The sequence below is a fragment of the Tersicoccus phoenicis genome (genome assembly GCF_001968835.1).
In the GTDB taxonomy this organism is placed as follows: domain Bacteria; phylum Actinomycetota; class Actinomycetes; order Actinomycetales; family Micrococcaceae; genus Tersicoccus; species Tersicoccus phoenicis.
The window spans coordinates 1-57,671 of sequence record NZ_MRDE01000064.1; the positions used below are offsets into that span (position 1 = coordinate 1).

General features: G+C 71.9%; 50 protein-coding genes, 1 tRNA gene and 2 pseudogenes (1 of these 53 running past the window's edge). 14 read left to right on the forward strand and 39 right to left on the reverse strand.

What is annotated here, in order from left to right; all coding sequences use genetic code 11:
- Positions 1–120: IS3 family transposase (locus BKD30_RS17090; RefSeq protein WP_408033359.1), on the forward strand; the 120-nt coding region annotated here is incomplete at its 5' end.
- Positions 121–316: 196 nt separating this feature from the next.
- Here the strand turns inward: BKD30_RS17090 and BKD30_RS09155 are convergent.
- From BKD30_RS09155 to BKD30_RS09170, 4 genes are all read right to left on the reverse strand, one after another.
- A complete protein-coding gene (locus BKD30_RS09155) occupies positions 317–1,894 on the reverse strand; it encodes a transporter (RefSeq protein WP_076704160.1) in 1,578 nt (525 codons plus the stop codon).
- Positions 1,879–2,850 carry an ABC transporter ATP-binding protein gene (locus tag BKD30_RS09160; protein WP_235861584.1) on the reverse strand — a complete coding sequence of 324 codons (972 nt, stop codon included), beginning with the start codon at positions 2,848–2,850 and terminating at the stop codon, positions 1,879–1,881. The genes BKD30_RS09155 and BKD30_RS09160 overlap by 16 nt, the downstream gene beginning before the upstream one ends.
- A 248-nt stretch (positions 2,851–3,098) precedes the next feature.
- Positions 3,099–4,082 (reverse strand): tetratricopeptide repeat protein, encoded by a 984-nt coding sequence (locus tag BKD30_RS09165; protein WP_076704161.1) that lies wholly within the window; start codon positions 4,080–4,082, stop codon positions 3,099–3,101.
- Between the two features lie 73 nt (positions 4,083–4,155).
- Positions 4,156–5,796 (reverse strand): hypothetical protein, encoded by a 1,641-nt coding sequence (locus tag BKD30_RS09170; protein ID WP_076704163.1) that lies wholly within the window; start codon positions 5,794–5,796, stop codon positions 4,156–4,158.
- A gap of 162 nt (positions 5,797–5,958) precedes the next feature.
- Between BKD30_RS09170 and BKD30_RS09175 the strand changes: the two genes are divergently transcribed.
- Positions 5,959–7,251 (forward strand): AI-2E family transporter, encoded by a 1,293-nt coding sequence (locus BKD30_RS09175; protein WP_076704342.1) that lies wholly within the window; start codon positions 5,959–5,961, stop codon positions 7,249–7,251.
- Between the two features lie 18 nt (positions 7,252–7,269).
- Here the strand turns inward: BKD30_RS09175 and BKD30_RS09180 are convergent, their stop codons facing one another.
- On the reverse strand, positions 7,270–8,064 hold the full coding sequence (locus BKD30_RS09180) for an alpha/beta hydrolase (protein WP_076704164.1): 795 nt from the start codon (positions 8,062–8,064) through the stop codon (positions 7,270–7,272).
- 31 nt (positions 8,065–8,095) lie between these two features.
- The gene (locus BKD30_RS09185; RefSeq protein ID WP_076704166.1) at positions 8,096–8,416 is read right to left on the reverse strand and encodes a hypothetical protein; all 321 of its coding nucleotides are present in this window, start codon (positions 8,414–8,416) and stop codon (positions 8,096–8,098) included.
- A 76-nt stretch (positions 8,417–8,492) separates the two neighbouring features.
- Between BKD30_RS09185 and nucS the strand changes: the two genes are divergently transcribed.
- Both nucS and BKD30_RS09195 read left to right on the forward strand, forming a co-directional pair.
- The gene (gene nucS / locus BKD30_RS09190; protein ID WP_076704344.1) at positions 8,493–9,188 is read left to right on the forward strand and encodes an endonuclease NucS; all 696 of its coding nucleotides are present in this window, start codon (positions 8,493–8,495) and stop codon (positions 9,186–9,188) included.
- A 283-nt stretch (positions 9,189–9,471) separates the two neighbouring features.
- The gene (locus BKD30_RS09195; protein ID WP_076692750.1) at positions 9,472–9,675 is read left to right on the forward strand and encodes a cold-shock protein; all 204 of its coding nucleotides are present in this window, start codon (positions 9,472–9,474) and stop codon (positions 9,673–9,675) included.
- 73 nt (positions 9,676–9,748) lie between these two features.
- Here the strand turns inward: BKD30_RS09195 and BKD30_RS09200 are convergent, their stop codons facing one another.
- The 14 genes from BKD30_RS09200 to BKD30_RS09265 all read right to left on the reverse strand — a co-directional run bounded on the left by BKD30_RS09200 (position 9,749) and on the right by BKD30_RS09265 (position 24,928).
- The gene (locus BKD30_RS09200) at positions 9,749–12,295 is read right to left on the reverse strand and encodes a bifunctional lysylphosphatidylglycerol flippase/synthetase MprF (RefSeq protein ID WP_076704167.1); all 2,547 of its coding nucleotides are present in this window, start codon (positions 12,293–12,295) and stop codon (positions 9,749–9,751) included.
- The gene (locus BKD30_RS09205; RefSeq protein ID WP_076704169.1) at positions 12,292–13,608 is read right to left on the reverse strand and encodes an alpha/beta hydrolase; all 1,317 of its coding nucleotides are present in this window, start codon (positions 13,606–13,608) and stop codon (positions 12,292–12,294) included. The genes BKD30_RS09200 and BKD30_RS09205 overlap by 4 nt, the downstream gene beginning before the upstream one ends.
- A 173-nt stretch (positions 13,609–13,781) precedes the next feature.
- On the reverse strand, positions 13,782–14,213 hold the full coding sequence (locus BKD30_RS09210; protein ID WP_076704170.1) for a DUF2550 domain-containing protein: 432 nt from the start codon (positions 14,211–14,213) through the stop codon (positions 13,782–13,784).
- Between the two features lie 7 nt (positions 14,214–14,220).
- The gene (locus BKD30_RS09215; protein ID WP_076704172.1) at positions 14,221–14,517 is read right to left on the reverse strand and encodes a F0F1 ATP synthase subunit epsilon; all 297 of its coding nucleotides are present in this window, start codon (positions 14,515–14,517) and stop codon (positions 14,221–14,223) included.
- A 2-nt stretch (positions 14,518–14,519) separates the two neighbouring features.
- Positions 14,520–15,980, reverse strand: a complete 1,461-nt coding sequence (gene atpD / locus BKD30_RS09220; RefSeq protein WP_076704173.1) for a F0F1 ATP synthase subunit beta — start codon at positions 15,978–15,980, stop codon at positions 14,520–14,522.
- A gap of 68 nt (positions 15,981–16,048) precedes the next feature.
- Positions 16,049–16,942: a F0F1 ATP synthase subunit gamma gene (locus BKD30_RS09225; RefSeq protein ID WP_076704175.1), complete on the reverse strand. Its 894-nt coding sequence runs from the start codon at positions 16,940–16,942 to the stop codon at positions 16,049–16,051.
- 55 nt (positions 16,943–16,997) lie between these two features.
- A complete protein-coding gene (gene atpA / locus BKD30_RS09230; protein ID WP_076704176.1) occupies positions 16,998–18,632 on the reverse strand; it encodes a F0F1 ATP synthase subunit alpha in 1,635 nt (544 codons plus the stop codon).
- A gap of 100 nt (positions 18,633–18,732) precedes the next feature.
- Positions 18,733–19,545 carry a F0F1 ATP synthase subunit delta gene (locus BKD30_RS09235; protein WP_076704178.1) on the reverse strand — a complete coding sequence of 271 codons (813 nt, stop codon included), beginning with the start codon at positions 19,543–19,545 and terminating at the stop codon, positions 18,733–18,735.
- Positions 19,545–20,150, reverse strand: coding sequence for a F0F1 ATP synthase subunit B (locus BKD30_RS09240; protein WP_083956207.1), 606 nt, complete (start codon positions 20,148–20,150; stop codon positions 19,545–19,547). The genes BKD30_RS09235 and BKD30_RS09240 overlap by 1 nt, the downstream gene beginning before the upstream one ends.
- Positions 20,151–20,187: 37 nt before the next feature.
- Positions 20,188–20,397, reverse strand: coding sequence for an ATP synthase subunit c family protein (locus BKD30_RS09245; RefSeq protein ID WP_076704179.1), 210 nt, complete (start codon positions 20,395–20,397; stop codon positions 20,188–20,190).
- 82 nt (positions 20,398–20,479) lie between these two features.
- Positions 20,480–21,289 carry a F0F1 ATP synthase subunit A gene (gene atpB, locus BKD30_RS09250; protein ID WP_076704181.1) on the reverse strand — a complete coding sequence of 270 codons (810 nt, stop codon included), beginning with the start codon at positions 21,287–21,289 and terminating at the stop codon, positions 20,480–20,482.
- A 293-nt stretch (positions 21,290–21,582) separates the two neighbouring features.
- Complete coding sequence (locus tag BKD30_RS09255; protein ID WP_076704182.1) at positions 21,583–22,005, reverse strand: hypothetical protein; 423 nt, start codon at positions 22,003–22,005, stop codon at positions 21,583–21,585.
- The gene (locus tag BKD30_RS09260; RefSeq protein ID WP_076704184.1) at positions 22,002–23,045 is read right to left on the reverse strand and encodes an MraY family glycosyltransferase; all 1,044 of its coding nucleotides are present in this window, start codon (positions 23,043–23,045) and stop codon (positions 22,002–22,004) included. Before BKD30_RS09260 ends, BKD30_RS09255 begins: the two co-directional genes overlap by 4 nt.
- Complete coding sequence (locus tag BKD30_RS09265; RefSeq protein WP_076704185.1) at positions 23,045–24,928, reverse strand: polysaccharide biosynthesis protein; 1,884 nt, start codon at positions 24,926–24,928, stop codon at positions 23,045–23,047. Before BKD30_RS09265 ends, BKD30_RS09260 begins: the two co-directional genes overlap by 1 nt.
- 138 nt (positions 24,929–25,066) lie before the next feature.
- On the opposite strand from BKD30_RS09265, the gene BKD30_RS09270 reads away from it, so the two are divergent.
- The 3 genes from BKD30_RS09270 to BKD30_RS09280 are packed head-to-tail and all read left to right on the forward strand — an operon-like array spanning position 25,067 to position 27,935.
- The gene (locus BKD30_RS09270) at positions 25,067–26,008 is read left to right on the forward strand and encodes a glycosyltransferase (protein ID WP_076704187.1); all 942 of its coding nucleotides are present in this window, start codon (positions 25,067–25,069) and stop codon (positions 26,006–26,008) included.
- Positions 26,005–26,994, forward strand: a complete 990-nt coding sequence (locus tag BKD30_RS09275) for a glycosyltransferase (RefSeq protein ID WP_076704188.1) — start codon at positions 26,005–26,007, stop codon at positions 26,992–26,994. The genes BKD30_RS09270 and BKD30_RS09275 overlap by 4 nt, the downstream gene beginning before the upstream one ends.
- Positions 26,991–27,935 (forward strand): NAD-dependent epimerase/dehydratase family protein, encoded by a 945-nt coding sequence (locus BKD30_RS09280; RefSeq protein ID WP_076704190.1) that lies wholly within the window; start codon positions 26,991–26,993, stop codon positions 27,933–27,935. Before BKD30_RS09275 ends, BKD30_RS09280 begins: the two co-directional genes overlap by 4 nt.
- A 16-nt stretch (positions 27,936–27,951) precedes the next feature.
- Here BKD30_RS09280 and BKD30_RS09285 read toward each other — a convergent pair whose 3' ends face one another.
- The 11 genes from BKD30_RS09285 to BKD30_RS09340 all read right to left on the reverse strand — a co-directional run bounded on the left by BKD30_RS09285 (position 27,952) and on the right by BKD30_RS09340 (position 43,654).
- Positions 27,952–28,602: an L-threonylcarbamoyladenylate synthase gene (locus BKD30_RS09285; RefSeq protein WP_076704191.1), complete on the reverse strand. Its 651-nt coding sequence runs from the start codon at positions 28,600–28,602 to the stop codon at positions 27,952–27,954.
- On the reverse strand, positions 28,599–29,546 hold the full coding sequence (gene prmC, locus BKD30_RS09290) for a peptide chain release factor N(5)-glutamine methyltransferase (protein WP_408033370.1): 948 nt from the start codon (positions 29,544–29,546) through the stop codon (positions 28,599–28,601). Before prmC ends, BKD30_RS09285 begins: the two co-directional genes overlap by 4 nt.
- The gene (prfA, locus tag BKD30_RS09295) at positions 29,543–30,625 is read right to left on the reverse strand and encodes a peptide chain release factor 1 (protein WP_076704193.1); all 1,083 of its coding nucleotides are present in this window, start codon (positions 30,623–30,625) and stop codon (positions 29,543–29,545) included. The genes prmC and prfA overlap by 4 nt, the downstream gene beginning before the upstream one ends.
- 144 nt (positions 30,626–30,769) lie before the next feature.
- The gene (gene rho / locus BKD30_RS09300; protein ID WP_076704347.1) at positions 30,770–32,893 is read right to left on the reverse strand and encodes a transcription termination factor Rho; all 2,124 of its coding nucleotides are present in this window, start codon (positions 32,891–32,893) and stop codon (positions 30,770–30,772) included.
- A gap of 383 nt (positions 32,894–33,276) precedes the next feature.
- On the reverse strand, positions 33,277–34,227 hold the full coding sequence (gene thrB / locus BKD30_RS09305; RefSeq protein ID WP_235861586.1) for a homoserine kinase: 951 nt from the start codon (positions 34,225–34,227) through the stop codon (positions 33,277–33,279).
- Between the two features lie 58 nt (positions 34,228–34,285).
- Positions 34,286–35,386, reverse strand: a complete 1,101-nt coding sequence (gene thrC, locus BKD30_RS09310; protein ID WP_076704196.1) for a threonine synthase — start codon at positions 35,384–35,386, stop codon at positions 34,286–34,288.
- A 1-nt stretch (position 35,387) separates the two neighbouring features.
- A complete protein-coding gene (locus BKD30_RS09315; RefSeq protein ID WP_076704198.1) occupies positions 35,388–36,713 on the reverse strand; it encodes a homoserine dehydrogenase in 1,326 nt (441 codons plus the stop codon).
- The gene (locus BKD30_RS15620) at positions 36,713–38,386 is read right to left on the reverse strand and encodes a diaminopimelate decarboxylase family protein (protein WP_083956213.1); all 1,674 of its coding nucleotides are present in this window, start codon (positions 38,384–38,386) and stop codon (positions 36,713–36,715) included. Before BKD30_RS15620 ends, BKD30_RS09315 begins: the two co-directional genes overlap by 1 nt.
- Positions 38,383–40,032 (reverse strand): arginine--tRNA ligase, encoded by a 1,650-nt coding sequence (gene argS, locus BKD30_RS09330; protein WP_076704199.1) that lies wholly within the window; start codon positions 40,030–40,032, stop codon positions 38,383–38,385. Before argS ends, BKD30_RS15620 begins: the two co-directional genes overlap by 4 nt.
- Positions 40,033–40,200: 168 nt before the next feature.
- The gene (locus BKD30_RS09335) at positions 40,201–42,123 is read right to left on the reverse strand and encodes an HNH endonuclease signature motif containing protein (protein WP_143588140.1); all 1,923 of its coding nucleotides are present in this window, start codon (positions 42,121–42,123) and stop codon (positions 40,201–40,203) included.
- Between the two features lie 232 nt (positions 42,124–42,355).
- Positions 42,356–43,654 carry an MFS transporter gene (locus BKD30_RS09340; RefSeq protein ID WP_076704202.1) on the reverse strand — a complete coding sequence of 433 codons (1,299 nt, stop codon included), beginning with the start codon at positions 43,652–43,654 and terminating at the stop codon, positions 42,356–42,358.
- Positions 43,655–43,767: 113 nt separating this feature from the next.
- On the opposite strand from BKD30_RS09340, the gene BKD30_RS09345 reads away from it, so the two are divergent.
- The 6 genes and pseudogenes from BKD30_RS09345 to hrpA all read left to right on the forward strand — a co-directional run bounded on the left by BKD30_RS09345 (position 43,768) and on the right by hrpA (position 50,903).
- Positions 43,768–43,840 (forward strand) — tRNA-Arg (locus tag BKD30_RS09345).
- Positions 43,841–43,930: 90 nt separating this feature from the next.
- A pseudogene (locus BKD30_RS17095) lies at positions 43,931–44,542 on the forward strand (GyrI-like domain-containing protein).
- A gap of 66 nt (positions 44,543–44,608) precedes the next feature.
- Positions 44,609–45,151, forward strand: coding sequence for a YbaK/EbsC family protein (locus BKD30_RS09355; protein WP_076704204.1), 543 nt, complete (start codon positions 44,609–44,611; stop codon positions 45,149–45,151).
- A 108-nt stretch (positions 45,152–45,259) separates the two neighbouring features.
- Complete coding sequence (locus BKD30_RS09360) at positions 45,260–46,087, forward strand: fructosamine kinase family protein (protein ID WP_076704205.1); 828 nt, start codon at positions 45,260–45,262, stop codon at positions 46,085–46,087.
- Positions 46,084–46,926 carry a putative protein N(5)-glutamine methyltransferase gene (locus BKD30_RS09365; protein ID WP_173893084.1) on the forward strand — a complete coding sequence of 281 codons (843 nt, stop codon included), beginning with the start codon at positions 46,084–46,086 and terminating at the stop codon, positions 46,924–46,926. Before BKD30_RS09360 ends, BKD30_RS09365 begins: the two co-directional genes overlap by 4 nt.
- An 11-nt stretch (positions 46,927–46,937) precedes the next feature.
- Positions 46,938–50,903, forward strand: coding sequence for an ATP-dependent RNA helicase HrpA (hrpA, locus tag BKD30_RS09370; RefSeq protein ID WP_076704207.1), 3,966 nt, complete (start codon positions 46,938–46,940; stop codon positions 50,901–50,903).
- A 122-nt stretch (positions 50,904–51,025) separates the two neighbouring features.
- Here the strand turns inward: hrpA and BKD30_RS09375 are convergent, their stop codons facing one another.
- From BKD30_RS09375 to BKD30_RS09390, 4 genes are all read right to left on the reverse strand, one after another.
- Positions 51,026–51,529 carry an HIT family protein gene (locus BKD30_RS09375; RefSeq protein WP_083956217.1) on the reverse strand — a complete coding sequence of 168 codons (504 nt, stop codon included), beginning with the start codon at positions 51,527–51,529 and terminating at the stop codon, positions 51,026–51,028.
- A gap of 63 nt (positions 51,530–51,592) precedes the next feature.
- Positions 51,593–51,844 (reverse strand): hypothetical protein, encoded by a 252-nt coding sequence (locus tag BKD30_RS09380; protein ID WP_076704208.1) that lies wholly within the window; start codon positions 51,842–51,844, stop codon positions 51,593–51,595.
- Positions 51,841–52,890 (reverse strand): magnesium transporter CorA family protein, encoded by a 1,050-nt coding sequence (locus BKD30_RS09385; protein WP_083956219.1) that lies wholly within the window; start codon positions 52,888–52,890, stop codon positions 51,841–51,843. Before BKD30_RS09385 ends, BKD30_RS09380 begins: the two co-directional genes overlap by 4 nt.
- Positions 52,891–52,894: 4 nt before the next feature.
- Entirely contained in the window at positions 52,895–53,554 is a 660-nt protein-coding gene (locus BKD30_RS09390) for an MBL fold metallo-hydrolase (protein WP_076704210.1), read from the reverse strand.
- 102 nt (positions 53,555–53,656) lie between these two features.
- On the opposite strand from BKD30_RS09390, the pseudogene BKD30_RS09395 reads away from it, so the two are divergent.
- Positions 53,657–54,100: pseudogene (locus tag BKD30_RS09395) on the forward strand (Fur family transcriptional regulator); the annotation flags it as partial.
- On the opposite strand, the gene BKD30_RS09400 reads toward BKD30_RS09395, so the two are convergent.
- From BKD30_RS09400 to BKD30_RS09415, 4 genes are all read right to left on the reverse strand, one after another.
- The gene (locus BKD30_RS09400; protein WP_076704213.1) at positions 54,033–54,956 is read right to left on the reverse strand and encodes a metal ABC transporter permease; all 924 of its coding nucleotides are present in this window, start codon (positions 54,954–54,956) and stop codon (positions 54,033–54,035) included. The pseudogene BKD30_RS09395 and the gene BKD30_RS09400 overlap by 68 nt on opposite strands.
- 1 nt (position 54,957) lies before the next feature.
- On the reverse strand, positions 54,958–55,770 hold the full coding sequence (locus tag BKD30_RS09405; RefSeq protein WP_076704215.1) for a metal ABC transporter ATP-binding protein: 813 nt from the start codon (positions 55,768–55,770) through the stop codon (positions 54,958–54,960).
- Positions 55,767–56,693, reverse strand: a complete 927-nt coding sequence (locus BKD30_RS09410) for a metal ABC transporter solute-binding protein, Zn/Mn family (RefSeq protein ID WP_235861588.1) — start codon at positions 56,691–56,693, stop codon at positions 55,767–55,769. Before BKD30_RS09410 ends, BKD30_RS09405 begins: the two co-directional genes overlap by 4 nt.
- A 114-nt stretch (positions 56,694–56,807) precedes the next feature.
- Positions 56,808–57,671, reverse strand: the 3' portion of a protein-coding gene (locus BKD30_RS09415; RefSeq protein WP_076704218.1) for a hemolysin family protein. The gene runs 192 nt beyond the window's last position; the window shows 864 of its 1,056 coding nt (coding positions 193–1,056); the start codon falls outside the window, past its right edge; it ends in the stop codon at positions 56,808–56,810.

Genomic DNA, 57,671 nt, shown 5'->3' on the forward strand with positions numbered 1-57,671 from the left:
GCAACATTCACCTGGATCGAGGAGTACTACAACCGGGCACGGCGACACTCCACCCTCGGCTATTTGACACCCGCCGAGTATGAATTAGGATTGAGGGACATCCACGAACTCGCCGCATAATTCTGGTATCCACTTTCCCGGGAACACTCCAGGCAACACCACGTGATCCATTCCACCTCAACAAGAGGAACCCCCGAATGCTTGTGATTGGTTGTGACAACGCTCATAGTACGCATAGAGGTTGACCAGCGTCTATAGAAATCTGGCAACCAAGGCGAGTCCGCTTGTCGACCGATCCGTACCCATGCCCTTCACCTCAGCGGATCGCCGCCACCTGCGCGTACAGCTCGGGGGTGCGCCGGTCGAACCAGCGGCCACCGAGCCGGACCCCGAGCAGCAGGAAGATGACGCCGAGCCCGGGACCGACCACCAGGGCCAGCCAGCCGGCCAGTGCGGAGCCGCCGAACAGGGCGATCGCGAACAGGATCAGGGCCGGCAGGCACAGCACCGCCATCACGCCCATCCCGGCGAACTGGACGAGCACCGGCAGCACACCGGCGCCCTGCGGGGACTTGAAGGGGCTCTCCCCGGGCGCCGGCACCGGGTAGACCCAGCGGGCCGAGACCACGCTGGCCAGACCGAGCCCGGTCAGCAGGACGCCGACGGTGCTCCCGGCCAGCGGCGCGAGCACGTCCCACCGGCCGCTGACGGCGACGGGAACGACGACGACGATCGCGAGCAGGGGCACCGCGATCGCCAGGCAGGCGAGCACCCGCCCCCACCGGTCGGCCGCACCGCGCACGCCCGAGGCCACGTGCAGCCAGAAGGCCGTGTTGTCGTACGAGATGTCCGCCGAGATGGACCAGCCCAGCAGGAACGCGACGATCGGCCCGGTCCACAGCATCAGGGTGAAGTTCCCGGCCTGCAGGCCGACGAACCAGAACACCACCGGCAGCAGCGGCACGACGACGAGGCTGCCCCCGTAGCGGGGGTCCTTGAACCAGTAGGTCAGGCAGCGCGCCGCCACCGCGGCCACGGCGCCGTCGGCCGCACCGAAGAACCCCAGCCGTCCGCCCGCTCGCGCCCCGGACCCCGTGGCCGGCGGGTTGACCAGGGCACGTGCCAGGGTGGCCCGCCAGATCGCCATCAGCACCCCGAGTGTGGCGAGCGCGATCACCGCCCGCACCGCGGCCGCACCGGCTTCACCGGACAGAGCGGAGGCGCCGATGCCCCACGCCGCGCCGAGCGGCGTCCACCCGAGCACGTCGGCGACCCGGGCGAACAGTGCCGGCAGGTCGGCGTTGCCCTCCGCGGCGGTCGCCACGGAGCCGATGATCGGTCCGAGCAGGATCAGCGGGATGAACGCGATCACGCCGGCGACGTCGCGGAACCGGCGGGAGTTGGTCAGCCCGGTCAGCCCGGTCGCGACGACGCGGGACGCGGCCACGCAGGTGAACAGGCCGAGCACCGCGCCGACGAGGCCCGCCAGGGCGCTGAGCGGATCGCGGGCGATCGGGACGACGCTGAGCAGCGACAGGACGGCGCTGGCCAGGCCCGGGATCCCGACCAGGGAGGCGATCGCCAGCCCGATCACCAGGGCGTTGACCGGCACGGCGTAGGTGGCGAACCGGCGCGGGTCCAGCGTCATGTCCACGCCGGAGGCGACCAGCGGCACGAGCGCCCAGCCCGCCACCAGGACCGACCCGCCGAGCACGACGACGGCGCCGGCGAGCGCCGCGTCGGCGAACCGCAGGGCCACCAGCCCGGCACCGATCAGGCCGAGCACGAACAGGGCGTAGAGCCCGCCGAGGACGAGCCCGACCACCTGCCACGGGCTGCGTCTGAGCCCGTTGACCAGCAGTCGGGCCTTGAGCCGGATCAGATGTGCAACCACGACAGGCCCTCCCCCGTCGTGCGCCCGCCGACCATCGCGACGAACCGGTCCTCGAGGCTCTGCCCGGCCCGCACCTCGTCGACGGTGCCGGCCGCCAGCACGTTGCCGCCGGCGATGACGGCGACGTGGTCGCACATCCGCTGCACGAGGTCCATCACGTGGCTGGAGACGATGACGGTGCCGCCGGAGTGCACGTAGGTGGCCAGGATCTGCCGGATGTTGGCCGCGGAGACGGGGTCCACCGACTCGAACGGCTCGTCGAGCACGAGCACCGACGGGGCGTGGATCATGGCCGCGGCCAGGGCGATCTTCTTCGTCATGCCGGCGGAGTAGTCCACGACGGCGGTACCGGCGTCGGCGGCGAGGTCCAGCGCGCTCATCAGGTCGGCGACCCGTTCGGCGACGGTGGCGCGGTCCATGCCGCGCAGCAGCCCGGCGTAGGTGACCAGCTGCTCGCCGGTCAGCCGGTCGAACAGCCGCACCCCGTCGGGCAGCACCCCCAGCATCCGCTTGGCCTGCAGCGGCGCGGCCCAGACGTCCGTGCCGCGGACCAGGACGCTGCCCTCGGTGGGCCGGAGCAGGCCGGTGGCCATGGACAGGGTGGTCGTCTTGCCCGCGCCGTTGGGGCCGACCAGGCCGTAACAGGAGCCGGCGGGCACGTCCAGCCCGATGCCGTTGACGGCGACCTTGTCCCCGAACACCTTGACCAGGGAACGGACGGAGAGGGCGAGCCGGTCACGTTGCGGACCGTCCGGGGCGAGCGGTGCCCACGGGCCGAGCGGGCGGGCCGGGTCGGCGGTGGCGGGCTGGGCGCGGGAAACAGAAGTGGACTCGGCCGGCGTCTGCGGGCCGCCCGCCGGCCCGGTCAACTCGCGCCCGACGGCCTCGGCGGCCGGGTACCGCATCGACTCCTGCCGGGTCGGATCGGTCGAGGGCGGGGCGGCGCGGTCGTCCATGGAGTCAGCCTAGAGCGGAGGTTCCCCGGTGTCGCGGAGGCAGCAGCCAGCGTTCCGGCCGTGAGTCCGCCGGCTTCCACACTCGCTCAGGCGTGAGTCCGTCGCTTCCCCACGGTGAGTCAGCGGTCCCCGCCCGAAAGCCCCGCTCAAAGAGCACCATCAACGGGCGGCACCAACTAACTCACCCGAGACAACGGGCGGCACCAACTAACTCACCCGAGACAACGGGCGGCACCGGCAGACACCACTCAGAACAGCACGCGGGCGAGCGCCGAGCGGGCGCGGGTGACGCGCGGGTCGGTGGCGCCGACGACGTCGAACAGCTCGACCAGGCGCGCCCGGGCGCTCTCCTTCTCCTCCCCGGCGCTGGATCCGATGAACGTGATCAGCCGGGAGAAGGCGTCCTCGACGTGACCGCCGCTGACGTCCAGGTCGGCGACGGCCAGCTGCGCGGTCAGATCGTCCGGCCGCTCTGCAGCCTCGGCGCGCACGACGTCGGGGTCCGCGCCGTCCAGCCGCTGCAGCAACTGGACCTGGGCCAGGCCCACGGCGGCGTCGGCATCGCCGGGGCGCTCGGCCAGCGCCCGACGGTAGGCCGCGGCGGCCCGGTCGAAGTCACCGGCGTCGATGGCGTCCACCGCCTCCTGGTGCAGGGGCGGCAGGGCGGGCTCCGCCTCGGCCTGCTGCTCCCCGGCCTGTTCGTCGTCGCCGCCGGCCAGGCTGCCGGTGACGCCGTTGGCCTGGGCGACCTGCAGCAGTTCGTCGAAGAACGCGTCGATCTGGCTGGCCGGCTGGGCGCCGGTGAACAGGGGCACCGGCTGGCCCTTGACCAGGGCGAACGTGGCGGGCACCCCCTGCACGGCGAAGGCCTGGGTGATCTGGGGGTTCGCGTCGATGTCGATGGTGGCCAGCGCGAGGCGGCCACCGCGGGCGTGCACCCGCTCGGACATCAGGTCCAGCATCTGCAGCGAGGTCTCGCTGTAACCGGCCCACAGCTGCAGGATCACGGGCACCTGGCCGGAGAGCTGGGCCAACTGGTTGATCCGCGCGTCGCTGCCCTCGACGACCCACGGGGACGGCGTTCCCTCCCCAGCAGCTCCGGGCGCCCCGGGACCGGCCGATCCAGCGGCGGACGCGGGGCGCTGCGCGCGCGCCTTGAGCGCGGACAGGTCCACCGCGCCGCGCAGATTCATGGAGGGGGGCACCGGCTGACCGGGGCGAGGTGTGGTCATGCCTTCAGCCTAGCCAGCCCTCCGCGCCCGGGCACATCGAGGCCGACGCCGGCACGAGCCCGCGGGGACCGGGTCAGCGCCGCGTCACGGAGAGCAGTTCCTGGGCCGCGCCGATCACCTGCAGCGCCTCCCGCGACCCCGCCGCCGGCACATAGAGCACCACGGACTCGCCGTAACCGATGTCCACCGGCGTGCCCGACTCCTTGACGCCGGCGAGCGCGGCCAGCTCGGACCGCAGCGTGAGCCGGCCGCCCTTCTCCTTCGGTGTCACCGCCACCGTGTTGCGCAGGGTGCCGATCACCAGGGCCCCGCCGTCGGACGTCTGCAGCACCCGCGTGCCGGCCGGGTCGGAGGTGTGCCGAGCGGTGAGCCGCGCGCCGGGATTGGTCCTGGCCGCCGCCGTCTGGCCGGCGATGATCGCATCGACGAAGCGATTCTTCGCGACCGTCGCGGTGTAGGCGGTGCGGCCGGCCGTGAGCACGGACGCGAGCGAGGTCAGGGCGGCGCGAGGCGAGGTCGTCAGCCCGTCGCCGCCGGCCGGGTCCAGCGGACGCGCACCCGGCTGGTCGGACCCGGCCTGGGGGAACGTGGTGCCGGGCAGCAGCCCGACCGCGGAGACCACCCGGTAGTTCTCCCGCGGCGAGGCCTGGACGAGGGTGAGGATCTGCGGCACCGTGCCGGCGTCGTCCTTGGTGACGATGACGACGGTGCGCGGCCAGTCCGCTCCGGTGGTGATCATCTGGGCGAGCACCGGTCCGGCAGCGATGGCCGCCGGTGCCCGGTACCCGGGCGTCCTCGAGCGGATCCGGTAGTTGGCCGTGCGCTCGGCCAGCGCCGCCCCACTCATCCGGGGCTGCAGCGCGGCACCGGAGCGGGCGTCGTCGGCCCGGCCAACGACGGTCGCGACCGAGCCCATGATCCGGTCCACCTGCGGGGGCTGCAGCGCGATCCCGGCATCGGCGAACCCGGTGCCGGTGCTGCCCTCGGCGGCACGGGCCGGCAGCGACCCGGCGGTGAGGAACCCGGACACCAGCATCCCGGAAACCAGCACGGTGCCGAGACCGGTGGACAACACGACATGCTCGCCCGAACCACCACGCCGGCCACCACGCCGGCGACCACCGCGGCCGAACCACAACAACGCCGCGCCGAGGAGCAGGGCGGCGGCGCCCAGCACCAGCAGGGGAACGGCCCCGGGCGTGCCCCGGTCGTTGGCCCAGCTGACGGTGATGTCCGTCGGGGCGGCAGCGCTGCCGTCGGCGGTCAACACAAGGGACGAGTCCACGCCGTCCGCGCCGGTCCAGGTGTGCGTCAGTTCCCCGGTCGCCCGCTGGCTGCTGATGAAGAGGTCGGCACCGTCCGGGCTGGGGACCCGGGTCTCGCCTGCAGTCGTCGTCGCGGCCAGCCCGTCGCCCCTCGCGCTCACGGTGGTGTGAGCGGCCGGGCCGACCCAGGCCTCGACGTCGGTCGCCCGGCCCCGCGCGAGCACGAAGGCGCCCGCGGCCCGGACCGAGACGGTGACGTCCTTGCCCTGCCCGAGGCCGCCGACCCCGCGGTCGATGACCGTGACCGGCGCCGAGCCCGACGGTGCGGGAACGGAGGCGGAGATCGTGGCCGGCGGCAGCCACCAGGTGCGCATCCCGACCCCGGCCAGGAGGGTCAGCGCCCCGATCAGGACCAGCGCCGCGGCACTGAATCGTCGAGCCCGTCTCATCGGCACGGCTTCTCCCCCGTCGGCTTTCACGTCTCGCCCCGCACGGCTAGCGCGTGTCCGCGCCCGGCAGGGCCCGTCCATGGTAACCGTCTCCGTGGCGTACACCGCGATGCGCCGGTGGGTGGCAGGATCGGACCACGACGATGACGAAAGTGGGTGCCGGTGGACACGGGATCGGATCGACCGGACGAGGAGCCACGGCTGTCCCCGCCCCCGGGGCCGGCGACGTCGTCCCGTCCGCGCCCGCCGCGGTGGCGGTCGCTGGCGCGCCGCCTGATCCGCCCGATCCCCGGCGCCCAGCCTCGGCGCCGCTTCGATCTGCCCCCGGACGTGGAGTCGGTCGAGCACCACTACTTCGACGCCGAGGGCAACGAGGTGAGCACCGACGAGGCGGCGTACGGGCCGCCCGGGCCGGTGTCCGTGCGGCGCAGCCCGGTCTACTACGGCTTCCTCGGCACGGTCGGCGTCGGCATCGCCCTGGGCCTCTACTACGTCGTCACGTCGAACAGCCAACTGCTGCTGTGGATCGCGGCCGCACTGTTCATCGCGCTCGGTCTGGAACCCGTCGTCCGCTGGCTGGAGCGCCGCGCGGTGCCGCGGCCGATCGGCATCATCGGCGTCCTGCTGGCGCTCGCCGGTGCCATCGCCGTCTTCATCGCCACCTTGATCCCGACGATCGTCGATCAGACCACCCAGCTGGTGCAGGCCGCTCCCGGATTCGTCACCGACTTCCTCAACTCGGACCTGGTCCAGCAGCTGGACCACCAGCTCAACGTCCGCGCCTGGGCCGAGGCCGAGGCGGCGAAGTTCTTCTCCAACTCGGCGGCCGTCAGCTCCGTGGCCGGTGGCGTGCTCGGTGTCGGTACCGCCATCGTCAACTCGCTGTTCGGCACTCTGATCGTGCTGGTCCTGACCCTGTACTTCCTTGCGTCGATGCCGGCGATGAAGCGCTGGGCCTACCGGCTGGCGCCCCGCTCGCGCCGAGCGCGCGTCGAGACGCTCGGCGAGGCCATCACCGACGGCGTGGGCAACTACGTGATCGGTCAGGCGTGCGTGGCCATCCTCAATGCGGTGTTCGCGTTCATCGTGATGACCATCGTCGGGGTGCCGTTCTCCGCGCTGCTCGGCTTCCTCGTCGCCCTGCTCGCGTTCATCCCGTTGATCGGCGGGGTGATCGCCGGCGTGCTGGTGTCCCTGATCGCGCTGACCGTCGGCTGGCAGACCGCCGTGCCCTACGCCATCTCCTACTTCGCCTACCTGCAGTTCGAGGCCTATTTCGTCTCCCCGCGCATCATGCAGCGCGCCGTCGCCGTACCCGGAGCGGTCGCGGTGATCGCCGTGATCGCGGGCGGTTCGCTGATGGGCGTGCTGGGTGCGCTGATGGCGATCCCGACGGCGGCGGCGGTGCTGCTGCTGGTCCGGGAGGTCTTCATCGCCCGCCAGGACCGGCTCTGAGACCAGGCCGTCCCGCGGCTAGTCGGCGGCGGTCGCGACCGGTCCGTCGAACGTCGTCGGCAGCGACACCGTGCCCGGGCCACAGACGACGTCGACGATCTCCTGGAGCACCCGGCTGACGTACTTCTCCCCCACCCACAGGTGCTTGGCGCCGTCGACGCCGGTCAGGTCGCACTGCGGCACGGCCGCGAACCGCTCGGCCGCCGCGGCCGGCCGGAGGAAGTCGTCGTGCTCGGGCACCAGCACCCGCAGCGGCTTGCCCGACGTCCGCCACCGCTGCAGGTCGGCGTCCCCGGCGCGGCGCAACGGCGGCGAGAGCAGCACGGCACCCTCGATCCGGTCCACCACCGGCGGCGCGGCCCCGTGCTTGAGGGCCAGCTCGGTGCCGAACGACCAGCCGACCAGCCAGCGAGCGGGCAGCCCGCGCGTCACCGCGAACGCGGTGGCCGCGTCGACGTCGGCCGCCTCGGTGACGCCGTCGCCGAACTCACCGTCGCTGCAGCCCCGCGGCGAACACGTGCCCCGGGTGTTGAAGCGGAGCACGGCCAGGTCCGCGAGCGCGGGCAGCCGGTAGGAGGCCTTCCGGAAGACGTGCGAGTCCATGAAGCCGCCGGCCGTGGGCAGCGGGTGCAGGGTGACGAGGGTGGCGACCGGGTCCCGATCGGCCGGCAGTGCCAGCTCCCCGACCAGCGTCAGCCCGTCGGAGGTGTGCAGCTCGATGTTCTCCCGCCGGGCGGGCAGCACCGTCGAGGCCCGGATCGGGGCCGGTTCGGCGCCGGCACGGAAATCGAAGACGGGGGCGGCGGACGTCATCGGGCCAGCGTAGTCAGTTGGGCCGGTGTCGTCAGCGATAGGCGCGCCAGCACCGTTCGTGCCAGTGCCGGCGGTCGGCCGCGGCCGCCTCGTCACCCATGATCCAGTCCGCTCGCCAGGCCACCACGTGCGCGATGCCGGGCAGGACGGCGTTGCCGCAGCCGGGACACACATAGGTCTTGACCGCGCGCTGGGCACTGACGGGCGCGACGACGAACGCTCCGTGCCGGGTGCTCTCGGTGCGGCGGACCCCGTCGAGGACGCCCTCGACGTCTCGGGGCTCGGCCGCCGGACGACGGCCGCGGCGCACCGAGGGCCGTGGGGCACGCGAGGGACGGTTGGAGCGGGGCACGCCTCCATTGTGTCGGTTCCGCCTTCCGTCCCACGACTCGCGGACGTCCCGCTCCGCTGCCGGTAGAGTCGTGCGGGTGCGTCTGACCATCGCCCGCTGCTCCGTGGACTACATCGGCCGGCTCCGGGCCCACCTGCCGCTGGCCACCCGGCTGCTGGTGGTCAAGGCCGACGGGTCGGTGCTGGTGCACTCCGACGGCGGCTCCTACAAGCCGCTGAACTGGATGAGCCCGCCGGCCACGCTGCGGATCAGCGAGCCGGACGACGAGGCGGCGGCCGCGGGAGCGGTCAGCATCTGGACCGTGCAGCACGCCAAGAGCGACGACCGGCTGGTCATCACCGTCGAGGAGATCCTGCACGAGAGCACCCACGACCTCGGTGTCGATCCGGGCCTGATCAAGGACGGCGTCGAGGCGGACCTGCAGCGCCTGCTCGCCGATCAGATCCACACCATCGGAACCGGCTGGTCGGTGGTCCGCCGGGAGTACCCGACCGCGATCGGACCGGTCGACATCCTCGTCCGCGACGCCGACGGCGGCACCGTGGCCATCGAGATCAAGCGACGCGGCGACATCGACGGCGTCGAACAGCTCACCCGGTACCTCGACCTGCTCAACCGCGACCCGCTGCTCGCCCCGGTCCGCGGCATCTTCGCCGCCCAGCAGATCAAGCCGCAGGCCCGGGTGCTCGCGACCGACCGCGGCATCGACTGCCTGACCCTGGACTACGACGCCCTTCGCGGTGTCGACGACGCGGACAGCCGCCTGTTCTGACATCCGCGCTGGCGGCCCCCTCCCAAACCCGGTCCCGAGAAGCCCGTCGGCGCACGTCAATCCCACGTCGTACCGCGGATCCCGGAGCGCGTGCGGCCACGTTGACCGGGCACCGGGCATGTGTTTTGCTTGGGGTGTCTTTGTGGTTGGATTTTCCGCTCGCAAGGCCGTTGCGAGCGACGAAACGCAGCACGCCCCAGCGGCTCGTGTGCGTCTCCTCGTCAGTAACGACGACCGGCACGAGGTGTGCCGGTCTTCACGCATCATCATGAGGAGAAATTCGATGGCACAGGGAACCGTCAAGTGGTTCAACGCTGAAAAGGGCTTCGGGTTCATCACCCCGGACGACTCCGACGGCGACGTGTTCGTCCACTACTCGGAGATCCAGACCAACGGATTCCGCACGCTGGACGAGAACCAGCGGGTGTCCTTCGAGATCGGCCAGGGCCAGAAGGGCCCGCAGGCCACCGGCGTCACCGTCATCTGATCTCGGCGTCAACGCAGAACGGCCCCCGGCAGCACCGCTGCCGGGGGCCGTTCTCCGTCTACCGGGTCCAGACCTACCGGGTCGACGCCGGTTCCGGCGCACGCGCCGCCGTCGGCCCGAGTCCGCGCAGCAGCCGACCCGCCTGACGCAGCGTCAGGTCCGGCGCGTACGCCTCCGCCAGCGCACGGGCGATCCGCGGCAACTGCAACGGATCGGGATAGGCCAGATACCAGGTGCGGTGGGCGGGAGCGAACCGGCTCTTGAAGGCCGCCAGGGCCGCGAACCCGTACGCCGGTTCGAGCAGCCGACGCAGCGTCCCCTGCAGTCGTTCGACCGTCGTCGCCTCCGTGGGCCCGTCCCCGGAGCCGGCCGCCCGCTCGGGGTCGACGGCCAGCGGCGAACCGGAGAGGGAGAGCGCCTGCACCTCGTCGCGGAAGTGCAGCACCGCCGAGGCGATGAGGAACTCCATCACGCCGTTGAATCCCCCCGGATCCCGCCGCATGAAGTCCAGCGTCCAGCTGACCACCTGCCCGTCCGCGTGGACGGGCAGCCAGGACACGACCCCGTGCACCCGGTCCTCGTCGTCGACGGCCAGACAGAGCGCCACGTCCGGATCGGCGAGCTCGGCCACCCCGCCGAGCGTGAAACCCAGTTCCGGCAGTGCCCGCTCGGCCACCCACGCCTCGGAGATCTCGCGCACCCGCGTGCGCGCGCCGTGCGGCAGGTCCGGCCATCGGTACCACCGCGCCCGCACCCCGATCCGCTCGGCCCGGTTCAGGGCGGTCCGCACGTTCTGCCATCGCTTGCCGGAGAAGGTCAGTCCCTCGATGGGCAGCACCGTCTCGTCGGCGACGCCGATCGCGCCGAACCCGAGCGGCCGGACCACCTCGACCAGGTCCCGCGGCACCGAGTAGAGGCAGGGCACCAGCGCCTCGTCCGCGCACCACCGGATGAAGCCGAGGGCCGCGTCGGGCCACCGCTCCCTCGCGCCGATCGGTCCCCCGATGGTCAGGGCGACGCCGTGGTGGCGCTGGTAGGCGATCGCCGCGGTTCCGTCCGGGGTGAACCAGTAACTCGCGCCCGGCCACAGCGTCATCCGCGACAACGAATCCCCACCCACGCGCACCAGCGCGGCCGCCCGGGCGACGACCGGCGCGGTGGCGCGCTCGGTCCGCCGGCCCCGGCGGATCAGGACGACCAGGCCGACCAGGGTGATCGCCCAGAACACGGCGCCGCCGTAACCGAACACCAACCCACTGACCGGGCCGTCGGGCTCGACCGAGACCCCGAACCGGGCGGGGAACGGGTAGGGGACGAACATCCGGACCAGGCTGGCCCAGAGGGCCCACCACGGGTGCGGGTGCAGGTCCGCGTTCCCCTCGGCGAACCACACCACCGCGTACAGACCGGCGACGGCGACCAGCCCGGAGACGACGACGGCGAAGGCCCGGCGGCCGGCGCGCGGCACCACGTCGCGGACGAAGAAGCGACGCTGACCGACCAGCACCAGGGCGAGCACCAGCGGTACCAGGACCCCGGGCAGCGTCGCCTCGAACACCCGCCAGGGCGGCAGCCGCCCGTTCGGGAACACGAACAGGGAGCGCAGGTTCAGGGCCGCCGCCGCGAACAGGCAGATCGCCGCCTGTGCCGCCACCGCCGCCCACAGGGCCGCCCGGCTGCCTTCGCGCATGCCCCAGGCGCACACCAGCAGCACCGCCAGCGGGGCCAGCGCCAGGGCGACGCTGCCCGGACCGGTCAGCGCCGCGCTGTGCGTGATCTCCGGGCAGGTCAGGTCCACCGCCGCCGAACAGCTGCGGCTCAGCTCCGCCGCCGTGGGCACCGGGTTGACGATGAGGACGCGCAGTTCCGCCAGGGGACCGGCCGGGGCGTGAGCCAGACCGGCCAGCAGCGGCCCGGTGGCGAAGACCCCGACCACCAGCGCGAGCAGGGTCCGGCGCTCTCGCGCGGTCGCCAGGAACACGCCGCCCCGTTCGGCGGGTCCGCGGGCGGCTCTGCCCAACAGCAGGCCGAGCAGCAGGCCGAGCACACCGAGGACCGACTGGGGGGCGCCCACGTAGAGGACCAGGGTCACCGTCACGGTGGCGGAGACCAGCCGGATCCGGCGACGCCAGAGTGCGGTCAGGCAGGCGCTCGCGGTCAGGAGCACCGTCATGGCGGCGACGTACGGACCGATCAGGGGTTGGTGGCGCAGGGAGCCCAGCCACTGGACGCCCATCTGGTCGGCCGCGGCGGCCACCGCGAAGTAGGCGCTGACGCCGATCGCCTGCCCGATGCCCGCCACCACGACCGTGCGCAGGGTGCCCATCGTGGCCTCCGCCAGTCCCACCAGCACCAGGATCAGCGCCGTGGCCGCGAGGTAGGACGCGAGATTGCCGGCGAACAGCGGTGCGGTGGCGACCGTCCACCACCGACCGGCCGGCAGGTCCCCCACCGAGGCGGCCACGACGGTCTCGATGCGCGGCGGCGGTCCGCTCACCAACGACCCGGTGAGGGCCCCGAGGACCCACAGTGCCGCCGTCCAGCTCACCGCGAACGGGGTGCGGCGCACGTGCCGGGCCAGACGGCGCACCGCGCCCCGGAGGGGCGATCGTCCGCTCACCGGCTCAGCCCCAGCGACCGCGCCACGAACGCCAACCCGCGGGGCAGGGCCGCTCGCACCATGACATAGGAATGCCCGACGCCCGGGACGATGTCGAGCTCGGTCCGCATCCCTGATGCCCGCGCTGCCGCCTCGAGCACCCGGGCATTCGCCTGGTACACCGGATCGGCGCTTCCCGCCGCGAAGAAGGCGGTTGAGGTGGGGTAGTTCCGGTGCCGCAGCAGCGTCATCGGCAGGAGACGATCGAAAGCCGAGGTGTCTCCCCCGAACGCCCGGCCGACCGTCACCCGCCGGTCGACGGACAGAGCCGGCTCCCGTTCCGAGCCCAGCGCGATGACGGAGCGATAGCGCTCCGGGTGCCGGGTTCCCATCTGGATCGCGCAGGTTCCCCCGTAGGAGAAGCCGCCGACCGCCCAGTGGGCGGGGTTGCCGTCGACGTCCAGTGTGCGCGTGATCCAGTTCGGCACGTCGACGGCCATGTAGGTGTCGGCCGCGCCCAGCGCGGTGTTCATGCACATCGTGTTCCCCACCGTTCCGTTGGGGTCCGGCATCACCACCACCGGCGCCAGCCCCTGATGGCGAGCGGCGAAGGCATCGACGACCTCTCGGATCTGCCCGGCGGCAATCCAGTTCGCGGGAACGCCCGGTTGACCGGCCACGAGGACGAGCACCGGCAGCTTGGGCCGATTCGGCAACAGATAGGCTCCCGGCAGATAGACCAGGGCCTGTCCGCCCGTGAAGCGAGACACGGTACCGGGGATGGCGATCCGACGGAAAACCCCGGTGGTGGCCATGCCCGCGGGTTGCCGCCAGCCCGTGCTCACCCCCGCCGAATCGAACGCGGGCCGCCCCTGCAGGCTGAGTGCGGGGGGAATGCCCGCGGCGACCGGCGGCGTGCGCCCCAACACGTCCGCGGCCGTGGCGAACAGGCCGTAGTAGGCGTTGATCTGCAGCGCCGCCGTCGCGGCGACCAGGACCACGGCCACCGGAGCGACCAGCAGGCGCCACCACCGGAAACGGGGAACGACCACCGCGAGCACGGCCAGCAGCAGACCGCCGACGCCGAGGGCTCCCCAGAGCACCACCTCGTCCGGCAGGGCCTCGGGCCACACCGAGAGCACGTCGACCAGCAGCACGCTGATCCCGTAGGCCACGCCGATGGCGACCGGGACGACCAGCACGACCAGCAGCCACCACCACCAGCGGGCCCGGCGTCGGACGAGCAGGGCCAGGACCGCGCAGACCGCGAGCACCAGCACCGTGATCGGCAGCCACCCGTCGACGACGGAGACGTGTTGCAGCCAGGTGTCCATGCCCGCCATCCCTCCCAGCAGTGACCACTACCGAGTGCAGCGTAGGCGTGGAGAGCGAGGTGGACCTTGATGCCACAGGGGGGCCACCTGAGAACCAGTGGTGAGTATCCGGTGAGCGCAGACGGTCGCCAGGAACCCGTCAGCGCCTGGACCGCGCCACTGACAGGAGCCCGTCAATGCCAGTTGCCGACCCGCCGGGACGGCCCGGCCTCCACCCAGGAGGACAGGCCCGCCCAGGCGTCCCGGGACAGCGCGAGGAGCGCCCGGTCGCCGTCGTGCTCGACCGTGCCGATCACGGCCCCGGGCTGCACGTTGCCCCGCTCGGCCTCCGTCGGCTCCCGCCAACCCAGCAGATCGAGCCGGCGACGGCTGAACTCCGCGACCGGCACCGGGCTGACGGAGAACATGCGCAGCCACTGCAGGGAGTTGTCCTGGTAGCGGCACACGCCCAGCTGCCAGCGCCCCGAGGGACGGCGCAGCGAGGCGTCGAACGTCCCGTAGGCCGAACGCAGCTGGTGGCGGCGGACCAACCCCGCCGCCACCAGCCCGAAGCAGGCGAGCACGATCACCACGAGGACGATGATCGCGACGACGCCTGCGTTCATACGACTCTCAGCGGGCCCCGGCCGTGGTGCCCTCCGCCACCGTGGCGTCGTCCGCCACGATCACCACGCGGTCGTGGTCCACGGAGAAGAAACCCTGCGAGACCTGCACCCGCACCCGGGCGCCGGTGACCGGTTCGATGGCCACCTCGCCCTCCGCCAGCAGGGCCAGCACCGGGCTGTGGCCGGGCAGGATGCCGATGTCACCGTCCGTGGTGCGGGCCTTGACCAGCCGAGCACCCCCGGACCAGATGAAACGGTCGGAGGCGACGACCTCGACCTCGAGTTCGGATCTGGATTCGGCCATGGCTACTTGGTCTGCTCCTGGATGCGGGCCCAGTTGCGCTCGACGTCGTCGAGGCCGCCGACGTTGAAGAACGCCTGCTCCGCCACGTGGTCGAGATCCCCGACGCAGATGGCGTTGAAGCCCTCGATCGTGTCCCGGACGGAAACGGTCGAGCCCTCCACGCCGGTGAACTGCTTGGCCGTGTAGGTGTTCTGCGAGAGGAACTGCTGGATCCGGCGCGCCCGGGCGACCGTGACCTTGTCCTCCTCGGAGAGCTCGTCGACACCCATGATGGCGATGATGTCCTGCAGTTCCTTGTTCTTCTGCAGGATCTGCTTGACCCGGGTCGCGACGTCGTAGTGCTCCTGGCCCACGTACTGCGGGTCGAGGATGCGCGACGTCGAGGTCAGCGGGTCCACCGCCGGGTACAGGCCGCGGGAGGCGATCGCCCGGGACAGCTCGGTGGTGGCGTCCAGGTGCGCGAACGTCGTCGCCGGTGCCGGGTCGGTGTAGTCGTCGGCCGGCACGTAGATGGCCTGCATCGAGGTGATGGAGTGACCACGCGTGGAGGTGATGCGCTCCTGCAGCAGACCCATCTCGTCGGCCAGGTTCGGCTGGTAGCCCACCGCGGACGGCATCCGGCCCAGCAGCGTGGAGACCTCCGAGCCGGCCTGGGTGAACCGGAAGATGTTGTCGATGAACAGCAGCACGTCCTGGTTCTGCACATCGCGGAAGTACTCCGCCATGGTCAGGCCGGACAGCGCCACCCGCAACCGCGTTCCCGGCGGCTCGTCCATCTGGCCGAACACGAGCGCGGTGTCCTTGAGCACGTCCGCCTCGGCCATCTCGACCCAGAGGTCGTTGCCCTCACGGGTACGCTCGCCAACACCGGCGAACACCGAGGTGCCACCGAAGTTGCGGGCCACGCGGGTGATCATCTCCTGGATGAGCACGGTCTTGCCCACGCCGGCACCGCCGAACAGGCCGATCTTGCCGCCCTTGATGTAGGGGGTGAGCAGGTCGATCACCTTGATGCCGGTCTCCAGCATCTCGGTGGAGCCCTCCAGGCTCGCGAAGGCGGGCGCTTTGCGGTGGATCGGCCAGCGCTCGGTGACCTCCAGCTGTGCGACCGGCACGTCCAGGGGCTCGCCGAGGACGTTGAACAGGTGACCCTTGACCACGTCGCCGACCGGGACGGAGATCGGTGCGCCGGTGTCCGTCACCGTGGTGCCGCGGACCAGTCCGTCGGTGGCCTGCAACGAGATCGCGCGGACGAGGTTGTCCCCGAGGTGCTGCGACGTCTCGAAGGTGATGGTGCGGGTGGTCTCCCCCACCGTCAGTTCGGCGGTGAGCGCGTTGTACATCTCCGGAAGCGCGTCCGCCGGGAACTCGACGTCGACGACCGGGCCGATGACGCGCGCGATGCGCCCGGTGGCGCCGCCGGACGTGGTCCCGGCGCCCTGTTCGTTCAGTGTGGCAGTCATCTCTCTCACTTCACTCGGTGCTGGCTTGTCATGGATTCTATCGGCCGCGACCTCGCGACCGGTGAGCGTCAGGAGGCGGCGAGGGCGTCCGCGCCGGCGACGATCTCGGACAGCTCCTGGGTGATCTCGGCCTGCCGGGCCGTGTTCGCCAGCCGCGTGTAGGTGCGGATCAGGTCGCCCGCGTTGTCCCCGGCCTGCTTCATCGCCCGCTGCCGCGAGGCGAGCTCGCTGGCGGAGGACTGCAGCAGCGCGGCGAAGATCCGGGACTCGATGTACCGGGGCAGCAGTGCGTCGAGCACCTGGGCCGGTTCGGGTTCGAACTCGTACAGCGGCAGCAGCTCCGACTCGTCGGTCACCCGCTGTTCGCTGACCTCCAACGGCAGCAGCCGGAGCACCTGCGGCACCTGGCTGACCATCGACTGGAACTGGGTGTAGACGACGTGGATCTCGTCGACGCCGCCCTTCTCGTACGGCGTCGTGAACTCGGCGAGCACCGCCTCGGCGATCTCCCGGGCCAGGGCGTACGTCGGCGCGTCGGTGTCGCCGGTCCACGCCCGCTCGAACGCCCGCCTGCGGAACTGGTAGTACGCCTGCGCCTTGCGCCCGACCAGGTAGAGCTTTGCCTCGGAGCCGGCCTCGCCCAGCCGTGTGACCAGACCCTCCGCCTTCTTCAGCGCGTTCGCCGAGTAGGAGCCGGCCAGCCCGCGGTCCGAGGTGAGCACGACGACGAGGGATCGCCGCACCCGCTCCGGCTCCGTGGTCAGCGGGTGGTCCAGGTCGTGCTGGCTGGCGACGGCGGAGACGGCTCGGGTGATCGCCCGCGCGTAAGGCGTCGCCGCGCTCACCCGCGACCGCGCCCGCGCGATGCGCGAGGTGGCCATCAGTTCCATCGCCTTGAAGATCTTCTGCATCGACTTCGTCGAATCGATCTTCTGGCGGTAGACGCGCAGCTGCGCTGCCATGAGGTTTCCTTTCGTTCCACCGGGCCGGGGTTGCCGCCCGACGGGAGCAGTGGGCTCAGCGGGCCTGCTTGACGATCTGCTCCTGGTTGATGTCCTCGGCGCCGATCGCCTCGTTCTCCTCGGTCCCGGCGTGGCCGTACGCCGACTCGTGTCCGAGGAAGCCCTTCTTGAAGTCGGTGATCTCGGACTCCAGGGCCGCAACGGTCTCGTCCTCGAGCTTGCCGGTCTGCGCCAGCGTGGTCAGGGCGATGTCCTTGCGGCGCAGGTGGTCCAGGAACTCGCGCTCGAACCGGCTGATCTCGTTGACCGGGACGTCGTCCAGCTGACCGGTGGTGCCGGCCCAGATCGACACGACCTGCTCCTCCACCGGGAACGGCGAGTACTGCTTCTGCTTGAGCAGCTCCATCAGCCGGGCCCCCCGGGTCAGCTGCTGCTGGGACGCGGCGTCCAGGTCGGAGGCGAACATGGCGAACGCCTGCATGTCGCGGTACTGCGCCAGGTCGAGCTTCAAGGTGCCGGAGACCTTCTTCATCGACTTGACCTGCGCGGCACCACCGACGCGGGACACCGAGATGCCCACGTCCACGGCCGGACGCTGGTTGGCGTTGAACAGGTCCGACTGCAGGAAGATCTGCCCGTCGGTGATGGAGATCACGTTGGTCGGGATGTAGGCCGACACGTCGTTCGCCTTCGTCTCGATGATCGGCAGACCGGTCATCGAGCCGGCGCCCAGCTCGTCCGAGAGCTTCGCGCAACGCTCCAGCAGGCGGGAGTGCAGGTAGAAGACGTCGCCCGGGTAGGCTTCGCGTCCCGGCGGGCGGCGCAGCAGCAGCGAAACCGCACGGTACGCCTCGGCCTGCTTGGACAGGTCGTCGAAGACGATGAGGACGTGCTTGCCGCCGTACATCCAGTGCTGGCCGATGGCCGACCCGGCGTAGGGGGCGAGGTACTTGAAGCCGGCCGGGTCGGACGCCGGGGACGCCACGATCGTGGTGTACTCCAGCGCGCCGTTGTCCTCGAGCGTCTGCCGGACGGCCGCGATCGTGGACGCCTTCTGCCCGATGGCCACGTAGACACAGCGGACCTGCCGCTGCACGTCGCCGGACTCCCAGTTGGCCCGCTGGTTCAGGATGGCGTCGACCGCGATGGCGGTCTTGCCGGTCTGCCGGTCACCGATGATCAGCTGACGCTGACCGCGGCCGATCGGGATCATCGCGTCGATCGCCTTCAGTCCGGTCTGCAGCGGTTCGTGCACCGACTTGCGTGCGGTCACGCCCGGAGCCTGCGCCTCCAGCGGTCGACGGCCCTCGGCCTTGATCTCACCGAGGTCGTCGATCGGCTGGCCGAGCGGGTCGACCACGCGGCCGAGGTAGGCGTCCCCCACCGGGACGGAGAGGACCTCACCGGTGCGGTGCACCTCCTGTCCCTCTTCGATCCCGGTGTAGTCGCCGAGCACGACGACGCCGATCTCCCGGACGTCGAGGTTCAGGGCCAGACCCAGCGTGCCGTCCTCGAACCGCAGCAGCTCGTTCGCCATCGCCGACGGCAGCCCTTCGACGCGGGCGATACCGTCGCTCGCGGTCGTGACGCGGCCCACCTCGACACGCTCGGCATTGCCGGGCTCGTAGGATGCCGCGAATTCGTTCAACGCGTCCCGGACTTCGTCGGCGTTGATGGTCAATTCGGCCATCGTCAGTCCCTACTCTCCTGTAGTGGTTGCCCACCGGGCGTGGTGCGCGGTGAGCGGTGGTTGTCGGTGGGCGGAGCTGGGCTCCGCGAACGGGTGGTGGTCAGCCGGCCAGTCGGCGGGCCAGGTCGTGCAGGCGGCTCAGCACGGAGGCGTCGACGACTTCGTCGCCCACGCTGACCCGCAGCCCGCCGAGGAGCTGGGGGTTCTGCCGTACGGTGACCAGCAGGTCCCGGCCGTACAGCCGATTCAAACCGTGGTGCAGGCGCTGGAACTGGTCGTCGGTCAGCGGGCGGCTGATGACGACCTCGGCGATCCACCGCTGTTGCCGGGCGGCGACCTGGTGCAGGAACCGCTGGATCAGAGCCACGGGCTTGAGTCCCCGAGGCGCCCGGACGGCCCGGTCGATCAGCAGCTTCGCCGACTCGGAGACACCGGGCACCAGCCGCAGCGCCAGCCGGGACTTCGCGTCCGGCGTCGCCTGCGGCTCGTCCAGGGCCCGCTGCAGATCGTGCCGGCCGCCGATCACCTCGGTGAACCGGAACAGGTCGTTCTCCAACCGGTCCAGTCCCGCCTTCCCGGCGGAGTTCTCGGCCTCGGCGGCGACGACCGTGGTCGCCAGCTCCTCCAGGGTGTCGCTCAGGTCGCGAGGCTCGGACCACCGATCACCGGCCGCTCGCACGGCCAGCTGCTCGACGTCCGTCTCGACCCGCCCGGCCAGCAGCCGGCGCATCAGCTGCGCCTTCTGCTCGGGCTCACGCGACGGGTCCGTCAGCGCACGCCGCAGCCCGGCGGAGGAGTCCAGCAGGTCGACGACGCCGAACAGGTCGCCGGCCATCGCGCCGGAGGCCCGTTCCAGCCGCGGCTCGAGATCGCGTCGCGCCTCGGCCGCCGATGTCTGGGAGGTACCGCTCATCAGTGACCGGTGCTCCCGTCCGCGTCCACGACCGATGCGCCGGAGCGGACCGGTGTGCGTCCGGCACTACCGGCGTCGGCGGCCTCCAGGTCGCTCAGGAACCGGTCGACCACCCGGGCCGAGCGCGCGTCGTCGTCGAGCGCCTCACCGACGATCTTGCCGGCCAGGGCGGTGGCCAGGCTCCCGACCTCACTGCGCAGGGACGCGACCGCGGCGGTCCGCTCGGCCTCGATCTGCGTGTGGGCCTGCTCGGTGATCCGGGCGGACTCGGCCGCAGCGCGCGCCTTCAAGTCCGCGAGGATCTTCGCGCCGTCGGCGCGGGCCTCCTCGCGGATGCGGTTCGCCTCGCCACGGGCGTCCTCGAGCTGCTGGCGGTATTCGGTCAGGGCCTCGTTGGCCTCCTCCTGAGCCTTCTCCGCCTTCTCGAGACCACCCTCGATGGCCGCGGTTCGCTCCGCGTACGTCTTCTCGAAGGCGGGGACGACGAACTTGATCAGGATGTAGAGCAGCACGCCGAAGCCGAGGAGCGCGACCACGATGTCCCAGATGTTGGGGATCAGTGGGTTCGCTGCTGTCTCAGCGGCCAGGATCTGCAGGCGATTCATCGCTCACCGTCCTCTTCGGTCGACAATCGGGAACGGACTAGAGGACGAACGCGAAGACCAGGCCCAGAATGGCCAGGGCCTCCGTGAACGCCAGGCCGAGGAAGGCCAACGGCTGCAGCACGCGCTGGGCCTCCGGCTGCCGCGCCACGCCGTTGATGTAGGCGGCGAAGACCAGACCCACGCCGACGCCACCACCGATGGCAGCCAGACCGTAGCCGATCGCGTTGAGGTTGCCAGTGATATTCATTGTTTTCCTTTCACGATGCCCGATTGGAGGTCGGACAGGGTTTACGGTGCAGCGATTCCCCCGGGTGGGGGAAGATGTGAGGTCAGTGCTCCTGGACCAGCGAGCCCTGGATGTAGACGGCGGTCAGCAGAGTGAACACGTACGCCTGCAGAACCTGGATGAAGACCTCGAACAGGAACATCGCGATGCCGCCGACCAGAGTCAGCGCACCGAGGCCCTTGAGAATGCCGTCGGCTTCGAGAAACAGGAACTCGGTGCCCGCCGCACAGATCGCGATGATCATGTGTCCGGCCAGCATGGTCGCGAACAGTCGCATGCTGTGGGTGAGCGGGCGGACGAAGAAGTTGGAGATGAACTCGAGCGGGATCACCACGATCAGCAGCGGCTTCGGCACCCCGCCCGGCACCAGCATCTGTTTCATGAAGCCGGCGCCGTGGCGCTTGAAGCCGAGGATGATCCAGGTCAGGTAGACCATGCCCGCCATCGCGTAGGCACTGCCCACGTAGGAGAACGCCGGCAACTGGATGACCGGGATCGACCCCATCAGGTTGTTGACCAGGATGAAGAAGAACAGGGCCGTCAGCAGCGGCACCCACGGCTTGAATTCCTTCTCCCCGATGATGTCCTTGCCGATGGAATTACGCACGAAGCCGTACGCGGACTCTCCGATGAACTGCAGCCGGCCCGGGACCAGATTGCCGCGCCGGGAGGCGATCACGAAGAAGATGGAGACGATGGCCGCCGAGAGCAGCATCACCAGCATCTGCTTGCCGAAACCGGTGCCGGACGCGGCGCCCCACGGGATCAGTTCCGGAAGGTGCAGATCCTCCGGTTTGGGAGCAACGAAGCCACCTCCGGATCCGGTTTCGGCGGGGAGCGCAAGCGCGATCAACGCGGTTCCTCTCTACGTGGCTCGTGGCGGGACCGTTCGACGGCGGACACGGCTGTGAGCGCGGGTCACCGAGCCCGTTCGACCGTATCAGAACGATCGGGAACACCACGGGATGTACCGGTGTGCCCGGCGAACGCCGGCGCCGGTGTCGAGACCGCATCCGAGGGGAACGCCCGCCCCCGGACGAGACCGGGAAGGGCGAGAAGACGCGGGTCTGAGCGTGTCGATTGGCTGGACCCAGCTTACCAAAGATCGACACCGCTCCCTGCCACGGGAACGCCGTACCGGGGCACTCAGGGCAGGTAGAGCCGGCGGGAGCGGGCGAAGGCGGCCAGTTCCGCCGTCTGCCAGGCGAGCACGACGACGACGGCGGTGCCGACGAACCAGACCGGGTCCACCCAGCCGGGTCGGCCGAGCAACAGCAGCGCCGCCCCGAAGCCGACCACCTTGAGGAGGTAGGCGATCATGAAGGCGCGCAGGGCGCGGCTGCCGCTCGCCGCCGCGAACCGGTGACCGACGAGCAAGCTGATGGTGAAGAACGCCTGCACCAGGGCAGCGGCGCCGAGGGCACTGCCCGCGGCACCCCAGCCGGCGGTGATCGCTCCCGCCGCCGTGGCCAGCACGGCGACCGGGACGCAGACCAGCAGGCAGAACCGCAGCATCGGCAGCCACACGCTGGGCACCGGATCGGCCACCGGCACTGGTCCCTCGCTCACGAGCGGCTCCCGTCGGGGACGTCACGGGGACGAGGGGCACGGCCCCGGCGCCGGGTGATCACGGTGGGACTGACCAGATAGCCCGCCACGACGGCGATCCCGGCGACGGCGGCCGCGGCCGACGTGGCCAGGGTGCCCTGCGCGGCGATGAAGCCGAGCAGCCCGACGGCGACGGTGCAGGCGGTGACCACGGCGGCGGACCCGAGGTGGGACAGACCGGCGTCGGTGAGGCGCTGGTAGACGTGCTGCCGATGGGGGGCGTACCAGCGGGCGCCTGCCCGCACGCGCCGCACCCAGGTGAACGCGGTGTCGGCCAGGTAGATCACCAGCGGCGAGAGCAGGTACTCGACGTACACACCGGCCAGGAAACCCGCGGCGGCCATCGCCGCGATCATGCCGCCGAGCAGGTAGGACCCCACGTCGCCGAGGAACACCGGTCCCCGGGCGCGGCCACCGGCGAGGTTCCACGGCAGGAAGGCGGCGAAGGCGGCGGCGAGCACCAGCGCGCTGACGGTGAGCCAGGTCTGTCCCGACAGCTGCCCGGCCAGGGCGTAGAACAGCCCGACGGTCAGGCCGTGCAGGCCGGAGATGCCGTTGATGCCGTCCATGAAGTTCGCCACGTTGATGTAGACGGCGATGGCCAGGGTCCCGGCCGGGATCCACCAGCCACTCTGCCCGAGCGCCAGTGCGAGGGCCGTGGTGCCGACGACCCCGACCAGCAGCTGCGTGCCGGCGCGCGCGCGAACGGAGACGCCGCGGAAGTCCTCGGCCCAGCCCAGCACGGCGGCGGCGCAGGCGAGGAGCAGCACGATCACCGTGACGGCGCGGTCCACCCGCACCGCCCCGGTCAGCAGCGCGAGCAGCATCCCGACGACGATCGCGATCCACGTCGCCAGGCCCATCCCCCGCACCGCCGGACGGGCGTGGGAGGACCGGGCGTTCGGCACGTCGATGACGCCGCGGCGCCGCAGCACGGGCCGCAGTACCGCCGGGAGCGTCCCGGAGAGCACCAGCACGACGGTGAGGACGAGCGCGAGCATCACTGACCGGCAGCCGGCGGATAGCCCGGCTCGTAGGGCCGTGCGTCCCGCTGTTGGGTGGGCACGATCGAGATGAATCCGGTCTCCGGCCCGTTCCCGTCCATGCCGGCCCGCCGCTTCCACTCGCCGTAGTCCAGTCGCTCGGGGTCGAGCTCGGCGATCGCGGTCCGGGAGATCTTCGGGTGCAGCTTCTCGTCCACCTCGTCGGAGCCGATCAACTCCTCGTGCAGCTTCTCGCCGTGTCGCAGCCCGGTGTAGACGATGTCGACCTCCCGGCCCGACATGGCGATCATCCGCTGGGCGACGTCGAGGATCTTCACCGGCTCCCCCATGTCGAGGATGAGCACATCCCCGGGGACGCCGATGGCACCGGCCTGGACCAGCAGCTGGCAGGCCTCGGGGATCGTCATGAAGAAGCGGCTGACCTCGGGGTCGGTCACGGTGACCGGGCCCCCGGCCCGGATCTGCTCGGTGAACAGCGGCAGCATCGAGCCGCGGCTGCCGATCACGTTGCCGAACCGGACGGAGACGAAGCGGCGGCCGCTCACGTGCGCCGCCCACGCCGTCATCCGCTCGGCCATCCGCTTCGAGTGCCCGAGCACGGAGGCCGGGTTGGCCGCCTTGTCGGTCGAGATGTTGACGAACGTCTGCACCTCGGCCTCCAGTGCGGCCCGCAGGACGTTCAGGCTGCCCAGCACGTTGGTCTTCCACGCCTCGCCCGGGTACTGCTCCAGCAGGGAGACGTGCTTGAGCGCGGCGGCGTGGAAGACCACCTCGGGACGGCGCCGGGAGAAGATCTTGCCGATCGCCTCCTCGTCGCGGATGTCGGCCAGCACGGTGTCCCGTCCGTCCAGCAGCCCTCGGCCGGTGAGCGAGATCTGCGTGGCCTGCAGGGCCGATTCGTCACGGTCCACCATGATCAGCTCGGCGGGGGCGAAGGCGCTGATCTGCCGGCACAGTTCGGACCCGATGGAGCCGCCCGCACCGGTCACCAGCACCCGCCGACCGGTGAGGTAACCGGCGATCTCGTCCACGTTGGTGTCCACCGGGTGCCGGCCGATCAGGTCCTCGACAGCCACGTCGCGGAAGTCACCGATGCCCGGTCCTCCGGCCAGCATGTCCCGCAGCGGCGGGAGCACGAGGACGCGGACCTGCTGGCCGGCCACGTGGTCCGAGATCTCGCGGAGCTTCTTGGCTTCGAGGTCGGCGACGGCGACGACGAGCACCCCGGCGCGCGTGCGGCGCACGGCGTCCGCGATGTCCTCGGTCCGCCCCAGCACCGGCACGCTGTCGATGCGCAGGTGCTTCTTGCCCGGGTCGTCGTCGATCAGGCCGACCGGGCGGTAGGGGGACTGCGGGTCGTTGTTCATCCGCCGGGCGAGGGAACCGCCGAGGAAACCGGCACCGTAGATCAGGGTCCGCTGCGCCCCGGACCCGGGCTTGGCCCGGGACTCGACGTACATCCGCTTGACGTACCGGCTGGCCGCCATGAACAGACAGGCGAACGGGAACGCGATCAGAGCGGTCGAGCGCGGCACGTGCAGGGACCGGTAGAAGAGCAAGGTGGCGGCCAGCAGCAACGCCGAGACGATGACGGTCACCACCACGAGCAGTCTCGCCTCGTTGAAACTGCCGAAGACGTACCGGCCGCGATAGAGGGCGAAGATGTAGCCCACCACCGCCTGCCCGGCGATGGCGAGCGCAGCGAAGATGACGAGGTCCGGCACGGAGATCGCGTCGACGGTGAGCTCGTACCGCAGCACCAGGGCGAGCACGATGGCCACCAGCCACGCACCGGCGTCCAGGGCGAACTGGATCCAGAACCACAGCGCCGGCTTCTCCTCCCGGGGCAGCCCGCCGACACCGGTGGTGATCTGCGCCATCGTGCTCCGTTCCGCTCGGACTCAGGTCCCGGGCCGGACCGTGCCGGCCCGCGGCACCGGTCCCGTGGACTAGGGTGGAATCCGTCCCAGCTTACCCACCGCCGCCCCGCTCCAGCCGAGACGAGCCGGAAGGACGTCATGTCGCAGCAGTTCCCTGACGTCCCGCCGGGGACCCCGCGCCGGGAGGCACGCATCGCGGCCGCGGTGGTCACGCTGGACCGGCCGGAGGACCTGTCCGTCCTGCTGGACGCGTTCGCCCGCCAGAGCCGGCCGATCGAGTCCGTGATCCTGGTGGACGCGGGTGCCGCGGACGTGCGGGAGCTCGCGGAGGCCGCCGACGTGCCGGTGACCTACGTCCGGTCCGAGGTCAACCTCGGGGGCGCCGGCGGGTTCGCGCTGGCGATCCTCGGGGCCCTGGCCTCGGGTGCCGAGTGGATCTGGATCATGGACGACGACGCGCACCCGGAGGACACCGGGACCCTTGGCGCCCTGCTGGACGCCGCCGCCGACCGGTCCCTGGAGGCGGTGCTGCCGCTCGTGATCACCCCGGACGATCCGAGCCGGCTCTCGTTCCACTTCCGGGTCGACGGGCGCAGCACGCACGACCGGGAGACGGTCGAGGCCGCCGGCTTCCGGATGGGCGTGGGCCACTTCTTCAACGGTGCCCTCGTGCACCGTGACGTCTTCTACACCGTGGGACTGCCGGACCTACGGCTCTTCCTGCGCGGCGACGAGACGGACTTCATGCTGCGGCTGCGCCGCGCGGGCGTCCGGTTCGGCACCGTCACCACCGCGGCGCTGCGGCATCCCTCCGCGGAGGTCGAGCTGCAGCACGTGATCGGTGACCGGTTGCACGTGCTGATCCCGGAGACGGAGACCAAGCGGTTCTACTTCTACCGCAACCGCGGTCAGCTGATCCGGCGCTATCGTCGCGTCCGCTCCCTCGTCGCCGACGGCGTCGGCTACCCCCTCTACTTCCTGCGCCGCGGCGACGTCGCCGGCCTGACGGCCTGGGCCCGGCCCTTCGTCGCCGGACTGCGCAACCGGTCCTTCGGCCCGCCCTGGACGCTGCCGCGATGACCGGCTCCGCGGGCGACGAGCCGGCGGTCGCCCCCGCCGTCCACCTCGTCGTCGTCACCTTCAACCGGTCCGTGTACCTGCGGGGCCTGCTGGACAGCGTCCTCGGCCTGGATCCCGCGCCGGCCGGCGTCACCGTGGTCGACAACGCCAGCACCGACGACACTCCCGCCGTGCTCGCCGCCTTCGGCGCTCGGGCCCCGTTCCCGGTGCAGGTCGAGCGGCTGCCGGTCAACAGCGGCGGCTCCGGTGGCTTCCGGGACGGGGTGAGCGCGGCGCTGACCGCCACCACACCGGGGACCGCCGGCTGGCTGTGGCTGATGGACGACGACGTCGTCGCGGTCCCGGATGCGCTCGCCGCGATCGCCCCCTTCCTCGCCGATGCGGGCGCCGTGCACGGGCGCCGCTGGGACGAGGAAGGCCGGCCGTTCTTCTGGCAGCACCGGTTCAGCACCTGGCTCGGCGTGCCGCTGCCCGTGCCCGGCAACGTGTTCCGGCATGGACCGGTGATGCGCACCGACGTCGGCTGCTTCGAGGGCATGTTCCTCAACCGCAGCACGGCGGAGCGGCTCGGGCCGCCGGACGGCCGGTTCTTCCTCACCTGGGACGACGCGATCTACGGCTGGCTGATCTCCCGCACCGAACCGGTCACGTACGTGGACCGGTACGTGCTGCGCAAGGTGCGGCCCCAGCGTCATGTCGACCTCGGCGTGCGGCACCTGAACGACTCGTCGGACCTGAGCCGGTACCACGTGATGCGCAACCGTGGCCACGTGGCCCGCTACCTGCAGACCGAAGGCTGCTGGTCACGGCCGGGGTTCGCGGTGGGCACCGCCCTGACGGCGGCGAAGGAGCTGGTCCGGCTGCTGTTCGTGGAGCACGGACTCCGCGGCGCCGTGCCCCTGTGGCGCGGGTGGCGGAACAGCCGCACGATCCTGCACGACCCTGCGTGGACGCCGGAGATGGGGTTACCGGAGATGGGGACATGAGGTTCGCCGTCCTCGGCGGTCGTGGCTTCATCGGCCAGGCCCTGGTCGAACAGCTGACCCGCTCCTCCCGCGCGGTCGTGACCGTCGTCGCCCCGCGACTGCGGTCCGACGCCGCCGACGTCGACGCGGTGCTGGCGGACGCACGCTCCCAGACCGAGGCCCTGGCTTTCCTGACGGAACGGTTCCGCGGGATCGACGTCGTGATCAACGCGGCGGGCCTGGCCTCCCCCGACGGCGCCGCCCCGGACCGGATGACCGGAGCGAACGCCGTGCTGCCGGCCGTGGCCGCCCTCGCCGCCCAGCGCGCCGGGGTCACCCGGTTCCTCCACCTCTCCTCGGCGGCGGTGCAGGGCGACCGGCCGCGGCTGGACGAGTCGGACGACCTCGCCCCCTTCTCCGCCTACTCCCGGTCGAAGGCCCTGGCCGAGCGGGCGCTGCGGCGTTTGCCGTCCGGCTCCGCCGCCGCGGGCACCCGGATCACCATCGTCCGGGCCACGTCGGTGCAGGGTCACGGCCGGCACACCACCGCGTCCCTGGCCCGGATCGCCCGCTCGCCGCTGGCCTCCGTGGCGGCGGGTCCCCCGCGGCCGACACCGGTGGTCTCGGTCCGCCACCTGGTCGGCTTCGTGCTCACCGTAGCGACCTGGGCCGGAAGCCTCCCGGCCGTGGTGCTGCAACCCGGGGAGGGTCTGCGCACCGACGAGGTGCTGTGCCTGGCCGGGGGCCGCGAGCCCTATCGGCTGCCCGCCGTTCTGTGCCGGGCCGCCGTGCGCGCCGGCTACCTGGCGTCCCGGATCGCCGGCGACCGGCTCCGCGGCGCGGTCCGGCGGGTCGAGTTGATGTGGTTCGGCCAGGAGGCGGACGCCGCCTGGGCGCGAGAGAACGGCATCACCGTGCCCGGCGACGTGCGCCACGTCCTGCAGCGCGCCGGCCGACCCTGAGTCGCTCCCGCTCCGGTCAGACGTCGGCGGCGCTGATCTCCGGGACGACCTCGCACAACCGCTCCAGACTCAGGGCGCCCTCCCGCACCACGGTGAACGTCTCACCGGTGCAGTCGACGATGGTCGAGGGCGCGTTCTCGCCGCGGGGGCCGCCGTCGAGGTAGACGCCGACCGCCTCGCCGAGCTGCTCGCGCGCCTGCTCGACGGTGGACGCAGCGGCGTGCCCGGTGCGGTTGGCCGAGGACACCGCGAGCGGTCCGGTCATGGCCAGCAGGTCGAGGGCGATCGGGTCGTCCGGCATCCGCAGGGCGACGGTGCCCCGGGTCTCCCCGAGGTCCCAGGTCAGCGAGGGCTGTGCGCGCAGGATGAGCGTCAACGGGCCGGGCCAGAAGGCGGTGGCCAGGTCCCGCGCCGGTGCCGGCACCTCGGTGGCCAGACCGTCGAGGGTCTCCGGCCGGCCCACCAGCACCGGCGGCGGCATGTTCCGGCCGCGCCCCTTGGCGGCCAGCAGCGTGGCCACCGCCCGCGGGGAGAACGCGTCGGCGCCGATGCCGTACACGGTGTCGGTGGGCAGCACGATGCACTCCTGCGCGGTGATCGCCTCGTGCGCGCGGGCCAGGCCCTCGGCCCGGCCGGCGTCGTCGGTGCAGTCGATGATCTCGCTCATGCGCGGGAGTCTCCGTTCTGATTCGGGCTGCGTCGGCCCGGGCTGGTGGGGATGACGCCGGACGTGGCGCGACGTCGCCCGGTCAGGTCCGGGTGCGCCTCGATGCCGGCGAAGCCCGCGTCGGCGAGGATTCGTTCCACGGCCGCGCCCTGCGCCTCGCCGTGCTCCAGGACGAGGAAGCCGCCGGGCCGCAGCGCCGCGGCGGCGGCCACGGCCGCGGCGGCCGGGTGCTCGAGGCCGCCGCGGTCGCCGCCGTAGAGCGCCTCGGGCGGGTCGTGCTCGGCGACCTCGGGGTCCACCGGCACGGCGTCCGGCGGCACGTACGGCGGGTTGGTGATGACGACGTCGAACGTGCCCTCGCGGCCGGCCAGCGCGGTCCGGAAATCCCCCGCCAGCAGCTCGACACCCGTGTCGGCGAGGTTGCGTCGCGCCCAGGCCAGGGCGAGGTCGCTGCGTTCGACGGCCACCACCCGGGCCCCGGGGACCTCCGCCGCGACCGCCGCGGCGATCGCCCCGGACCCGGTACCGAGGTCGGCGACCACCGGGGTCTCCACACCCCTCGCTCGCACCCAATCGAGTGCCACCTGGACCACGGATTCCGTCTCGGGCCGTGGCACGAACACCCCGGGCCCGACCGCCAGCTCGACGGTGCGGAAGGATGCGGTGCCGGTCAGATGCTGCAACGGCACCCGCCGCGCCCGCTCGGCCACCAGGTCGGCCAGCGCGGCGGGGGCGTCGGCGCCGGTGATCGCCAGCGCCCGCACCCGGCCACGGCTCACCCCCAGCAGGTGAGCGGCGAGCAGTTCGGCGTCCACCCGCGGCGTCGCGACCCCGGCGTCGGCCAGCGTGGTCTCGGCCTCGCGCAGCGCGGCCGCCAGCCCGTCGCGGGACACGAGCTCGTCCTGCCGCTCCGCAGGGCGCTCCGGGCTCGCATCCGCGCTCACGCCACATCCTCCCCCAGGGCCGCCAGCCGGGCGGCCTCGTCGGCGTCGATGCAGGACTGCACGACCGGCCCCAGTTCGCCGTCCATCACGGCGTCCAGGTTGTAGGCCTTGTACCCGGTGCGGTGGTCGGCGATCCGGTTCTCCGGGAAGTTGTAGGTCCGGATCCGCTCGGAGCGGTCCATGGTGCGGATCTGGGAGCGGCGCGCGGCGGAGTTCGCCTCGTCGATCTGCTCCTGCTGGTGGGCCAGCAGCCGGGCGCGCAGCACCCGCATCGCGGCCTCCCGGTTCTGCAGCTGGGACTTCTCGTTCTGCATGGCGACCACGATGCCGGTCGGCACGTGAGTGATCCGCACCGCGGAGTCGGTCGTGTTGACGGACTGGCCGCCCGGACCCGAGGAGCGGTAGACATCGATCTTCAGGTCGTTGGCGTTGATCTCGATCTCCTCCGGCTCGTCCACCTCCGGCAGGGCCAGCACGCCGGCCGCGGAGGTGTGGATCCGGCCCTGCGACTCGGTCACGGGCACCCGCTGGACCCGGTGCACCCCGCCCTCGTACTTCAGGTGCGCCCAGACGCCCTCCGCCGGGTCGTTCGACGAACCCTTGACCGCGACGGAGACGTCCTTGTAGCCCCCCAGGTCCGAGCCGGTGCCGGCGATGATCTCCGTCTTCCAGCCCCGGGCCTCGGCGTACCGGCTGTACATCCGCAGCAGGTCCCCGGCGAACAGGGCGGACTCCTCGCCGCCCTCGCCCGCCTTGATCTCCAGGATGACGTTGCGCCCGTCGTCGGGATCGCGCGGGATCAGCAGTCGGCGCAGCCGCTCGGTCGCGGTGCCCAACTCGATCTCCAGGCCGGGCACCTCGGCGGCGAGCTCGGGATCCTCGGCCGCCAGCTCGCGGGCGGCCTCCAGATCACCGGCGACGGCCTGGTAACGCCGGTAGGCCTCGACGACGCCGTTCAGCTGGGCGTAGCGCCGGCCGAGCTGGCGGGCCCGCCGTGGATCGGCGTGCACCGCCGGATCCGCCAGTGCGGTCTGCAGCTCCGCGTGCTCGGTGAGCACCGTCTGCACCGACTCGAACATGTTCTCCTCTTCTCCCTACCCCGACGACGACACCGCTTCACCGACGCTCCACCGACGACACCGCCCCGCCCGGACGGGCCCCGGACCGGTCCTCGGTGAGGAGAGCCCGGGCAGGACCGCCCGGTGCGGGGCGGTGCAGAGGAGCTACTTGTCGTCGGGCCTGGCGGCGAGGGTGGTCCGGCCCACCGTCATGAGGAATTCCGCGTTGGACTGGGTCTCCCGGATCTTGCCGGTCAGCAGCTCGAGCGCCTGCTGCTGCTCGAGGCCCGAGAGCACGCGGCGCAGCTTCCACATGATCTTGACCTCCTCCGGCGAGAGCAGGTTCTCCTCGCGGCGGGTGCCCGAGGCGTTCACGTCCACGGCCGGGAAGATGCGCTTGTCCGCCAGATTGCGGGACAGCCGCAGCTCCATGTTGCCGGTGCCCTTGAACTCCTCGAAGATGACCTCGTCCATCTTGGAGCCGGTCTCCACCAACGCGGTGGCGAGGATGGTCAGCGAGCCGCCGTTCTCGATGTTGCGGGCCGCACCGAAGAAGCGCTTCGGCGGGTACAGGGCCGCCGCGTCGACACCACCGGAGAGGATGCGCCCGGAGGACGGGGCCGCGTTGTTGTAGGCGCGGCCCAGTCGGGTCATCGAGTCGAGCAGCACGACGACGTCCATGCCCATCTCGACGAGCCGCTTGGCCCGCTCGATGGCCAGCTCGGCGACGGTGGTGTGGTCATCGGCGGGACGGTCGAAGGTCGAAGCGATCACCTCGCCGCGGACGGACCGCTGCATGTCGGTGACCTCTTCGGGACGCTCGTCCACCAGCACCATCATCAGGTGCACCTCGGGGTTGTTGATCGTGATCGCATTGGCGATGGCCTGCAGGATCATGGTCTTGCCGGCCTTCGGCGGGGAGACGATCAGACCGCGCTGGCCCTTGCCGATCGGGGCGACGAGGTCGATGACGCGCGGGCCGATCCGCTTCGGATCGGTCTCGAGGCGCAGTCGCTCGGACGGGTACAGCGGGACCAGTTTGGTGAACTCGACCCGGCCGGTGTTCTCGTCCGGGTTCTTCCCGTTGATGCTGGTCAGTTGGACGAGGGCGTTGAACTTCTGGCGGTTGGTACCGCCGCCCTGGTTGGTGTTCTCGCCGTCCCGGGGGGCACGGATGGCACCGACGACGGCGTCGCCCTTGCGCAGATGGTACTTCTTCACCTGGTTCAGCGAGACGTAGACGTCGTTCTGGCCGGGCAGGTAGCCGGAGGTACGGACGAACGCGTAGTTGTCCAGCACGTCGAGGATGCCGGCGACGGGCAGCAGCACGTCGTCGTCGGTCACCTCGGTGTCATCGACCTCGGGGCCGGCGTTGCGGCGACGGCGATCGGTGCGGTCGCGGAACCGGTCGTTGCGGTCGTCCCGGTTGTTGCGGTTGCGGTTGCGCCGGTTCCGGCCGCCGCGCGAGTCGTCGTCGTTCCGGTTGTCGTTCCGGCTGTCGCCGCGATTCTCGTTCCGGCTGTCGTTCCGGTTCTCGTTCTCGTCGCGGTCCCGGTTCCGGTTGCGCTCACGGCGGGACTGCCGGCTCTCCTGACGGGATCCGCTGTCGTCACCGGACTGGGTGTCATCCCGCTTGTCGTCCCGGTTACGGTTCCGGTTTCGCTGCCGACGGTTCTCGCCCTCGCCGGACTGCTCGCCGTCACCGTTCTCGTTCCGCTGGCCGTTCCGGCCGCGCGACGCGCCCTGCTCGGCGGTGTTCTCGGCGGTCTTCCCGGTGGTGTGCTCGGCTGCCTGCTCGGTGGTGTGCTCGGCTGCCTGCTCGGTCGTCTTCTCACCGGCCTGACCGGCTGCCTGACCGCCGGACTCGACGACACCGGCGCTGCTCGCCCGGCGGCTGCGACGAGCGGGCCGCTCCGGCGCGGCGCCGCTCTGCTGGCCGGCCTCGCTGCCGTTCTGCTGGCCGGTCTCGCTGCCGTTCGACGCAGCACCGTTCGACGCAGCACCGTTCGACGCAGCACCGTTCTGGCCGCGGCTCTCGGTGGGCCGGTCGGCGACGGCCGAGCCGCGCTGGTGATTGTCGATGGCGGTCACCAGGTCGCTCTTGCGCATCCGGGACCCGCCGCTGATGCCGAGCTGACCGGCGAGGGCCTGCAACTGGGCCAGTTTGAGGCCGGCGAGCCCGTTGGCACGCGGGCCCTCGGTCGCCGACCGGTCGGCGCTGGACGTGGTGGTGTCGGAACCGGTGGTGTCGGACGTGGTGGCGCCCGTCGTCTCCGGGGCGCTGCCCACGGTGACGCGATCGTTCTCCGTACCTGGCAACAGGTCGGTGGTGTTGGTCACGAAGGATCCTTCCCCCTCGATATCCGGTCGTCACTGGACGACGACCGTCGGGTAGTGGCTGAGCCGGACGCCAAGCGACCGGCTCCCCCGCCCGCGCTCACCGGATCGGTGAGCCGATCCGCTCGGGATCGGGGCGGTGTGAACGTCTTCTCCTCAGCTCCGGCGGCTTCCCGGTCCGGGGTGATCCACGCGTGGAGCGGGGGCGCTCCGAGGGTGACAGGAAGAAGAAGAGTGCACCGGGAACGGCGATGAGCCCGAACCGGGTGCGACACCGGAAACATAACACCTGACGTGTCAGCTTCGCGGGACCCTCGCCCCCGGTTGGAACATGATCACCAGATGATCGTCGAGATGTCGCTTGATCCTCGGTGCTCCTCCATTCTAGCACCCTCCCGCCCGACCGCCGGGGTACGCACGGTCCACCGGGCGCCGTCGGCGGTCTCGTCCCGGTGCCGACCGATGGCACGGACGACGGCGTCCCGCTGGACGGGATCGACCGCGAGGGTGAGCACGCTCGGTCCCGCTCCCGAGATGACGGCGGCGAAGCCCTGCTCCCGCAGCGTGCGGAGCAGTTCCGCGCTCGCCGGCATCGCGCCGGCGCGGGCGTCCTGGTGCAGGTAGTCCCGCGTCGCGGGAGCCAGCAGTTCGGGGGCGGACCCGATCGCGTGCACGAGCAGCGCCGCGCGACCCGCGTTGGCCGCCGCGTGGGCGTGCGGTACCGACGAGGGCAGCAGTCCCCGGCTGACCTCCGTGGACAGCTCCATGGCGGGGACCGCCATCACCGGGCTGATCGACGGCGCGACCGGCACGACGGCGTGCCCGAACGTCCCGTCGTCGCGCGCCCAGGTCACCACCAGAGAGCCGAACAGAGCGGGGGCGACGTTGTCCGGGTGCCCCTCCAAGCGGGAGCACCACTGGAACGTCTCCTCGCCGTCCGCACGCGCGTCGGGGGGCAGCAGCGCGTTGGCGGCCAGCACGCCCGAGACGATAGCGGCGGCCGAGGAACCCAGACCGCGGCCGTGCGGGATGACGTTGACCGCGTCCAGGTGCAGTCCCGGCGCCCGGTAGCCGGCGCGTTCCAGGGTCCGGCGGATGGTGCGGACCACCAGGTGGGTCTCGTCCCGCGGCACGTCCTGACCGGCTTCCCCGGCGACCCGCACGGTCAGCGCGGGACCGGCTCCCGGGTCCGTCGTGATCACGGTCAACTCGTCCCGCAGATCCAGGGCGAGGCCGATGCAGTCGAACCCGGGGCCCACGTTGCCCACCGTGGCGGGTACGCTCACCCGCACGCGCTGCCCTGTGGCCACCGGTCGCAGCCGCGCTCGCTCCCCCGTGGTCATCTCACTGCAGGCCGAGGGCGTCGGCGACGCTGACGACGTCGAACGGCACCCGGGTCGGCTCGATCGCTGCGCCGTCCGCGGACTTCAGGGCCCAGTCCGGATCCTTCAGCCCGTGCCCGGTGACGGTGATGACGATGGTCTGGCCGGGCTCGACCTCGCCGGCGGCGTGCTTCTTGAGCAGGCCAGCGACGCCGGCGGCAGAGGCCGGCTCGACGAAGACGCCCTCCTTCGCCGAGAGCCAGCGGTGCGCCTCGAGGATCTGCTCGTCGGTGACGGAGTCGATCAGTCCGCCGGAGTCGTCGCGGGCGGCCTCCGCCTGCTCCCACGAGGCGGGGTTGCCGATCCGGATGGCGGTGGCGATGGTGTCCGGCTCGGTCACCGGGTGGCCGAGCACGATCGGCGCGGCGCCGGCCGCCTGGAAGCCGCACATCCGCGGCCGGTGGGTGGCCACCGGCGCCAGCGTGTCCCCGGCCTGGTTCTCCCACGGCGTGGAGTACTCCACGTAGCCGCGCCAGTAGGCGGTGATGTTCCCGGCATTGCCGACCGGCAGCAGGTGCAGGTCGGGGGCGTCACCGAGCGCGTCGACGACCTCGAACGCACCGGTCTTCTGACCCTCGATCCGCGCGGGATTGACCGAGTTGACCAGGAACACCGGATACGCCTCGGCGAGCTTGCGGGCCACCTCGAGGCAGTTGTCGAAGTTGCCGTCGACCTGCAGCAGGGTCGCCCCGTGCGCCAGGGCCTGGCTGAGCTTGCCGAGGGAGATCTTGCCCTCGGGGACGAGGACGGCGCAGGTCAGACCGGCCTGCTTCGCGTAGGCAGCCGCGGAGGCCGACGTGTTGCCGGTCGACGCGCAGACCACCGCTCGCGCGCCGGCGGCCTTGGCGGCCGTCATCGCCATCGTCATGCCGCGGTCCTTGAAGGAACCGGTCGGGTTCATGCCCTCGACCTTGATCCGCACGTCGCAGCCCGTCAGCTCGGACAGGTGCCGGGCCGGCACCAGCGGGGTGCCGCCCTCGCCGAGGGTGATCACCTCGGTGTCCGCGGTGACCGGCAGCCGGTCGGCGTACTCGCGGATCACGCCGCGCCACTGGTGAGCCATCTCAGGCCCCTTCCACTCGCAGGATGCTGGTCACCTCGTGCACCGCGGGCAGCTGTCCGACGGCGTCGACGGTGCGGCGCAGGGCCGCGTCGAGGGCGCGGTGGGTGACGATGCGCAGGTCGGCGTCGTTGCTCGTTCCCTCGCGGGCGCCGTCGGCGTGCGTCGTCTGGCGCAGGGTCCCGATGGAGACGCCGTGGTCGCCGAACACGCGCGCGATCGTGGCCAGCACACCGGGTGCGTCGGCGACGCGCAGGCCGATCGCGTAGCTGGTGGCGACGGCCTCCAGCCCCACCGGGGTGACGCTGGCGCCCACGCTCTCGGTCACGCCGGGGCCGCCGAGGACCCGGCGCCGGGCGGAGCTGACGATGTCGCCGAGCACGGCGGAGGCGGTGGGCACCCCACCGGCGCCGGCGCCGTAGAACATCAGGGAGCCGGCGTACTCGGCCTCGATGTAGACGGCGTTGAACGCGCCCCGCACCGCGGCGAGGGCGTGCTCCCGGGGTAGCAGCGTCGGATGCACGCGGACGGCGACGCCGCGGTCGCCGTCGGGCGCCTGCGGGTCCGCGGGCACCGCCTCGCAGATGGCGAGCAGCTTGATCACGTAGCCGGCCTCACGCGCCGCGGCCACGTCGGCGGCGGTGATGGCGGTGATGCCCTCGCAGGAGACGTGCGCGCGGTCGAAGCTGGTGTGGAAGGCGAGGGAGGCGAGGATGGTGGCCTTCGCGGCGGCGTCCAGCCCCTCGACGTCCGCCGTGGGGTCGGCCTCCGCGTACCCGAGGCGCTGGGCCTCGGCGAGGGCGTCGGCGAAGGAGGCCCCGGTGGTGTCCATCGCGTCGAGGATGTAGTTGGTCGTGCCGTTGACGATGCCGAGCACCCGGGTGATGTTGTCCCCGGCCAGGTTGTCGCGCACCGGCCGGATGATGGGGATCGCCCCGGCGACCGCCGCCTCGTAGGCCAGCTGCACCCCGGCCTCCTCGGCGGCCGCGTACAGCTCGGGTCCGTGCTCGGCCAGCAGCGCCTTGTTGCCGGTGACGACGGCGGCGCCCCCGGCCAGCGCCCGCTTGATCAGGGACCGCGCGGGCTCGATGCCGCCCATCAGCTCGACCACGAGGTCCGCCCCGGACAGCACGGCCTCCGCGTCGGTGGACAACAGGTCCCGCGGGAGATCCACGGTCCGGGGCGCGTCGACGTCGCGCACAGCGATCCCGGTCAGCTCCAGCCGGGCGCCCACCCGCCCGGCCAGCGCGTCCGCGTCCTCGAGCAGGATCCGCGCCACCTGCGCGCCGACGTTCCCGGCCCCCAGCAGGGCCACCTTCAACGTCTCCATCAGACTCCCTCGTTCCCGGCCGGCTCCGGCACGTCCCGGGCCAGCAGGTCGGCCTCGGTCTCCGCGCGCACGATGGGACGGGCCGATCCGTCCCGGACCGCCGTCACCCCCGGACGCGGCAGGTAGTTGTAGTTGCTGGACAGGGACCAGCAGTAGGCGCCGGTCGCGGGCACGGCGAGCACGTCACCGGGGTGCAGGTCCGCGGGCAGGTACACGTCGCGCACCACGATGTCCCCACTCTCGCAGTGCTTGCCCACCACCCGGCACAGCACCGGCGCGGCCGTGGAGGTGCGGGAGGCGAGCACGGCCGTGTAGTCCGCGTCGTAGAGCACCGGCCGCGGGTTGTCGCTCATCCCGCCGTCGACGGAGACGTAGCGGCGCACCGCCGTCTGCTCCGATCCACCGATCCCGTCGTCGTCCTCTTGCCCGGTAGGCACCGCGTCCAAGTCCACCCGGACGTCCTTGATGGTGCCCACGGTGTAGAGGGTGATCCCGGCGGTGCCGACGATCGCGCGGCCCGGCTCGATGGAGATCCGCGGGACGGCCAGTCCGAGCTCGGCGCAGGTCTCACGCACGACGGCGGCGGTGGCGGCGGCGATGTCGGCCGGCTCCCGCGGGGTGTCCGTCGGCAGGTAGGCGATGCCGTACCCGCCGCCGAGGTCCAGTTCGGGCAGTTCGACGCCGTGCCGGTCCTTCACGTGGGCCAGGAAGGCCAGCAGCCGGCGCGCCGCGGCTTCGAAGCCGTCGGGTTCGAAGATCTGCGAGCCGATGTGGCAGTGCACGCCGATCAGGTCGACGTTCGGGGCGGCCAGGGCGGCGTCGACGGCGGCCTCGGCGGGCGACCCGGCCGGGCTCGCGCCATCCCCGGCCCCGCCGGCACCGCCGCTCTCCCCCGCACCGCTGGCACCGCCGCTCTCCCCCGCACCGCTGGCACCGCCGCTCTCCCCCGCACCGCTGGCACCGGGCTGGCCGGCACCGCCGCTCTCCCCCGCCAGGGACAGGCCGAACTTCTGGTCCTCGTGGGCGGTGGCGATGAAGTCGTGGGTGTGCGCGTGCACGCCCGGGGTGAGCCGGAGCATCACCGGAGCCCGGACCCCGGCCTCGCCGGCGAGCGCGTCGATCCGGTCGATCTCCGGCAGGCTGTCGGCCACGATCCGCCCGACGCCGGCGGTCAGCGCCCGGCGCAGCTCGGCGTCGGACTTGTTGTTCCCGTGCAGGCCGATCCGCGCACCCGGCACGCCGGCCCGGAGGGCGACCAGCAGTTCCCCGCCCGAGGCGGTGTCCAGGTTCAGGCCCTCCTGCTCGACCCAGCGGGCCACCGCGGTGCACAGGAAGGCCTTGCCGGCGTAGTAGACGTCGACGGTGGTGCGCTGGTCGGGCGACCCGCTGGCGAACGCTTTCGTGAACGCGTCGGCGAAGGCGCGGGCGCGGGCGCGGAACTCCCTCTCCGAGAGGACGTAGGACGGGGTGCCGAACCGCTCGACCAGCTCGGCCAGCCCGACCCCGCCGATCGTCAACGCGCCGCTCTCGGCAGAGTCCGTGCCCGCGCGCGCCGCGTCGGCCGGCCACAGGCCCGGCGCCAGGGCGTTCACGTCGTCCGGCACGGTCAGCCAGCTCGGGGCGAGGGGATTGGCGCGGGTCGGGCCGGCGCTGTTCCCATGCGCGCTGGTCACATGCGCTCCGGGGCGGTGACGCCGAGCAACCCGAGCCCGTTGGCGAGCACCTGGCGCGTGGCGTCGTTGAGCCAGCGGCGGCTGCGGTGCGTGTCCGTGACGTCCTCGCCGGAGAGCGGGGTCACGCGGCGCACGTCGTACCAGCGGTGATAGGTGCCGGCGAGGAGCTCGAGGTGCCGGGCCACGCGGTGCGGCTCTCGGAACTCGGCGGCCTGCGCAACGACGCCCGGATACTGGCCCAGCGCCGCCAGCAGCGCGGACTCGGTCGGGTGGTCGAACACGGACGCGTCGAACGCCTCGTCGCTGCGGTCCACGCCCGCTGCGTCGGCGTTCCGCCCGACGGCGCACGTGCGGGCGTGCGCGTACTGCACGTAGAAGACCGGGTTGTCGTTCGAGTGCCGGACCAGCAGGTCCAGGTCGACGTCGATGTTGGAGTCGACCGAGTAGCGGGTGAGCGCGTAGCGGGCGGCGTCCACGCCGACGGCGTCGACGAGGTCCTCCATCGTCACCACGGTGCCGGCGCGCTTGGACATCCGCACCGGCTTGCCGTCGCGGACCAGGTTGACCAGCTGCCCGATCAGCACCTCGACCCGGGCCGGATCGTCGCCCAGGGCCGCGGCGGCGGCCTTGAGCCGGGCGACGTACCCGTGGTGGTCGGCGCCCAGCAGGTAGACGCACAGGTCGAAACCGCGGGACCGCTTGTCCTTGATGTAGGCAATGTCGCCGGCGATGTAGGCGGCGCGCCCGTCGGACTTGATCACGACGCGGTCCTTGTCGTCGCCGTAGTCCGTCGAGCGCAGCCACCACGCGCCGTCGGCGAAGTACAGGGTGTCCGATGCCTTCAGTTGCTCCAGCAGGATCTCCACGTTGCCGCCCGTGAACAGGGAGTCCTCGTGGAAGTAGACGTCGAAGTCGACCCCGAAGTCGTGCAGGGACCGCTTGATCTCGTCGAACATCAACGTGACGCCGACCGAGCGAAATACCTCCTGCGGATCCGGGTCGGTCAGGGCGTCGGGGCGCAACCGCAGCACGTCGGACGCGATCTCGGCGATGTACTCCCCGCCGTAGCCGTCCTCGGGCGCCGCCTCGCCGCGCGCCCGGGCCAGCAGGGAACGGGCGAACCGATCGATCTGGGCGCCGTGGTCGTTGAAGTAGTACTCGCGGGTCACGTCCGCACCCTGGGCGGTGAACACCCGGGCCAGCGCGTCCCCGACCGCTGCCCAGCGGGTCCCGCCGAGGTGAATGGGCCCGGTGGGGTTGGCGGAGACGAACTCGAGGTTGACGCGGGTGCCGGCCATCGTGGTGCCGGCGCCGTAGGCGGTCCCCGCCTGGACGATGGTGCGGGCCAGTTCGCCCGCGGCCGCAGTGTCCAGCACGATATTGAGGAAGCCCGGACCGGCGACGTCGACCGAGGCGATGCCGTCGACCTCGCCCAGGCGGTCACCGAGCAGGGTGGCGATCTCCCGCGGCGGCCGGCCGGCCGGCTTGGCCAGCTGGAGGGCGACGCTGGTGGCCCAGTCCCCGTGCTCCCGGTTCTTCGGTCGCTCCACGCGCACCGCCGGCACCGTGGTCAGCGCCAGGTCGCCGGCGTCGACGGCGGCCTGCAGGCAGGCAGCAATAGCGGAGGAGAGTTCTTCGGGAGTCACCTGTTCAGGGTACCGGCGCGGCGTGTCGCCCCCCGAATCGTTGCGTCCGTCGGCTGTCTGTCAGCTGTCGGCTGTCCGTCAGAGAGGCAGTCCGGTCGAGAGGCAGTCCGGTCGAGAGGCAGTCCGCCAGGCCTTCATGGACGGTCGGGGTCTCGACGTCGCTACCGTTCAGAACGGTGGTCGCTCGGGATCGGTGACGTACTGACGTCCGGCCGGTGACGTCCACCGCAGTCGGGCTGCCACCGTGTGGCTCTCGAGCATCTCGAACCAGCGGGCCCGTTCGGGACCGGGCAGATCGGCCTCGCCGACACGACCCGGGTCAGCGGGATCGCGGAGCAGGTCGACGGGGTCACCGAGTCGGTCCACGGGGTCACCGGTTCGGTCCACCGAGTCACGTCGCGGGTCCACCGAGTCACCGAATCCACAGCCGGTAACGATGGATCCGTCCGACCGCGCCGGCGCGCGGAGCGGATCGAGTGGTTCCACCTGCACGGACCAGCCCGTGTGGTGTTTGAGGACGTGGTGGCGGCGACATAGCTGCGCGAGATTGACCACCTCACTGGCCCCGCCGTCGGCCCACGCGGGGACGTGGTCGACGTCGCACCGGTCGGCGAGCCGTCGACAGCCGGGGAACCGGCAGGTTCCGTCGCGCACCGCCAGCGCCCTCCGCAGCGCAGCCGGGACACGGTACTGCTGCCCGTTGGTGACGGCCACCGGCACCACCACTGGCGTCGTCCACATCGATGAGCCCTCCGCCGGCGGTGGTCCTGCCGCCGGCGGTTCCGGCCCTGGTGGACCTGCCGCTACCGGTGGTCCCGTGGCCTCGCCCGTGCCGCGCGCCGTGATGACCATACTCAGACTGGTGGCCAGAGAAGCCAGATAACGGGCATCGGCGGCGGCGATCGGGCCGAGTCTGCCCAACCAGGCGGGGTCCTCGGCGCCCAGCAGGGTGACCGCCGGCACCGTCACCACCAGCTGCGGCGCCCGCCCGTCGTCCATCAGCTGAGTCAGGTGACCGTCCGAGTCGAGCACGTCACCCGTAGGCGACTCCCCCGGCAGTACGGGGACAACCGATCGACGGCCGGTCAGTCCGCCGAGCAGGTCGGCCAGCACATCGGCCCGCAGCTGTCCGATCGTGGGCGGATACTGCCCAATCGCCTCTGCACGCGTTTCCCCGGCGATCGACTCTTCCCGCTCCGCCTGCTGCAGCTGGCGGGCGATCGTCGAGAGTCGACCGTCGATCCGGCGCGCCACCGCCGTCGGCAGCAGCGCCGACAACTGTGCCATCCCGTCCTGGTCTGCGCGCACTCGCACATAACGACCTGCACGGGCCGCTGCGAACCGTTCCGGGAAGGGGACCGGGTGACATTGCTCCCGCAGCAGTCGGGCTCGGTTCCGAATTTCTCCGGTCGTCATACCTCGCGTCGCCTCACCCAGCAGATCCAGCTCCGTGCCCTGCACCGCTCGGGTCAGCGCGTCGACCATCGCCTCGTCGGTGGCCGTCGGCAGCTCCCCAACATATCCGGCCACTCCCGCAGCGATCTCCACCGCGGCAGCACCGGTCACATGTCCCGCTCGCAGGGCCGCGTCCGTCGCCGCCAGATGGCCCCCGAACAACTCCGCGCGGAGCACCAGTCCCTGCGCGGCGGTCTCCCCAACGCGAAGTGCGCAGGCGATCTCGGCCACTCCGGCCCGCTCGGCCAGGGCCAGGCGCTCCGCCCGGGCCAGGCCCTCGCCGCGTTCCCCGTCGGCCAGGTCGTCGCCCGTGGTCGGGTGCGAATCCACCCACCGCTCCTGCTGCCGCTCCGCGGCGCGCATGGTCGACCCCGCCAGTCGGTGCTTCGCCCACGTCAGCCACGCTTCGATGCGCCGCACTTCCACCAGCCCACCGACGCCCTCAGCGAGACCCATCGACTCGGCGCACGGGCCGTCGACCACGGAGAGGAGGTGGGCGAGGGCAGCGGCGGGATCGACGTCGGTGGCCGAACCCGGGGCGGGAGCGGCCGGGGGCTCCAGCAACCCGGACCGCCCCGGAAGAGTCGTCGTCTCCGACGACCCACTCCGCGCCTGCTCTCCCGATCTCGCTTCCATGACCACACTCAACCAGCCGCCACCGACAGAACTCGGCGGTCCATGACGAACTCGACCAGACCGTCGGACCCGTCCGGTGACCCCGGGAGGACGACCGTCATCGGCCGTCTTCCCGGTCCCCGTTCTCCCGATCTCGCTTCCATGACCACACTCAACCAGCCGCCACCGACAGAACTGGGCGGTCCACAGAAGTGCCACAAATCCCGGGAGATGCCGGAACCGATCGCCCGGTCTACCGGTGCGCCGCGGGCAGGCCCAGCTCGTCCTCGAGCGTCCGCGGCCGGCAGCACACCGCGCCGCCGACCGCCACGATCACCAGGCCACCGCACAGCAACAGCACCGGCACCAGCCAGCCGCCGGTCGCCTCGTGGACGATGCCGACGAACAACGGGCCGAGGGATGCGAACGCGTAGCCCAGGCCCTGGGCGAACCCGGAGAGCGCCTGGGCACCGCGGTAGGTGCGGGTACGCAGATTGATCAGCACCAGCGCCAACGGGAAGCTCGCCTGGCCCACCCCCATCAGGCACACCCACCACCAGACCGTCGACGCCGACGCCCCGAGCAGCCCGAGATAACCGGCGGCGTAGGTCACTACCCCGATCAGACACAACGGGAACGGGTTGCGCATCCGCGCGGCCAGCACGGGCACGATCAGGCTCAGCGGCATGCCGATGAACGCGAACAGGGAGAGCATCGCTCCACCCCCGGCCCGGTCCAGGCCGGCGTCCTGCACGATCTGCGGCAGCCAGGTGAACATCGAGAACGTGTTGAACGACGTGAAGCCCATCATCGCCACCAGCCCCCAGGCGAGCGGGGAGCGCCAGGGTTTGACGACGGTTGCCGGCGCGCGGGACACGGGTTGTTCGACGCCGGCCTGTTCGACGACGCGCTGCTCGACGGCGGGCAGCTCACCCGTCGGTATCTGGGCGTCCGGAGCGCGCACGACGGCGACGTCAGGGCCGGCGCCGCGACCGCGCGCCAGGGCCAACCACGGCACCGCCGCCACGAGACACGCGATGGCCCACGCGCCGGTGGAGATGCGCCAGTCGGTGGCCTCCGCGAGCGGCACCGCCACGAGCGGCGGCACGGCGGTACTGAGCGCCAGGATCGTCACGTAGAGGGCGGTGACCAGGCCGATCGCGTCCGGGAAGTACTTCTTCACCAGGGGCGGCAGCAGCACGTTGCCGACGCCGAGGCCCGCGACCGCCAGCACGGACAGCGTGAGGAAGACGGTGGTGCCGGAGGTGAGGGCGCGGCCGACCTGGCCGATGATGGAGACCACCATGGCGAGCACCGCGAGCCACTCCCCGCTGATCCGGCGGAGCAGGACCGGGGTCAGGGCACCGAAGACGGCGAACGCGACCGGGGGCAGCATCCCGAGCAGGCCCGTGGTGGTGGCGTTCAACGGCACGTCGCGGGTGATGGTGCCGATCAGCGGGGTGACGTCGGTGACGGCGACGCGGAGGGTGAACGCCAGCAGCATGATCCCGACCAGGGCCAGCCAGCGGCCCTGCCAACGCGTCAACTCCACCCTGCGAGGTTATCGGCCGGCCACCGCCCTCCCCGCCGCCCAACGGCGTGATGCCGCCCACCATCCGGATTGGGCGCCCGACCCGCTTCGCTGGTAGTCTCAAGGACGCACCAGCCCGCGTAGCTCAGTGGATAGAGCGTCTGCCTCCGGAGCAGAAGGTCGTAGGTTCGAATCCTGTCGCGGGCACCGTCGTGAGCGATGTCGTGGTCCGACCGAGGACCACGACATCGCTCTTTTCGTGACGGCACGCTCGACGCCAACCCCCGGGAGTGCGCGATGACGGAGAAGGTCGACCTGAAGAAGACGCTCGAGGGCTATCGGGCGCCCCGGGGCCGCTTCCGCGAGCTGGACGTGCCGACGTCGCGCTACCTCGCGGTCGACGGGCACGGCGACCCCAACACCTCCCCCGCCTTCACCCGCGCCGTCGAGACCCTCTACCCGGTGGCGTACCGGCTGAAGTTCGCGAGCAGGAACGACCTCGGCCGGGACTACGTCGTCCCGCCGCTGGAGGGCCTGTGGTGGGCGCAAGGCATGGATGCCTACACCAGCGCCCGCGACAAGACGCGCTGGGACTAGACCCTGATGCTGCTGGTGCCCGACTGGATCGACGAGGCGCTGGCCGTTTCGGTGCTGGATGAGGCCGGGCGACCACCGTCGGGTACCGTGCTGCGGGTCGAGACCCTCGCCGAGGGACGCTGCGTGCAGACCCTGCACGTCGGCGCGCACGACGACAAGGCGGACGTGCTCACCCGGCTGCACCGCGAGTACCTGCCCGAACACGGGCTGAGGCCGACCGGCCACCACCACGAGATCTACCTGAGCGACGCGCGGCGGGTGGCGCCCGAGAAGCGGCGCACCATCCTGCGGCAGCCGGTCCGGCCTGTCTGAGACCGACGCAGGCGCCGCCGACGACGGCGCGACCCCGGTTCCGGCCGCCGTGACAGGATCGGGTGCATGAGCGTCTTCACCCTCGGCACCCTGCACGCCGTACCCGCCACCGACCGTCCCGACCTGCTGGGCGAGCCCGTCCGCGCCGCGCTGACCGAACTCGGCTGGCTGGACTCCGTCGGCGTCGTCGAGATCGACCCGGAGCTGTCCGACACCGCCGCCACCGAGCAGGCCTACGGTCTCGACACGCAGACGCTCGTCAACTGTGTCGTCGTGGCCGGACGGCGGGAAGGCGTCGAGAAGGTGGCCGCGTGCGCGGTGCCCGCGACCACCCGCGCCGACGTGAACAACACGGTCAAGCGACGCCTGGACGTGCGCAAGGCCTCCTTCCTCGCCCGGGAGGACGCCGTCGAGCGCACCGGCATGGAATTCGGCGGGATCTCACCCATCGGGCTGCCGGCCGACTGGCCAGTGCTCGTCGACGCCAGCGTGCCGGGCCTGCCCGTGATCTGCATCGGCTCGGGTGTGCGCGCGTCGAAGCTGCTGTTGCCCGGTGCCACGCTGGCGGAGCTGCCGAACGCCACCGTGGTCGAGGACCTCGGCCGCTGACCACACGCAGGCTGACACCCCCCGGCGTCCGGCGGGGCCGTAGTTGCCAGCAGCCGAGAAGCGGCTGCGGACGGAATCCGTCCGCAGTGCGCGCCTAGGCTGAGAGGCATGGCCACCTTCCGTAAAGACCGATCCGGGGCGCCGCGCGGATTCTTCGCCTGTGAGGCCGCGGGCCTGCGTTGGTTGGCGTCTGCCGGCGGAGCCCCGGCGGTGACGGTGCTCGAGGTCGACGAGGACCACCTGCTGCTGGACCGGTTGGACCAGGTCGCCCCGACCCCGGAGGCGGCCGAGGCGTTCGGCCGGGCCCTCGCGGTCACGCACGACGCCGGCGCCGATGCGTTCGGCGCCCCGCCGGCCGGATGGGACGGGGACGGCTTCTTCGGCCCGCTGGAGGACCCGCTGCCGATGCCGGCCGCGGCCGAACCGACCTGGGGCGCCTTCTACGCGCGAGCCCGGCTCGGCCCGCTGCTGGACCTGCCCCGCGCGAGGCACGCCTTCAGCCCGCGCACCCGCGCCGCGATCGGTGACGTCATCGACCGGCTGCTCGCCGGTGACTTCGACGACGGTGACTTCGACGACGGTGACCTGGACGACGACGAAGCCCCCGCCCGGCTGCACGGCGACCTGTGGAACGGCAACGTCATGTGGACCCCCGACGGCGCCACCCTGATCGACCCGGCTGCCCACGGCGGCCACCGGGAGACCGACCTGGCGTTCCTCGCCCTGTTCGGCAGCCCGTTCCTGGACCGCGTGCTCGCCGGCTACCAGCAGGCCCACCCGCTGCGACCGGGCTGGCAGGACCGGGTCCCCCTGCACCAGCTCTACCCGCTGATGCTCCACGCCATCCTGTTCGACCCGCCCGAGCACGGCGGCTACCACGGAGGCTACGCGCAGCAGACCGACCGGGCCGCGCGGGCAGCCCTGTCGCTGCGGTGAACGATCCGCGTTCCGCCGGGGTGCGCGATGACGTGATCGCCCGGTTGCGCGCGGCCGGCTGCGTGTTCGCCGAGGAGGAGGCCGACCTGCTGCTCGCCGCCACCGGAGACGAAGCGGCCCGCGAGGACCTGGTGCGGCGGCGCGTGGCCGGCGATCCGCTCGAGTACCTGCTGGGCTGGGCCGCGTTCGACGACGTGCGGGTGCACGTCCGCGCCGGCGTCTTCGTCCCCCGCCGTCGGACCCTGCTGCTGGCCCGGCTCGCCGCCGACACGCTCGGTGCCACCGGCCCGGCAACCGTGCTCGAGCTGTGCTGCGGCGCGGCCGCCGTCACCGCCTGGCTGGCCCGGCACGTGGCTGCCGACACGCGCGGTGACACCGGCGAGAGACGCATCCGGCTGATCGCCGCGGACATCGACCCGGACGCCGTCGCGTGCGCCCGCCGCAACGCCCCGGACGCACTGGTGCTGGCCGGTGACCTGTTCGACCCGTTGCCGCCGGACCTGGCCGGCACCGTCGACGTCGTCGTCGCCAACGCCCCCTACGTGCCGACCGACGCGATCGGGTCGATGCCGTCCGAGGCCCGCGACCACGAGCACCGGGTGGCGCTCGACGGCGGGCCGGACGGGCTGGACGTGCAGCGTCGGATCGCCGCCGACGTCGGACGCTGGCTCGCCCCCGGCGGCACCGTGATCGTGGAGACCAGCGCCGGACAGGCCACGACGAGCGCCCGGCTGTTCGCGGACGCGGGTCTGGCCACCCGGATCGTGCGGGACGAGCAGACGGACGGCACCGTCGTCGTCGCCCGCCGCGAGCCCGGAGCCGCCGCCGAGCGCGCCTAGACTGGGTCACCGTGCCGGCTACCATCAGCTATCCCCCCGCGCTGCCCGTCAGCGCGCGGCGCGAGGACATCATGGCCACGGTCGCCGGAAACCAGGTGACGATCATCGCCGGGGAGACCGGGTCCGGCAAGACCACCCAGATCCCCAAGATGTGCCTCGAACTCGGCCTCGGCGAGCGCGGCCTCATCGCGCACACCCAGCCACGCCGGCTCGCCGCCCGCACCGTGGCGGAGCGGATCGCCGAGGAGCTCGGCGAGAGCATCGGGGAGACCGTCGGCTACCAGGTGAGATTCACCTCGGTCACCGGCCCGAACAGCCGGATCCGGCTGATGACGGACGGCATCCTGCTCGCCCAGATCCGCAGCGACCCGAAGCTGCGCCGCTACAGCGTCATCATCATCGACGAGGCCCACGAGCGCAGCCTGAACATCGACTTCCTGCTCGGCTACCTCAAGCGGCTGCTGCCCACCCGGCCGGACCTGAAGGTCATCATCACCTCGGCCACCATCGACCCGGAGCGCTTCGCCGCGCACTTCGCGCTGCCGCCGGCCCCGCGCGACGGCGACAGCAACGGAGAGCCCGAGCCGGCGCCGATCCTCGAGGTCTCCGGCCGCACCTACCCGGTCGAGATCCGCTACCGGCCGCTGACCGAGCCGGCCGAGGAGGACGACGACGGCGACGGCGGCGACGGCGACACCAGCCCCCAGCAGGAGGGCCGGGACCCCCTGGACGCCGTCTGCGACGCGGTCGACGAACTCTCCCGCGAGGCGCCCGGCGACATCCTCATCTTCTTCTCCGGGGAGCGGGAGATCCGCGACGCGGCCGAGGCCCTGCGCGCCCGGCTGCCCGGCAACCGGCGGCTCGCGGACGCCGAGGTGCTGCCCCTGTTCGGCCGGCTGTCCCTGGCCGAGCAGCACCGGGTGTTCACGCCGGGACCCCGGCGACGGATCGTGCTCGCCACGAACGTGGCCGAGACGTCGCTGACCGTGCCCGGCATCCGGTACGTGATCGACCCCGGCACCGCGCGTATCTCCCGGTACAGCGTCCGCACCAAGGTGCAGCGGCTCCCGATCGAGCGGATCTCCCAGGCGTCGGCGAACCAGCGGGCGGGCCGGTGCGGCCGCGTCGCGGACGGCATCTGCATCCGGCTGTACTCGGAGGAGGACTTCGAGGGCCGCCGCGAGTTCACCGACCCGGAGATCCTGCGCACCAACCTGGCCGCCGTCATCCTGCAGATGGCCGCCATGGGCATCGCCGAGGGCCCGCGCGAGGTCGCCGCGTTTCCGTTCGTCGAGCCCCCGGCCGAGCGGGCGATCAACGACGGCGTCACCCTGCTCCGGGAACTCGGGGCGCTCGCACCCGCGCGCGGCTCCGCCGCGAAGCCCGCGCGCGGCTCCGGGCTGACCGAGGTCGGCCGGCAGCTCGCCCAGCTGCCCGTCGATCCGCGGCTGGGCCGGATGATCGTCGAGGCCTCGAAGCGCGGGTGCGCCAAGGAGGTGATGATCCTCGCCGCGGCGATGACCATCCAGGACCCCCGCGAGCGGCCCACGGACAAGGAGGCACAGGCGAAACAGCAGCACGCCCGGTTCGTGGACCCCACCAGCGACTTCACCGGCTTCCTGCTGCTGTGGAACCACCTCCAGGCCAAGCAGCGAGAACTCTCCGGCACCGCGTTCCGCCGGCTGTGCCGGGCCGAGTACCTCAATTACCTGCGGATCCGGGAGTGGCAGGACCTGTTCGCCCAGCTACGGCAACTCGCCAAGCCGCTCGGCATCACCCTGGCCCCGGGCCGCGACGTCGACGCCGTCGCCGGGCACGACGCCATTCACCAGTCGCTGCTGGCCGGGCTGCTCAGCCAGGTGGGGCTGTGGGACGAGCGCAAACGCGAGTACACCGGCGCCCGCGGCACCCGGTTCGCGATCTTCCCCGGTTCCGCCCTGTTCCGGAAGAACCCGGACTGGGTGATGAGCGCGGAACTGGTCGAGACGTCCCGGCTGTGGGCCCGGGTCAACGCCCGGATCGACCCGCGGTGGGTGGAGGGCCTCGCCCCGCACCTGATCAAGCGCAGCTACTCGGAGCCGCACTGGTCGTCGAAGAACGCCGCCGTGATGGCGTGGGAGAAGGTCACCCTGTACGGGCTGCCGATCGTCGCGCGCCGGCAGGTGAACTACGGCCGGATCGATCCGGAGTTCTCCCGGGAGCTGTTCATCCGGCACGCCCTGGTGGAGGGCGACTGGCGCACCCACCACCCGTTCTTCCGCCGCAACCGGGCGCTGCTGGACTCGGTCGAGGATCTGCAGACCCGGATGCGGCGCCGGGACCTGCGGGTCGACGACGAGACGCTCGTCGACTTCTACGACGCGCGGCTGCCGGCCTCCGTCGTCTCCGGCCGGCATTTCGACGCCTGGTGGAAGCAGGAGAAGCACGAGCACCCCGACCTGCTCGACTTCGACCGGGGCCTCGTGCTGACCGCCACCGAGGACCTGGACACCGACGCCTTCCCCACCGTGTGGCGGCAGCAGGGCCACGAACTGCCCCTGAGCTACGCCTACGACCCCGCCGCCGAGCGCACCCGCGAGCTCACCGCCGAGGACGGCGTCAGCGTCCGGGTGCCGGTCCTGTTCCTGCAGCAGCTCGACCCGGGCCCGTTCGCCTGGCAGATCCCGGGCCTGCGGGTCGAGCTGGTGACGGCGCTGATCCGCTCCCTGCCCAAGGCCGTGCGCAAGAACGTCGTTCCCGCCCCGGACGTCGCCCGTGCCGCCGTGGCCGCGTTGACCGCCGACGTCGACCCGGCGTCCGACGACCTGCTGCCCTCGCTCGCCCTCGTGCTGCGCCGGCTGCGCGGCGTCGTCGTCGACCCCGCCCTGTTCGACGTCGACGCGATCCCGGCGCATCTGCGGCTCCGGTTCGTCGTCGTGGGCCAGAACGGCCGGGTGCTCGGCGAGGACACCTCCCTGGAGCGCCTGCAGGCGGGGCTGGCGGACGCGTCCCGGCAGGCCGTCGCGGCCACCCTCGGCGGTCAGAAGCCCGGTTCCGGTCGCGGCCGCGGCGGCACCTCCCCCGCACCGGTCTCCCCCGGTGCGGCTCCCGCCTTCGCCGAGCCCGCTTTCGCCGAGTACACCGGCCTGACGGCGTGGCCCGGTGAGACCATCGACCGGGAGGTCTCGACGACGGTCGCCGGGCACGCCGTCACCGGGTATCCTGCGCTGGTCGACGACGGCAGCAGTGTCGCGCTGCGGGCGTTGACCGAGGCGGACGAGGCGGTGCAGGCGCACCGCCGCGGCGTGATCCGGCTGCTGGCCCTGCGCGTGCCCTCCCCGCAGCGGTACGTGCTGGATCACCTGTCCAACCGGGAGAAGCTGACCTTCACGCAGAACCCGCACGGGTCGGTGGCGTCCCTGATCGAGGACTGCACCCTCGCGGCCGTCGACCGACTGGTGCCCGCGGACCCGCCGTGGACCCGCGCCGCCTTCGACGCGCTGTACGAGCAGGTCCGCGCCGAGTTGATCGACACGGTCTTCGCCGTCACCGCGCTCGTCGAGCGGGTGCTCGCCGAGGCGGCACAGATCCGGCGCTCGTTGAAGGGGACGACGTCGCTGGCGCTGGTGGGCGCCCTGAACGACGTCAAGGCTCAGCTGGACCACCTGGTGTATCCGGGCTTCGTCGCGGCGACGGGTTGGGCACAGTTGCAGCACTACCCGCGGTACCTCACGGCGATCAGCCGGCGGCTGGAGAAGCTGCCCACGACCGTGCAGCGGGACGGCCTGAGGATGGCGGTGGTGCAGGGCCTGGAGGACGATCTCGACGCCGCGGTCGCGGCCCTGGTACCCGGGGCCAGGCCGTCAGCGGCGCTCACTCACGTGCGCTGGATGATCGAGGAGCTGCGGGTCAGCCTGTTCGCCGTCGAGCTCGGCACCGCTTACTCCGTGTCCGAGAAACGCGTCCGGACCGCGCTGAAGGCGGCCACCAGCGGCTGAGGGCCGGGGGGCGGGACGGTGCTCTGCTCGTGCGCCGAGTGGACGGAAAACGCGCCCATGCCGCACAAATGACACCATCGTCCGCACACTCGTCGCCTGACCCCGACGGTGTCGCCGGCAGTTCAGTCCGCCGGGACGGTCGCCTCGTGGCCGGCTGCCCGGAGGGCGGCGCGCAGGGCCCGGCCGTTGGCGGCCAGCCGGTCCCGGTCGGGGTCCTTCGCGGCGTTGGCGAAGTCGAACTGCGCCTCGGACGTCGCCGGGAAGACGTGCACGTGCGTGTGCGGGACCTCGAAGCCGGCGACGATGACGCCGATCCGGTCGCCGTCGAACGCCTGCAGCTGCGCCTTGCCCACGAGCTGCGCGACCTCCATGACGTGCGCCAGCAGGTCCGCGGGCAGGTCGGTCCAGGCGTCCACCTCCGCCCGCGGGACGACCAGCGCATGCCCGTCGGCGAGCGGGCCGATGGAGAGGAAGACGACGACGGCGTCATCCTTCCAGACGAAGTCGCCCGGGACCCGCCCATCGATGATCCGGGTGAACAGGGTCGGCTCACCCTTCTCGGCGGGCTGGCCGCTCGCGGTGAGCCGGGTGCCGGGTTGCGGGGGCTTGGGTCGTCCGAAGGTCATACCGGCACGCTACCGGCGCCCGGCCGACCGGCGCCACGGGGCGCGAGCGCACTCCCCGGTGAGTCAGCCGAAGGATTCCGGCTCGGCGCCGTCGGTGGCCGCCGGGGGGTCCGTCGCCGCGTACCGGGCACTGAGCGCGCCGGGGATGTGCCCGGCCTTCGGGTCGATCGGCTCCGTCTCGTCGCGGTAGTGGTCGAACCCGTGGGGGTCACCGAGCTTCGACCGCACGTCCAGGAGCACGACGCGCCGGCCGGCGGCGCGCGGCGCCGCCAGCGCGTCAGCCAGGCCGGCCGCGGAGATCAGGTTCGCGCTCACAACCACCCCCGTCGCCGGAACTGCCACCACAGTGCCCCCGAACAACCCACGATCAACAGCAGCGACGCGACCGTGCCCCACCCGGCGCCGTACCCGGGGAAGGGCACATTCATGCCGTAGAAGCCCGTGATCAGGGTCGGCACCGCGATGATCGCGGCCCAGCTGGTGACCTTCTTCATCACGACGTTGAGGGTGTTGCCCTGGATGGTCAGGTGGGTCTGCAGCACCGAAGTGGCCATGTCCCGGGCGGACTCGGTCCAGTCGATCGCCCGCAGCACGTGGTCGTTGACGTCCTGGAGATAGGCGGCGAGCTCGATCAGAGCCTGCCGCCGCTGTTCGTCGGCGGTCGGTGCGTCGGCGCTCTCCTCCCCGCCCCGACCGGCCGCGTCCTCGTGCACATGCCGGAGCAAGGTGGCAGTCACCTCGCGCATCGGCACCAGCACCCGACGCAGCCGGACCAGCGTCTTGTGCAGCTCGAAACCGTCACGCTGCAGACCGGTCCGCACCGATCCGTCGTCCTCGGCGAACAGGTCGTCGCCCAGTCCGTCCGCCGCCTCGTCCAGCCGCTCCGCGGCAGTCAGCTGACCGTCGACCAGGCTGTCGATCAGCGCGTGCACCAGGCGCCAGACCCCGGTACCGGCCAGGTCCTCCGCCTCGTCGGCGCGGTCGAGCACGTCGCCCGCGTCGAATCCCTCGTCCTCGGCCAGCACGATCAGGACGTTGCGCCGGATCACCGCGGAGACCTCCGTCAACGCCAGCCCGGGGGTCCGACCAGCACGCTCGTCGACCCGCACCGCGTAGGCGTTGAGGAAGAGGTGGTCGGCGTAGTGCTCCAGCTTGGGGCGCTGGTGCTCGGTGACGACGTCCTCGACGGCCAGCTGATGCACCTCGAGGGCGGGCAGCAGCGCCCCGACCTCCTCGGTGCGGCCCGCCGGCAGGCAGATCCACAGGCAGACGGCCCGATCCCGGGACAGCTCGGCAATACCGTCGACGTCGAGGCGGCGGTCCTCGTGCCGGCCGTCCCGGAACACCCGCACCGGCAGCATCGGCTCAGACCTCGACGCGCTGACCGGGATCCAGGTGCTCGACCGCGACCCCGTGGGCCCCGGCATGGGTGCGCAGATGGCTCTCGGCCATGGTGCGGCCCGTCTCGGTGAGCAGCGCGTCGTGGATCGGGAACGCTCGCGGGGCCCGGACGGCGATGGCGAAATCGATCACCTCCGCGGTCTTCGACCACGGCGCGTGCAGGGGAACGAGCAGCGTCCGCACGGCGACGCCGTCCGGGACGATGAAACTGTCCCCCGGGTGGTACACGTTCTCGTCGATGACGTAGCCGAGGTTGGCGACCATCGGGATGCGCGGGTGGATCAGGGCGTGCTGACCGCCGACCGTGCGCACCGAGAAGCCGGCCACGGTGACCGTGGTGCCGGAGTCGGCGGTGACGATCCTGCCCCGGACCGCCGGGTCGGCGTCGGCCCGCAGGGTCGCCGCGACGGATTCGGGCGCGTGCACGGTCAGGTTCGGCGCGGCGGTCAGCGCGGCGAGCAGCTGCTCCGGGACGACGTGGTCGGGGTGCTCGTGGGTGATCAGGACGGCATCGGCTCCCTCGAGCGCGGTATCCACCTCGGAGAACGAGCCCGGATCGATCACCAGTACCGCGCCGTGGTCCTCGATCCGGACGCAGGAATGGGTGTATTTCGTCAGCTGCATGGCCCCAGCGTAGTCAGCGCCGGGGCCGGGACGCCGAGAGGCAGCAGGAATCCCGCTGCTAGGCTCGTCGGAGCAGTTCCCCGCCGCAGGAGGCATTCACCCGTGTCGAGCCGATCGTCATCACCGGCCGCGGCTTCCTCGGCCCCGCGGGCCCCCGAGCGGAACACCCGGCAGCGCAGCGCGGTCTCGCGCGCCCTGGACGACCTGGACGACTTCGTCAGCACCCAGGAGTTGCACCGCATCCTGACCGATGCCGGCGAACGGGTCTCGCTGGCGACCACGTACCGAGTGCTGCAGGCCATGGCCGACGACGGCCGGGTGGACGTGCTGCGCGGCGCAGACGGGGAAGCCGTGTACCGGCGCTGCGAGGCGCCCGGGCACCATCACCACCTGGTCTGCCGCGTCTGCGGGAAAGCCGTCGAGGTGCAGGCGCCGGCGATCGAGGCGTGGGCCGAGCGGGTCGCCGTCGAGCACGGGTTCACGGACGTGGAGCATACGGTCGAGGTGTACGGGCTCTGCCCGCGCTGCTCGACCGCCCGCTCCGCACCGTCCGGCCGCCCCGGCGCTCCCGTGCCGCCCCCGTCACCCGGCAGATCAGGTAGATGAGGAACGAGGTCGTCGTCACGTAGGGGCTGATCGGGATCGACCCGCCGAGGGCGAGCAGGATTCCGCCGACCGCGGCGGTCACGCCGAACCCGACGCTGAGCGCGGCCACCAGCCACGGTGTCGACGTCACCCGCAGGGCCGCGGCCGCGGGCGTGATCAACAGGGAGAGCACCAGCAGGGCCCCTACCACCTGGATGGACAGCGCCACCGCCAGGCCGAGCAGCACCATGAACGCGACGGACAGCGCACCGACGGGCAGCCCGCGTGCGGCGGCCATGTCCGGGTCCGCGCTGGCGAAGACGAGGGGACGCCACAGCACGGCCAGGCCGAGCAGCACGATCGCGGCGACGATCACCAGCCACTGCAGCTGTACCTCGTCGACCGCGACGATCTGACCGGTCAGCAGCCCGAACTTGTTGGCGGACCGTCCCTGGTAGAGGGACAGGAACAGGATGCCCAGGCCCAGTCCGAAGGGCATCAGCACCCCGATGGTGGAATTGCGATCCCGCGCGCGCACACCCATCACCCCGAGCACGACCGCGGCGGACACCGAGCCGACGAGGGAGCCGGCCACGACGTCGACCCCGATCAGCAGGGCGAAGGCCGCGCCCGCGAACGAGAGTTCCGCGATGCCGTGGACGGCGAAAGCGAGGTCACGCATCATCACCAGCACACCGATCAGACCACCGACCAACCCGAGCACCGCGGCGGCGACGAGGGACGTGGTGACCAGGGGCAACAGCTCCCCGTAGTCGGCGAAGTTGATGATCGAGCCCCACACGGCGTCGGCGTCCACGTCAGTGCCCCTCTCCGGTGTCGCTGTGGTCGTGATGGTGGTGGGTGGTGGCGTCCGGCAGGCCGACGACGACGAGTCGACCGCCGGTTTCGAACACCTCGACCCGGGACCCGTACATGTCCGAGAGCACCTCGGTGCGCAGCACCTCGTCCGGGGTGCCCAGCCGGAACCGGCCGCCGACCAGGTACAGCACCCGGTCCACGTGCTCGAGTATCGGGTTGATCTCGTGGGTGACGACGACGACGGCGGTGCCGTGCTCGGTCCGCTGCCGGTCGATCAGGTCGGCGACCGCCTGCTGGTGCTTCAGATCCAGGGACAGCAGGGGCTCGTCGCACAGCAGCAGCCGGGGCCGGGTGGCGAGGGCCTGCGCCACCCGCAACCGCTGCTGTTCACCACCGGAGAGTGCGCCGACGGGGGCGTCGGCGTAGTCGCGGGCACCGACCCGGTCCAGCAGCTCGTCGACCAGCCGGGCGTGCTCCCGCCGGTGCCGGCGCGGGCCGAGCCGGGTGCCATCCAGCCCGAGCCCGACGAGATCGCGGGCCCGCAGCGGGGTGTAGGGGGCGAAGGGGCGCTGCTGCGGGATGTAGCCCGTCCGGGCGGCGGCGCGGCCCGGGTCCCGACCGTCCACGGTGACGCTGCCCGCGTCGAGGCGTTGCAGGCCGAGCAGCGTCCGCAGCAGGGTGGTCTTGCCCGAGCCGTTGGGGCCGAGCACGGCCAGGAACTCACCGGGCTCGACGGTCACGTCCAGACCGTCGAGGACGCGCCGGCCGCCGAACGCGACGGTGGCGCCGGCGAGGCGTGCAGCCGGATTCACCGCGATGCCCGCAGCGCCGACTCGACGGCGGAGACGTTCGCGGACATCCAGTCGGCGTAGCGGGTGCCCACCGGCAGAGTCTCGGCGAAATCGACCACCGGCACCCCGGCGTCGGCCGCGGCGGACGCCAGGGACCGCGTCTGGGCGGTCTCCGTCTGCGGGTTGTACGCGAGGAAGGCGACCCGCCGCTGCGCCAGCAGGTCGCGCACGCTCTTCAGGTCGGCCGGGGAGACGCTCCCCCCGGCCTCGACGGCGTGGGCGAACGACGGCGGCGTCACGTCGCGCAGTCCGGCATCGGCGAGCAGGTAGAGCGGCACCGGTTCGGTGACGACGACGTCACGGCCCGTACCGTCCGCCGGGGCGGTGTTCTTCAGCGTCGCGAGACGGCGCTCGAGGGCCGAGAGCTTGCCCGTCAGGGCGGACGCGTTCGCGGCGAACGCCTGCGCGTCGGCCGGGCGCCGGGCGGCAAGCTCGTCCTTGATGACCGGGACCAGCGCGACCATCGCGGCCAGGCTGTACCAGACGTGTTCGTTCGCCGGGCGCCCGGATACGGCTACGGCGTCGATCACCGCCCCACCGACGCGGTCCGCCTGGATCAGGGCCGACATGAACGGGTCGTATCCGCCGCCGTTGACGATCACGAGGTCCGCCTTCGAGACGTTCAGCCGGTCCCGCACCGTCGCCTCGTACGCGTGCGGGTCCTGATCCGGCCGGCTGATCAAAGGGGTGGCATCCACGGCGTCCCCGCCGACGGCCGCGGCGATGTCCACGTACACGTTGGTGGAGGCCACGACGCGGAGGCGCCCGTCCGCGGCGGCGTTGCGACCCGTTGCGCGGCTACCACCGTCCTCGCTGCACGCGGCCAGCGGGAGCACCAGCACGGTGGCGAGGAGGGCGGCGATCGAACGGAAGGCACGGGGCACGGAAGACCTCGGTGGACGACGTGAGCAGATGACAACGATTCGCAGGAAGCGACACCGTCATCGTAACCCCTGTCGCGAACGATTCGCATCTGCGCGTCGGCGGGTACCGAAAGGTCATCCCAGCCGGCGGGAGTCCTGGCTCTGGCTCGCGTCCCGGATCTCGCCGACGAGCTGCTCGATGATGTCCTCGAGGAACAGGACACCGAGCGTCCGTCCGCTGCCGTCGATCACGCGCGCCAGGTGCGAGCCGGTGCGCTGCATCAGCGCCAGCGCGTCCTCCACCTCCTCGTCCGGGGCGAGGTTGACCAGGGTCCGCACCCGCGACTCGGGGATCGGCCGCTGGTGAGCGGCCGGGTCGATGCCGAGCACGTCCTTCAGATGCAGATAGCCGGTCAGGTTGCCCGTATCGTCGACGAACACGAACCGGGAGAACCCGGTCCGGCTCACGGTGCGCTCGAACTCCTCCGGCGTCGCCCCGACCCCGATGGTGACGAGGTCGTCGACCGGGACCATGGTGTCCCGGGCCAGGTGATCGGAGAACTCGAGGGCGCCGGAGATGATCCCGGCGTCGTCGTCGACCAGACCGGTGCGGGTGGACTCCTCCACGATGGAGGACAACTCGTCGAGCGTGAACGTGGAGGTGACCTCGTCCTTGGGTTCGACGCGGAGCAGCCGGACGATGTGGTTGGCGGTCCAGTTCAGCGCCTCGATGACGGGTTTGACCAAGCGGCCGACGAACACCAGCGGTGGGGCCAGCACCAGGGCCGCTCGGTCCGCGACGGAGACGGAGATGTTCTTCGGCACCATCTCACCCAGCGTCACGTGCAGGAACGTGACGATCAGCAGCGCGGCGCTGAAACCGATCACGACGGCGACGTCGTACGAGAGGCCCACGGATTCGAGCGGACCCGCGATCAGGTGTTCGATCGACGGCTCGGCGACCTGCAGGATCAGCAGGGAAGATACGGTGATGCCCAG

Excerpts from the sequence above, each read along its gene's own strand:
- BKD30_RS09160 (WP_235861584.1), bottom strand. The coding sequence starts at position 2,850 with ATGGACGACCGCGCCGCCCCGCCCTCGACCGATCCGACCCGGCAGGAG.
- BKD30_RS09165 (WP_076704161.1), bottom strand. The coding sequence starts at position 4,082 with ATGACCACACCTCGCCCCGGTCAGCCGGTGCCCCCCTCCATGAATCTG.
- BKD30_RS09170 (WP_076704163.1), bottom strand. The coding sequence starts at position 5,796 with ATGAGACGGGCTCGACGATTCAGTGCCGCGGCGCTGGTCCTGATCGGG.
- BKD30_RS09180 (WP_076704164.1), bottom strand. The coding sequence starts at position 8,064 with ATGACGTCCGCCGCCCCCGTCTTCGATTTCCGTGCCGGCGCCGAACCG.
- BKD30_RS09195 (WP_076692750.1), top strand. The coding sequence starts at position 9,472 with ATGGCACAGGGAACCGTCAAGTGGTTCAACGCTGAAAAGGGCTTCGGG.
- BKD30_RS09205 (WP_076704169.1), bottom strand. The coding sequence starts at position 13,608 with ATGGACACCTGGCTGCAACACGTCTCCGTCGTCGACGGGTGGCTGCCG.
- BKD30_RS09210 (WP_076704170.1), bottom strand. The coding sequence starts at position 14,213 with ATGAACGCAGGCGTCGTCGCGATCATCGTCCTCGTGGTGATCGTGCTC.
- BKD30_RS09215 (WP_076704172.1), bottom strand. The coding sequence starts at position 14,517 with ATGGCCGAATCCAGATCCGAACTCGAGGTCGAGGTCGTCGCCTCCGAC.
- atpD (WP_076704173.1), bottom strand. The coding sequence starts at position 15,980 with ATGACTGCCACACTGAACGAACAGGGCGCCGGGACCACGTCCGGCGGC.
- BKD30_RS09225 (WP_076704175.1), bottom strand. The coding sequence starts at position 16,942 with ATGGCAGCGCAGCTGCGCGTCTACCGCCAGAAGATCGATTCGACGAAG.
- atpA (WP_076704176.1), bottom strand. The coding sequence starts at position 18,632 with ATGGCCGAATTGACCATCAACGCCGACGAAGTCCGGGACGCGTTGAAC.
- BKD30_RS09235 (WP_076704178.1), bottom strand. The coding sequence starts at position 19,545 with ATGAGCGGTACCTCCCAGACATCGGCGGCCGAGGCGCGACGCGATCTC.
- BKD30_RS09240 (WP_083956207.1), bottom strand. The coding sequence starts at position 20,150 with ATGAATCGCCTGCAGATCCTGGCCGCTGAGACAGCAGCGAACCCACTG.
- BKD30_RS09245 (WP_076704179.1), bottom strand. The coding sequence starts at position 20,397 with ATGAATATCACTGGCAACCTCAACGCGATCGGCTACGGTCTGGCTGCC.
- BKD30_RS09260 (WP_076704184.1), bottom strand. The coding sequence starts at position 23,045 with ATGCTCGCGCTCGTCCTCACCGTCGTGCTGGTGCTCTCCGGGACGCTC.
- BKD30_RS09265 (WP_076704185.1), bottom strand. The coding sequence starts at position 24,928 with ATGGCGCAGATCACCACCGGTGTCGGCGGGCTGCCCCGGGAGGAGAAG.
- BKD30_RS09270 (WP_076704187.1), top strand. The coding sequence starts at position 25,067 with ATGTCGCAGCAGTTCCCTGACGTCCCGCCGGGGACCCCGCGCCGGGAG.
- BKD30_RS09275 (WP_076704188.1), top strand. The coding sequence starts at position 26,005 with ATGACCGGCTCCGCGGGCGACGAGCCGGCGGTCGCCCCCGCCGTCCAC.
- BKD30_RS09280 (WP_076704190.1), top strand. The coding sequence starts at position 26,991 with ATGAGGTTCGCCGTCCTCGGCGGTCGTGGCTTCATCGGCCAGGCCCTG.
- BKD30_RS09285 (WP_076704191.1), bottom strand. The coding sequence starts at position 28,602 with ATGAGCGAGATCATCGACTGCACCGACGACGCCGGCCGGGCCGAGGGC.
- prfA (WP_076704193.1), bottom strand. The coding sequence starts at position 30,625 with ATGTTCGAGTCGGTGCAGACGGTGCTCACCGAGCACGCGGAGCTGCAG.
- thrC (WP_076704196.1), bottom strand. The coding sequence starts at position 35,386 with ATGGCTCACCAGTGGCGCGGCGTGATCCGCGAGTACGCCGACCGGCTG.
- BKD30_RS09315 (WP_076704198.1), bottom strand. The coding sequence starts at position 36,713 with ATGGAGACGTTGAAGGTGGCCCTGCTGGGGGCCGGGAACGTCGGCGCG.
- BKD30_RS09335 (WP_143588140.1), bottom strand. The coding sequence starts at position 42,123 with ATGGAAGCGAGATCGGGAGAGCAGGCGCGGAGTGGGTCGTCGGAGACG.
- BKD30_RS09355 (WP_076704204.1), top strand. The coding sequence starts at position 44,609 with ATGAGCGTCTTCACCCTCGGCACCCTGCACGCCGTACCCGCCACCGAC.
- BKD30_RS09360 (WP_076704205.1), top strand. The coding sequence starts at position 45,260 with ATGGCCACCTTCCGTAAAGACCGATCCGGGGCGCCGCGCGGATTCTTC.
- BKD30_RS09375 (WP_083956217.1), bottom strand. The coding sequence starts at position 51,529 with ATGACCTTCGGACGACCCAAGCCCCCGCAACCCGGCACCCGGCTCACC.
- BKD30_RS09385 (WP_083956219.1), bottom strand. The coding sequence starts at position 52,890 with ATGCTGCCGGTGCGGGTGTTCCGGGACGGCCGGCACGAGGACCGCCGC.
- BKD30_RS09390 (WP_076704210.1), bottom strand. The coding sequence starts at position 53,554 with ATGCAGCTGACGAAATACACCCATTCCTGCGTCCGGATCGAGGACCAC.